The sequence below is a fragment of the Yinghuangia sp. YIM S09857 genome (genome assembly GCF_051388915.1).
In the GTDB taxonomy this organism is placed as follows: domain Bacteria; phylum Actinomycetota; class Actinomycetes; order Streptomycetales; family Streptomycetaceae; genus Yinghuangia.
On the sequence record NZ_JBPKBH010000024.1, the window covers coordinates 60,813 to 104,317 of the forward strand.

Sequence of the window (43,505 nt, forward strand, 5' to 3'; positions counted from 1 at the left end):
CGAGGGGCGTTCGCGTATGTCCTGCTCGTCTCCGCCTTCGTCGCCCTGCTCCTGGCCGCGGCGGCCCCCGGTTACGCGGTCACCCCGCCCAGCCCGACACCCGGCGCACCCGAGGACGGGCAGGCGTCCCTGAGCACCACCAAGACCAAGCCCGGCGGCATCGTGAAGGTCACCGGTGTCGCGTGGGCGCCCGGCTCGATGGTCAACATCGCGGTGTGCGGCCAGAACGGCCTTGCCGGGACCCGGGCTTGCGCGGTCGCCTCGTCCATGAACGTGCCGGTCGCCACGGCCGGCGAGTTCGCCGTTTCGGTACGGGTCGAACTACCGCCCGTACCCTGCCCGTGCGTCATTCGCGTGGTCACCGTGACCGGCGGACGCGCCCTGGACCGCAGCATTCCCGTGGAGATCGAGGGCGCGCCCTTCGCCGCGATGCAGAACAGCGGCAAGTCGCCCGGTCGGCTCACGTTCATCAAGAGCGAGATGACCGGCAAGGACAACATCTTCACGTGGTTCGGCTCGCCGGTCAGCCGCCGGTTCGAGATCGAGGTCGGCAACATGGGCGAATCGCCCATCGTCAACCCGGTGTTCCGGATCGGCACGTTCGAGGGCGTGTACGCGCCCACCTGGGAGGACAAGACCTGGACCGGCACCATCCTGCCGGGCCAGCGGGTCAACGTCAGCCTCCCCATCGAGCTCAAGCCGCGCCAGCACGGCGAGTTCCGCTACCGCGTGACCTACGACGGCCGGGTGGTCGACGAGATCGGCCTCAAGGTCGGACGCCCTTGGGGTGTCTACCTGTTCGGCGGACTCCTGCTCATCGTGGTGCCGATGACGGTCTGGCGGCTGGGCAGCAGCCTGGTGCGCGCGATCCGGGAGAACCGGTCGGACCGCGCCGTCGAGCGTGACCGCGAGGTCGGCGTGCCCGGTCAGTCGATCATCCGCCGCGCCGAGGCCGACGCGGAGGCCGCCGAGGGCGAACCGGAACCCGAGCCGGAGCGGGCGCGGGAACCCGTCCTGGTGCCGGGCGGCGGCACGCCGATGCGCCGCGTCGAGGAGACGATGGTCGTCGGAGCGCCGCTGTTCGCCCGCCCGAGCAGGGCGCTGCCCGCCGCGGCGCCGACGCCCGAACTGCCTTCGGGGACAAGCGCATCGAGTGCGGACGCCGAAGCCGCGCCGCTGTCCGGTCCCGCGCAGACCGGTGCCGCCCCCGAGTCCGCCGCCGAGGAGACGCGCGTACTGCCGGGACGGCTCGCCGCCGAGGCTCCCGAAGAGGGCGAGGACGCGCCTGGCCTGGTGAGTCCCTCCGACGTCGCGCGCGGACTCGCCTGGGGAGCGGGAGAGGAGCGCGGGTCGTCATGACATATCGGCCCGGGCAGGGGACCGCGGCCTTGCTGGGGACGGTCTTCGCCGTCGCCGTGACCACGGCCGTCCTCGCATCCTTCTTCCTGTTCCCGGGGGGCGGGTGCAACGGGGAGAGCTGCGGCGACGCGTCGGAGCCGACCGTCGTCGCGGTCGGCGAGGTCTCGGCCTCGCCCACCGCCCCGTCCACGACCCCGTCCGGCGGCCCGTCCGGACCGGGCGGGCAACCGACGGGCGGCGCACCGCAGTTGCCCACCGCCGTACCGTCCGCGCCGAGCGACGGCGACCTGCACTTCTCGGCGCAGGTGGACATGCCGCCCGCGCCCGAGGCGCAGACCGCGAACCCCGACGGGGTCAGCGCGGTCATCCACGCGGGACCGCTGCGCGTCCTGACCCCGTCGAGCGCGGGGTCGGGCTTCCTGAAGGTCGACCGCACGACGAGCACGGCGAAGGGCCGTCTGGACCCGATGCTCGTCCAGGACTTCCGGGGCTCACACTCCGGTTGGACGCTCACCGCCACCATGTCGGACTTCTCGGTCCCGGGAGGCCGGACGCTCGACGCGGACAAACTCGCATGGGAGCCCAAGTGCGGCGCCCATCCGGGCGGCGAGCCCTATCCCAGCACCGCCGTCCCCGGTTCGCCGGTGTCGGCGGGCCGCACCGCCCTCCTGTGCTCGGCCCCCGCGCTGGCGGGGGTCACAGGAGGCCAGTTCGACGTGGGAGCCGACATCCGGCTCCCCGTGCCCGCCGGATCGACGACATCCGGGAGCTACACGGCGACCTTGCTGTTGACCTTGGCCTGACCGGCGCACACCGGTCGGTGACCGAGGCGAAGGGGCAAGTCCCGCCCCGGAGAAGGGAGTACGCAGTCCGATGGCCACGCGGATGAAAAGAGCCGGCCTCGTCGCGGGGGTGAGCGCGGCGTGTGCGGCCGGGGGGATTCTGGCCCTCGGACCGCCGGCGAGCGCCGCGCCCGCGGCGCGCACCGCGACAGTAGTGCTCGACTGCTCCTGGCAGACCGCCACCGGCGGTACGCCGTACGGCCCGGCCTTCAAGCCGAGCCCCGAACTGGTCATGTCCGTGGGCGAGTCCGCCGCGCGGATCGGCACCAAGGCGGACCTGACGGCCAAGGGCAAGGACGGGCCGCTGCTCACGGTCCCGGCCGGGTCCCAGGCCCACAACCTCGCCTACACCGGCGCCTCGCTCACCGCGGACGTCGAGGGCGGCGAGGGCGCCAACGCCTCCGTGACACTCGCCAGTTCCGGCGACGGCAGCACCGTCGGCGCGGACGGCAAGGTGACTGTGGGCACCCTGGCGGGGCAGTTCGACCTGCCGAAGGCCGGTTCGTACGCGGCCGTTCTGAAGTCCCTGAAGCTCTCGTTCGTCGACAAGGGCGACGGCGACAAGGCGCTCACACTCGAATGCGCGGCCGTGAGCACCGCCGGGCGCTGGCCCGCCGTCACCGCGTCGTCCGGCGAATCGCCGTCCAACGGCGGCACGTTGACGCAGGGCGTCAACGTCGACTTCGGCGGCACGCCGACCACGTCCAAGCCGCCGACCGGCACGCCGACCACCGGCAGCCCGACCGGCACCCCCACGACCGCGGCACCCACGACCGCGGCACCCACCACGACTTCCCCGGGCTCGACCGGCGGCCTGGCGCCGACGGGTTCGGGCGGCTCGAAGGTGCTCGCCTTCGCGCTTGTGGCCGCGTCGCTGGTGCTCGGCAGCATCGCGGTGCTCCTGGCCCTTTCGAACCGCCGAAGGAGCCGTCCACTCACCTGACGCTCACTCAGGAATGCGCGGAACAGCGTCAACCAACTTCGGAGATTGGGACTACCACCTCATGATGAGAGTCAACAAGAGAGCCGCCGCATTTCTGGGGGCGGTGACAATAGCCGGAGGCGCGGGCCTGACGGTCCTGGCCCCGGCGGCAACCGCGGCCACGGTGACGGCACAGGCCAAATGCCAGGTGCCGGTTCTCGGTGAGAAGACGGGGCCGCAGGACATCAGTGTGACGCTGACCCCGACGGCCGGACCGGCGGGTATCGAGGTCACCGCCAACGTCGACCTCGGGCCGCCGCCGATCACCGCCCCGGCGGAGTTCAAGGACTCGACGGCCCAGAGCACGCTGCACCTGGAGATGTCGGGTGCTGCCACCGGCACCGTCGATCTGGTCGGGCCCGTGGTCGAGCTGACCATCCCCGCGAACGTGCCGATTGATCCCGAGCCATACACGACGACGTTCACCGTTCCGGCGAGCGCGACGGTTGACGGCACCATCACCTTCACGCCCAAGGGCTCGACGAACGTCACGGTGCTGCCCGGCCTGGGCAAGCAGACCGCGCCCTGCACGTACACCTCCGACGCGGTCGCGACGTACGACGTGAAGCCCGCCGCCGCCCAGCCCGGCACCGTCGTGGTCGCCGAGACCTCGGTCGAGCCGGGCGCCACGGTCACCGTCTCGGGCGAGAACTGGACGGCACCGCTCGGCAAGGTGCAGCTCTGCGACGCGTCCAACGCGTGCAAGGACATCACCGGCGTAACCCGCTCCGAGGCGGACAACAAGATCGCCGGTACGCCGACCATCCCGGCGGACACCGCGGGCGGCAAGTACAAGATCAAGGTCGCCTACGCCGACGGTGTCAGCGCGCTCAGCAACGAGTTCTCCGTGACCGCGCCGGCCATCACGCTCGACCCGGTCGAGGGCCCGGTCGACACCAAGGTGAAGGTCACCGGCAAGGACTTCCCCGCGGGCAAGCCCGTCGAGGTCGTCGGTCTCAAGGGCGACGCCCCGACCGAGGACAAGGCGTCCGGCACGGTCAAGGACGACGGCACCTTCAGCGTCGACCTGACGGTGAAGAACAAGGACACGACCAAGATCAAGGCGACCGCCGACGGCAAGTCCGCGGTCGCGAACTTCAAGGTCACGAGCGACCCCGACCCGACCGACCCGCCGACCACGTCGCCGCCGCCGGTCATCAAGGACCCGAACGGCAAGCCGGTCGAGGTCAAGTACAGCTGCCTGACCGCGGACAGCCCGATCGACTCCGCCAAGGGCCCGTTCGAGGCGACGCGCGAGATCACCATCCTGCTGCCGTCGGCCGGCGACCCGAACGAAGAGGTCGACGTCAGCGCGTCGTTCAAGGACGACGTGGTCGGCGACATGCCCAACATCCCGGTTCCCAACGTCCAGCTCACCATCACCCCGACGCTTGACATCAAGGTGACCGACGACGCGGGCGGCACCGGCAAGATCACGCTGACCGCGGCCAGCCCGCCGCCGATCCCGCTGGAGCCGGGCAAGCCGATGAAGGCCGGTCCGTTCACCGGCAAGTTCAAGATCCCCGGCGGCGGCCTGTTCTCCTTCTTCCCGGGTGAACTGCGCATCACGACCGCCACCAACATCGTTCCTCAGCCGACGCACACCGTGTGCACCCTCAAGAACGACCCGGCCGCCTCGGCCACCCTCAAGGCCGAGGGCGCGCGCGGCCAACTCCCCAGCAGCAACGGCGGTACCACGAGCGGTACGACCGGAGGCAACGGCGCCGCGAGCGGCGACCTGGCCAAGACCGGTTCGGGCGGCTCCACCCTCGGCGCGTTCGCGCTCGTCGCCGGCACCACGGTGCTCGCGTCGGTCGGCGTGCTGCTGCTCATCACGCGCCGCCGCCGCGCCGTCGCCGGAAGCTGACGCGACGGACGGACGAACTCCGAGATGAGTGACACCGCATGACGCCGAAAGGCTAGGAAGGGTCCTTCTCCCGGGATCTCCCGGGAGAAGGACCCCTTCGCGTACTGTGCCTCCCGGGAAGATCCCGCGAGCGGCAAGTGGTCAGGCGCACAACGATGAAGGGACCGCGATTTCCGATGGCTCGACGTATCGCCAGAGCCGGTTTCGCCCTGGGACTGTCGTCCGCGACCCTTGCCGCCTCGGTGGTGGGACTCGCCCCGCCCGCGTCCGCCGGCACGGTGGGCATGCAGGTCAACTGCCAGCTCCCGCTCGACCAACCCTCCGCCACCGGCGAGCAGTTGGTGACCCTTGAGGGCCCCGCCGAGGCGGTCCGGCCCGGTGCCAAGGTCAAGATCCGGGTGACGCTGGGCCCCACCATCGCCACCAGCCCGATCCCGCTGCCCGGCACCCCGCTCACCCCGTCCATCGACCTGACGATGACCGGCGGCGCGACCGGGACCGTACGCCTGCTCGGGCCGCAGATGCTGGTCGACATCCCCGGGCACCCGAACCAGATCGTCGTGCCGCCCTACGAGGGCGAGTTGACGATCCCGATAGAGGCCGGCGGCGACATCTCGCTGACCCCGGGGAAGATGGTCACCAACACCTCGGTCTTCGGCGTGCAGACCACGACGTGCACGCCGATCGCCCCGGTCGAGGTGTCCACCGTCGTCAAGATCACCGCGCAGGACCCGCCGGTCGGCCCCGCGCAGGGCCCTGCGGGCTCCACCGGCCAGGAGGCGCCGCAGAGCATCGTCCCGGCCGCCCCGCCCAGCGACCTCCCGGCGTTCGGTACGGCGACCGCGACCGCCCCCGACGAGCCCGAGCCGTCCAGCGCCACCATCAAGGCCGAGGGCTCGTCCGCCTCGTCGGATGACGGGATGTCCGGCGCCGCGGTCTTCGGTATCGCGGCGGGTGCGCTGGTGCTGCTGATGGCCGTCGTCACGATGCTCATGTCCTGGCGCCGCCACACCGAGGACGACTGACCCGGGCGACTGCCCCGGCCCCGGGCAATTGCCCGCAGAGAAAGCGGCACGCGGTTGGAATTCCGCGCTGCCGCTTTGTCATGCGCTTTTCGATCGACCCGTCGCCGGTGATTCCGAGCGTTCTCCGGCTCCCGGCCCCACGCATTAATCGGTAACAGGTTCCACCTGTCCGGTAACCCCGCCGCCACTCTCCGGCGCCGGACGCCCACGCCGACCGCGGCGCCCCGGGCCGTCCGCAACCGCGAGCCTCCTGGGGCCGTGATCCTCCGGAGCCTACGCCGGACGGCCCGCCCCGCGGTCGTTCGTCAGGCTGCCCACCTCGCCCGTACGCCCGCCGCGGGCGCGTGTCCGAAACCGCCCGGTAACCCGCTTCGACCGCACTTCTCCGGGACAGGTACGGGACCAGCGGGCTGATGGGTTCTACGATCGGGCCATGACCCGCGTACTGCTCGCCGAGGACGACGCCTCAATTTCCGAGCCCCTGGCACGCGCGCTGCGCCGCGAGGGCTATGACGTCGAGGTGCGTGAGGACGGACCCACGGCCTTGGAGTGTGCCGCACAGAGCGGGGTCGACCTGCTCGTGCTGGACCTCGGGCTGCCCGGGATGGACGGCCTGGAGGTTTGCAGACGACTGCGCGCCGAAGGGCACGGGTTCCCGGTCCTCGTGCTCACCGCACGCGCCGACGAGGTCGACACGGTCGTCGGCCTGGACGCCGGCGCCGACGACTACGTCACCAAACCGTTCCGCCTGGCCGAACTGCTGGCGCGCGTCCGTGCGCTGCTGCGGCGCGGCGCCGCCGAGGTGGGCCAGGGGGTGCACGGCGTCCGGATCGACGTCGACTCGCACCGGGCCTGGATCGGCGACGAGGAACTCCAGCTCACCGCGAAGGAGTTCGACCTGCTCCGCGTCCTGGTCCGGGACGCCGGCCGGGTGGTGACGCGAGACCAGCTCATGCGCGAGGTGTGGGACACCACCTGGTGGAGCTCCACCAAGACCCTCGACATGCACATCTCCTGGCTCCGCAAGAAACTCGGGGACGACGCCGGGAACCCGCGCTACATCACCACCGTGCGCGGCGTCGGATTCCGTTTCGAGAAGAGCTAGCCGGCGGGGAAGGAACTCGGAACGGCCGTATCTGTGCGTCGCAGGCTCATCAACGCCACCCTGGGCGTCGTGCTCGTCGTGGTGGCCGTGCTCGGAATCCCGCTGGCCTTCGTGGAGACCAACGCGATCGAGACCACCGCGCGCGACAACCTCAAGGCCGACGCGGCGCGCCTCCTGGAGACCGTCGAACTGCGCCTGGCGGCCGGCGAGGAACCGGACACCGCGCTGCTCGCCCGCCAGGTCACCGCGCCGCGGTACGCCACCATCACCATCCCGGGCCGCCCTGTGCTGGCCTTCGGCAGCAAGCCCAAGGGGAAGTCGTTCGACGTCACGATGAGCGGGGCGTTCGGCGAACGGGTGACCGTCTCGGAGTCCCGCGCCCGGGTCACCCGCGAGGTCCGCGAGTCGCTGCTGCTGATCCTCGGTGTGGCCCTGCTGGCGGTGGCCGCGGCCGCCGCCCTCGCCGTGTGGCAGGCCCGGCGGCTCGCCCGTCCGCTGACCGACCTCGCCGAGACCGCGGAACGCCTCGGCTCCGGCGACCCGCGGCCCCGGCAGCGCCGGTACGACGTACCCGAGCTGGACCGGGTGGCCGAGGTGCTGGACCAGAGCGCCGAGCGCATCGCCCGCATGCTGACCGCCGAGCGCCGCCTGGCCGCCGACGCGTCCCACCAACTGCGCACCCCGCTGACCGCGCTGTCGATGCGGTTGGAGGAGATCATCGCGACCGAGGACCCGGGGACCGTCAAGGAGGAGGCGGCCATCGCCCTGTCGCAGGTGGAACGCCTCACCGACGTGGTAGAGCGGCTGCTGACCAGCACCCGGCGCGGGGCGGCGGGTCGGGACCCGCGTACCGCGTCGGCGGTGACCGTCCGCGTCGACGACGTCGTGCGGCAGCAGGTGGACGAGTGGCGCCCCGCGGTGGCGAGCGCGCACCGGGTGATCCGGGTCGCGGGCGAGCAGGGGCTGGTGGCCGTCGCGACGCCCGGCGCGCTGGCCCAGGTGCTCGCGACGCTGCTGGAGAACGCGCTGATGCACGGGGACGGCACGGTGACGATCCGGACCCGGCGTACCGGCACCTCGGTCGTCGTCGAGGTCGAGGACGAGGGCGCCGGCGTCTCGGACGTGCTGGGCGCCCGCGTCTTCGAGCGCGCGGTGAGCGGGCGGAACTCGACCGGCCTGGGTCTCGCGGTGGCCCGCGACCTGGCGGAGGCCGACGGAGGCCGTCTGGAGCTGCTCCAGCTCCGTCCGCCGGTGTTCGCGGTCTTCCTGGCCGCCTTCCCCACGGAAGGCGCGGAGAAGGACGACTGAGGATCCTGAGGGGGTCCTGCGTTGCGCCCCGGGCGCAGAGGCGGCCCGGGTGCAGAGGCGCCCCGGGACCGAGGCGGCCCGGGGACCGGGATGACCGGGGACCGGGGCGATCGAGTGGTCGGCGGGAGGCCGGGGCGGTGCCCGCCGATCAGCGCCCGGTGGGCGCCGACTCCTCCTCGACCAGCCGTGCCGCCTCGCGGTCCAGCTCCGCGGCCGCCTGGGTGCCGGTGAAGACCCACGTCCGGTACGACCAGAACCGGAACAGCGTGCCGATCGGCAGCCCGATAGCGTAGTTGGCGATGTTGTTCGCCAGCACGCTGGTGAACCCGAGCGCGTAGTTCGAGATCGCCACGACGCCCGCGGTCAGGCCCATGCCGACGCCGCTGAACACCAGGAACAGCAGCAGCTCGCGCCGCCGGTCCTCGGAGCCGCGGTGCCGGTACGCCCAGTAGCGGTTGCCCAGGTAGTTGACCGCGATCGCGGCCGCCGTCGCGATGATCGTCGACCGCACGGGGGCCAGGTCGAGGTGGTTGAGGCAGACGTTCAGCACGACGACGTTGACGACGACGCCGAAGCCGCCGACCGCGCCGAACTTCAGGAGCTCGTGCACCAGGTGGCGGAAACGCCCGTAGGCGGAGGACAAGCGCTTGATCATGAGGTACCGCCGGCGTTGGACATCGCGGGCTCCGTCGTGGCCGAGGCCTCCGACTGCTTGTGCTTGAACACGAAGGTACGGAACGCCCAGAACCGGAAGAGAGTGCCCAGGGCCATACCTACGATGTTGCCCGAGATGTTGTCCGCCAGCGTGCTGGTGTAGCCGAGCAGGTTGTTCGAGACGAAGACGCAACTTGCCTGGATCCCCGCCGCAATGGCGCTGAACACGAAGAACATCGTGTATTCGCGGGTGACGCCGGTGCGCTCGCGGTGGCGGTACGTCCAATAGCGGTTGCCCACGTACGCGACGATCGTCGCCGGGACCGACGAGATCACCTTCGAGACGACCGCGTCGAGGCCGAGGTACAGGCACAGGTTGAATACCGCGACGTCCACGGCGTAGGCCAGACCGCCCGCCACGAGGAATTGCGCGACCTCGGTGCGGATGCGGGCGATGCGCCCCGGCTCGGCTTTCGGTTCCGCGGGGGCGGCGCTCACCGGCTCTCCTGACTGCGCCTCGGGCACACATGGCTGTATGGACGACTCACCTCACGAGGGTAGCCGCTGTCCCGGCCCGGCTTCCTGAGCGGGGGACCGACCTGTTGCACAGTCTTTACACGTTCCTCGGCATGACTTGCCCTGGTGCCCGTTCCGCCCCGATACGCCCCCACGTCCCACCGGCACCGCCCGTGACGGCCGAAACCCCGGCGCCGGGACGCCCGACCGGTCACGCGCCGACCACGCGGCCGACCACGCACGGACCACTTCGGGTGGCCGGATACCCTTGGTGCCCGTGACATACCCGATCGTCGGCATGGTCGGCGGCGGCCAGCTCGCCCGCATGACCCAACAGGCCGCAATCCCCCTCGGCGTCCGCTTCCGCGTCCTCGCGTCCGCACCCGACGAGTCCGCGGCCCAGGTGGTCGCCGACGCGTTCCTCGGGGACGAGGCGGACCTGGACGACCTGCGCGACTTCGCCCGCTCGTGCGACGTGGTGACGTTCGACCACGAGCAGGTCCCGACCGAATTCCTGCGCGCCCTGGAGGCCGAGGGCATCGTTGTGCGCCCCGGCCCCGACGCGCTGGTGCACGCGCAGGACAAGGGCGTGATGCGCGAGCGCCTGGCCGCGATCGGCGTGCCCTGCCCGCGGAACCGCATCGTCGCCGACCCCGCCGACGTCGCCGCCTTCGCGGACGAGGTCGGCGGCTGGCCGGTGGTGCTCAAGACCACGCGCGGCGGCTACGACGGCAAGGGCGTGTGGGTGGTCCGCGACGCCGCGGGGGCGGAGGCGCCGTTCAAGGCCGGTGTGCCGGTGCTCGCCGAGGAGAAGGTCGACTTCGCCCGCGAGCTGGCCGCCTGCGTCGTACGCTCGCCGCACGGTCAGGCCGTCGCCTACCCCGTCGTCGAGTCGATCCAGGTGGACGGCATCTGCCACGAGGTCATCGCACCGGCCCCCGACCTGCCCGAGGACCGCGCGGTCGAGGCGCAGCGCATCGCCCTGAGCATCGCGGGGGAGCTGGACGTCACCGGCCACCTCGCGGTCGAGCTGTTCGAGACGCGCGACGGCCGCATCCTGGTCAACGAGCTGGCCATGCGGCCGCACAATTCCGGCCACTGGACCATCGACGGGGCCGTGACGTCGCAGTTCGAGAACCACCTGCGGGCCGTCCTGGACCTGCCGCTCGGCGACCCCCGGGCCCGCGCCAAGTGGACCGTCATGGTCAACGTGCTCGGCGGCGACTACCCCGACATGTACCACGCGTACCTGCACGTCATGGCCCGCGATCCGGGCGTGAAGGTCCACATGTACGGCAAGGACGTCAAGCCGGGCCGCAAGGTCGGCCACGTCACCGTCTGCGGCGACGACCTGGACGACGTGCGCGCGCGTGCCGACCACGCCGCGGCCTATCTGCGAGGGAGCATCACCGAATGACGGCACAGACCGCCGGGTCCCCGGTTGTCGGGATCGTGATGGGCTCGGACTCGGACTGGCCGGTGATGAAGGCGGCCGCCGAGGTCATGGAAGAGTTCGGCATCGCGTACGAGGCCGACGTCGTCTCGGCGCACCGCATGCCGCGCGAGATGGTCGCGTACGGCGAGAACGCCGCCGGGCGCGGCCTGAAGGTGATCATCGCGGGCGCGGGCGGCGCCGCCCACCTGCCGGGCATGCTCGCGTCCGTGACCCCGCTGCCGGTCATCGGCGTGCCGGTGCCGCTGAAGTACCTCGACGGCATGGACTCGCTGCTGTCCATCGTGCAGATGCCCGCGGGCGTGCCGGTCGCGACCGTCTCGGTGGCCGGCGCCCGCAACGCGGGCCTGCTGGCGGTACGCATGCTCGCCGCCCACGATCCCGTGCTGCTGGACCGCATGACCGCGTTCCAGGCGGACCTGAACGCGCAGGCGACCGAAAAGGGCCGCAAACTGCGCGAGGAAGCCGGGCGCTGAGACTTTCCGCGGGCTTTGCGGTCGCGGTCGCGGGCTGCCGCCGAGGCGCCGCACGGTCCGAGGGCCCGCCCCGACGCCGGGGGCGGGTCAGACGGCCGCGCTGGCCAGGCCGATGCGCTGGAGGGTGACCGCCGCGCAACGGTCCATCACCATGTCGAGCCCGGCGGCCGTGGTGCGCTCGTACGCGGCCAGGTCCACCACGTCGAGCTGGAACCACACCGCCTTGGCGCCGATCTTGACGGCCTGGTCGGCGATGTCGCCGGCGGTCGCGGAGTTGACGAAGACCTCGACGACGTCGACCGGGAACGGGATGTCCGCGAGCGACGCGTAGCCGCGTTCGCCGTGCACCGTCTCCGCCCGAGGGTGGACCGGCACGATGCGCTTGCCCCATTGCTGGAGGTGGGCGGCCACCCCGAAGGCCGCGCGGTGGGAGTTGGTGCTGAGCCCGACCACGGCCCAGGTGCGGTGGGAGAGGATGCGCCGGATGGTCGCGTCGTCGCCGTACGGCATGCTGTGCCCCTCACGGTGTTGGGGATCGGTTGGGGATCGTGCGCCGCTTCGCTCGCACTCCATCGTGCGCTTCGGCAGCTTGCGGGTCGAGGGCGGAACCGCAGGATTCGCGGGGGTTTTACCGGCCGGAAACAGACGCGTCAGGCGCCGATCAGCCGGGGCCACTCGATGGCCGGGCAGCGGTCGACGACCACTTGGAGCCCCTCGTCGAGGGCGAGCTTGATCGCGTCCTCGTTGACGACGTCAAGCTGGTACCAGATCGCCTTCGCGCCGACGGCCGCGGCCTGCGCGGTCACCGGCCCGGCGAGGTCGGCGTTGACGAACACGTCGACGACGTCGACCGGGAACGGGATCTCCTCCAGCAGCGCGTAGCCCTGCTCGCCGTGGACCGCCTCGGCCTTCGGATGGACCGGCACGATCCGCTTGTCGTGGCCCTTGAGGAACCCCGAGACGCCCCAGGCGGGGCGGGCCATGTTCCCGCTCAGGCCGACCACGGCCCAGGTGCGGTGGGCGATCAGGAAATCCCGGATCGCCTGATCGTCGGTGATGACCCCGTCAGCGACATATGCCATGCGGCCCATCGTGCCCTGCGGACCGCCGTCCCACCACAGGACGGCGCGTGGTCAGGGCCGTCCGAGTGCCCGGAAGGTCCATCCCGCGGCCCGCCAGCGCGGCGCGTCGAGGGCGTTGCGGCCGTCGATGATGTGGCGCGCGGCCACCACCGAGCCCAGCTCCACCGGGTCGATGTCGCGGAACTCGCGCCACTCGGTCAGGTGAAGGACGACGTGTGCACCGCGGGCGGCGTCGAAGGCGGTGTCGGCGTACGCGAGACCCGGGTACATCTTGCGGGCGTTGTCGGTCGCCTTCGGGTCGTAGACGGTCACCTCGCCGCCCTGGAGTTGGACCTGGGCGGCGACGTTGAGGGCCGGCGAGTCGCGGATGTCGTCGGACTCCGGCTTGAACGCGGCACCGAGCACCGCCACCCGGCGGCCCAGGAAACCGCCGCCGCACGCCTCGCGGGCCAGGTCGACCATCTTGAAGCGGCGGCGCATGTTGATCGCGTCGACCTCGCGCAGGAAGGTCAGCGCCTGGTCGACGCCCAGTTCGCCGGCCCGGGCCATGAAGGCGCGGATGTCCTTGGGCAGGCAGCCGCCGCCGAAGCCGAGCCCGGCGTTGAGGAAGAGGCCCCCGATGCGGGGGTCGTACGACAGCGCCTCGGACAGCTGCGTGACGTCGGCCCCGGCCGCCTCGCACACCTCGGCCATGGCGTTGATGAACGAGATCTTGGTGGAGAGGAAGGCGTTCGCGGAGACCTTGACCAGCTCGCTGGTGGCGAAGTCGGTGACGAGGAAGGGGACGCCGGCGTCGAGCAGCGGGGCGTACACCTCGCGCAGGCGGGCCTCGGCGGCCTCGGAGCGTACGCCGACCACCAGGCGGTCGGGCCGCAGCGTGTCCTTGATGGCGTGTCCCTCGCGCAGGAACTCGGGGTTCCACGCGAGCTCGGCGGCTTCGCCGACGGGGGCGCGGGCGCTCAGGCGCTCGGCGAGGCGGGCTGCGGTGCCGACCGGGACGGTCGACTTGCCGACCACGAGGCAGGGCCGCACCAGGTGCGGGGCGAGGGCGTCGATCGCCTGGTCGAGGTAGCGCGTGTCGGCCGCGAACTCGCCTTTGAGCTGCGGGGTTCCGACGCAGACGAAGTGCACGTCACCGAAGGCCGCGGCCTCTTCGGCGGACGTCGTGAAGCGCAGGCGGCCGGACGCGAGGTGCGGGGCGATCAGCTCTTCGAGGCCCGGTTCGTAGAAGGGGACGCGTCCCGCCTGGAGGTCGGCGACCTTGTCGGGGTCGACGTCGACGCCGATCACCTCGTAGCCCAGCTCGGCCATGCAGGCGGCATGTGTCGCGCCCAGGTAGCCGGTGCCGATCACGGTGATGCGGGGCGTGATGCGGGGCGCGGATGCCACACCGCCTCCATACGTTGTCGGTTGTCGAGTGTCCGTTGCCGGAACCGCCGGTCGGATCGGCCGGTCGAGCCCGGTCGAAAACGCCGTCGTGCCTACCCGGGATGGTAGTCGTCCGCCGCGTACCGCACGGGCGGTCGGCGTATGCCCGCCCTTCGCATGATCGTCGTAGAATCTTCCACACAGGTTGCTACTGACGAGTAACAAAGGTCTTGGCGTCAAGGCTCGGGAACAAGCCCGGCGCGAGAGTCGGCATGCGAGTCGGCGCAAGATTGAGCACAGACTCGGGACAAGAGAGGCGGGCCCGCACGTGGCTGGACGAGGCGACTTCGATTTGTTTCGCATCGGTGAGGAGCACGAGATGCTCCGGAGTTCGGTGCGGGCGTTGGCGGAGGCGAGGATCGCGCCGTATGCGGCCGAGGTGGACGAGCAGGGCCGTTTCCCGCAGGAGGCGTTGGACGCGCTGACCGCGAGCGATCTGCATGCGGTGCACGTGCCGGAGGCGTACGGCGGGTCGGGCGCGGATGCGCTGGCGACGGTGATCGTGATCGAGGAGGTGGCGCGGGTGTGTGCGTCGTCCTCGTTGATCCCGGCGGTCAACAAGCTGGGCACGATGCCGCTGATGCTGTCGGGGTCGGAGGAGTTGAAGAAGCGGTACCTGGCGCCGGTCGCGCGGGGGGAGGCGATGTTCTCGTACTGCCTCTCCGAGCCGGAGGCCGGCTCCGACGCCGCGGGGATGAAGACCCGGGCGGTCCGCGACGGCGACTTCTACGTGCTGGACGGCGTCAAGCGGTGGATCACCAACGCGGGGGTGTCCGAGTACTACACCGTGATGGCGGTCACCGACCCCGAGAAGCGCTCGCGCGGCATCTCGGCCTTCGTCGTGGAGAAGTCCGACGCGGGGGTCTCCTTCGGCGCGCCGGAGAAGAAGCTCGGTATCAAGGGCTCCCCGACGCGCGAGGTCTACCTCGACAACGTGCGCATCCCCGCGTCCCGCATGATCGGGGCGCAGGGCACCGGCTTCGCCACCGCGATGACCACCCTCGACCACACCCGCGTCACCATCGCCGCGCAGGCGCTGGGCATCGCGCAGGGCGCGCTGGACTACGCGAAGGGCTACGTCACCGAGCGCAGGCAGTTCGGCAAGCCGGTCGCCGACTTCCAGGGCGTGCAGTTCATGCTCGCCGACATGGCCATGAAACTGGAGGCCGCCCGCGCGCTGACGTACCAGGCCGCGGCGAAGTCCGAGCGCGGCGACGGCGACCTGACCTTCTTCGGCGCCGCCGCCAAGTGCTACGCCTCGGACGCCGCCATGGAGATCACCGTCGACGCCGTCCAACTCCTGGGCGGCTACGGCTACACGCGCGACTACCCGGTCGAACGCATGATGCGCGACGCCAAGATCACCCAGATCTACGAGGGCACGAACCAGGTCCAGCGCATCGTCATGGCCCGCAACCTCCCGAAGTAGACGGCCTTCGCGGGTAGCGGGCTTTGGCCGGGTGGGGGGAAGTTGCACGCCTGCAACCGCAATCGCCGCTGCCTCGCGTTTTGGGGCCGGCCGGTGGTCAGCCCCACAACAACGCTGCGGGTCGATGAAGTCGGGGCGTTTGGGGCGGGGCTGCTCGGTGACCGTGGGGCGCCTGCGGCTCGGCGCGCTTCAACAGCGCTGCGGGTCGATGAAGTCGGGGCGTTTGGGGCGGGGCTGCTCGCTGACCGTGGGGCGCCCGCGGCTCGGCCGCTTCAACCACCCTGCGGGTCGATGAAGTTGGGGCGTTTGGGGCGGGGCTGCTCGGTGACCGTGGGGCGCCCGCGGCTCGGCCGCTTCAACAACCTTGCGGGGTGGTGGAGTTGGGTGGTTGGTGGCCGGGGGCCTGATGGCGGGAGTGCGGACCGCGGGAACGCGCAGGTCGGATGGGCTGGTGCGGGCAGGAGTTGCAGGCGGCTGCTTTGGTCGGAGCGCTGCGGCTGGGGGGTGGGGGCGCGCGGTGTCCGCGGGGTGTCCGCTGGTCGGCCTGCTTCAACCACCGTGTGGGGCAGTGGGCTTGGGTGATGAGGTGGTTGCGCGGGGCCTCGACCACCTTGCAATCGCGGTCAGGTCGTGAGTTGGTCGCGGACCCGGGTGAGTTTGGTGGTGGCGGTGTCGGACTTGGTCATGCGGCAGATGGCCAGGGCGGCGTTGAGGCGGGATGCGGCCAGGGCGGGCATGTTGAGGTTGGCGTGTTCTATGCGCGCGGCGATGGTGACGATGGCGGTGTAGCGGTCCTGGAAGCGCGGGAGGGTGATCTCCAGACGGGCCGCGGCGCGGTCGGCGAGGGCCAGGGCGGCGTCGTGGCGGTCGGCGGCCCACAGAGCCTCGGTCCACTCGGCGTCGGTGTCCGCGCGTTCCAGGGCCCGGTCGAGGTCGGGGCCGTCGGCGGTCGCGGCGTCGAGGAGGGCCGCAGCTTCGGCGAAGTGGGCGAGTCCGCGCTCCAGTGCGGCGGACTCGGCGTCGGGGGACGAAGCGGGGGTCGGGGACCGGTTCTCGATGAGGTTCCAGCCGGCCGCGCGCAGGAGGCGGATGACCGTGCCGGGGCGGTCCAGGCCGCGCATGGCGTCGGTGGCGGCCGTGAAGGCCCGGTCGGCGGCGTCGCGGCGGCCCGCCCGCGCGAGGGCCAGAGCCGCCTCCGCGGCGATCTCGGCGTGTGTTTCGGCGTCGCCACCGTGTGCGGTGTCACGGGCCAGCGCGGCCAGGACGTCGGCGGCCTCGGTGTGGTCGCCGACGGCGTTCAGGCTCGCCGCCAACCGGCGGCGGGCGTGCCGGGCGGCCTCCTCGCCGAGGAACTCCGCGAATTCCGGCAGGTTCTCCTCCAGCACGGCGACCGCGTCGGCGGACTGTCCGGCGTTCTGGAGCAACTCGGCTAGGCCCCGGCGGGCGTACGCGGCGCCCGCCCGGTCGCCGAGGCGGTCGAACTCGTGGGCGGCGCGTACGGCGTAGTCGCGGGCGCTGTCCGGCCGGGTGGGGGCGGTCGAGTTCGCCAGGCCCACCAGGACCTCGGCGTAGTCCTCGGCGGTGTCCATGCTGTCGCGGGCGGCGTCGTGCACCGCGAGGTAGGCCAGTTCGGCGCCGGCCCAATCTCCTTGGTGCAGTAGGAGGTTGCCGAGGAAACGGCCCGGCTTCACAGCCTGCCACGGCCGTCCGGCGGCCTGGCAGAGGTCGACCACGGCCCGCAGGTGCCGGACGGCGGCGTCGTGGTCGCCGTCCAGGAGGGCGAAGTGGGCGCGGCCTTCGGCGGCGTCGGCCTGCCGGGCGGGCAGCACGAGGCGTTCGGCGGTTGCGGCCAGGCGCTCGACCTCGGCTTCCGCGGCGAGGCGTGCGGTTCGGACGGGGTCCTGGGCGGTGGGATCGGAGGCGGTGGCGGCGGACTGCCTGGTGCCTTCGGTGCGGCCGATGTTCGCGGTATTCGCGGGTTGTGCGGTTGCGGCTTCGGCGGGCGTCGGCGTTGGTGATGTGCCCTCGACGGCGGTGTGGCCCACGTCGGTGTAGTCCACGTCGGCGTATTCCACGTCGGGGTAGGCGCCTTCGTCGCCGTCGAGGGCCTCGGGCGGGGAGTCGGAGGGCAGTTCGGGGGCTTCCGCCGCGACCACTTCCGCCGCGGCGGCTTCGTTCGCGCTGACCGCCAGCAGGTGCATGCGGGCCGCGGTGGTGCGCGCCGTCAGCACGGCCGCCAGGTCGTCCTCCGTGGCTTGGTCGGCGGCGATCAAGTCGTCGATTTCGTCGGTGATTTCGTCAAGCGCGGCGGTGGTGGCGGCGATTGGGTCCGTGCTCGGCGGGGCGTCCGGGTGCAGGGTCGCGGCGAGGGCCCGGGAGCGGGCGACAGCGGCCTCGCCGGGAAGGTCGGCGCGGGTGAAGGCCTCGGCCGCGGAGCGGTATCCGCGGATGGCGGCGCCCACTTCGCCGCGGTTCATGAGCACCCGGCTGCGGGACGAGGCCAGTTCGGCGGCGGCGCGGTCCGGGGGCTCGACGCCGCGTTCCTCCGCGGCCCGGGCGTACTGCTCCCACACCAGGTGGGCGCGCGGGTGGTCGACCGCGTCGAGGGCGCGGGCGTCCGCGAGCAGTTCGTCCAGCGGCACGGTGGCCGGGGGAGTGGTCGCGGTGTGCGCGCCGGGGGCCTCGGCCAGGGCGGACCGTACACCCAGCGGCAGCGACTCGGTCAGCGGCTCGCGGTCGAGGCGTTCGCGCAGCGTGGAGCTGACGAAGTCGGATTCGTTTCGTTGGTCGAAGCGCCGGGCCAGGTCGGCGAGTTCCCGTTCGAGGAAGGTCAGGACACCCGCTGCCGTGCCGTCCGTCCCGGGCAGCGGCGCGACCGGCAGCCCGGCCCGGCCGAGGGTGACCAGGCGGCGCAGCAACACCGCGACGCCTCCCAGGAATTCGAGGCGGTCCATGGCCGACCCCGAGGCGTCGGTCAGCCACATGCGGTGTTCCGCGACGATCTCGACGCCCCGGCCCTCGTTGCCGGTGAGCGCGCAGAACTCGATGTGCCTGCCGACGATGTCGTGCATGCCCGCCTGGCCGCGCACCATGCGGTAGCCCCGCAGGTGGTTGGCCCGCGCCTCGTCGAGGCGGCCGAGCCGCACCAGCGGGACCAGCGAGTCGGACAACGTGATCTGCGGCTCCTCGGCGCACGACCGCGCGCCGGACAGCGTGGGACCGAAGACCTCCACCGCCCGTGCGTCGTCCCGCTGTTGGACCAGCCAGCGGCCTTGCTCCCGGCGTTCGCACGCGTCGCAGTCGGTCAGCGCGTCCCGGTCGGCCGCCATCCACGCCTCGAACTCCCGCGCCGCGCCCGCCTTGTCGCCGGTGTGGTCGTAGAGGTACGAATCGGCACTTGTGGACCGGCCGCATGCTGTGCCCGGCCGTCCGGTAGCGCCGTTCCAGGTCGTCGAGGAAGCGGCGGATCGTCGCAAGCGGCACTTCCGGGACGCCGAGCAGCGACGACGTGACCCACTTGAGGTACCAGAAGACGTAGTGCGTGAGCCCTTCGTCGAACTCGGCGGGCCGGGTGTCGAAGAGACGGAGCAGGCGTCCCATCGAGACCGCGCTCTTGGGCGATTCGCCGCCGTAGTTGTACGCGATTATCGTCCCGACCAGGGCGTGCGCCACCAGCGCCGTGTCGCCGACGCGCTCCGCCGCGGCAAGCAGCCCCTCGGCCTGCGCGCAGCGCGTGGTGCCGTACGGCTCCGCGCGCACGCGCTCGGCGGCGGCGTGGAACGTCCCGGCGTCGATCACGTCCTCGAACATGCCCGTGCTCCCCGTCACTTGTCCTCGGTGGCCGTCGTCCGCACCGCGCGTTCCAGCAGCCCGAGGAACGAACGGTTGAGCAGCGCACCCTCCTTCGCCGACGCCGGGCGCCGGCTGAGCAGCAGCGCTTGGCCGTACAGCCCCTCCACGGTGGTGCGCGCCAGGTCGGCGTCGTCCACCGTCAGGATGCGGCGGACCAGCGGGTTCAGGTGGTTGAGGACGAGCCGGGCGCGGGGGGCGTCGCCGCGCAGTGAGCCGAGGATCCCGGCCCACACGTCGTCCCCGGCGTCCGCGGCCTCGGACTCGGCCTGCGCGCGGGAGCGCTCGTTGCGCTCGTCCCGCCCGTCGAGCAGCAGCGCCGGCACGGTGACCGGGTGGAACGCCCGCAGCGACGCCTCGCATTCGAGGGGGTCGAGCACCGTACGGGCCAGCGCGAGGAAGGTCCCGGCGGCGAGTTCGGCCGCCGGGTCGACGGTGTCCAGGTGCGCGGTGACGGTGTCCGGGTCCAGCCGGTCCACCACGACGCCCGGGCGCAGCACGGCCAACCGCCGTACCAGGTCGGCGTCGTACGTGTATCCGCCGTTGACGACGCCAAGGCCGGCCGCCGCGGCGATGGGTGCGATCTGCCGGAACTCGTCGACGGAGTCCGTGAGATGCAGTACCCGGTGGCGATCGGCGAACTCGTCCAGGCTCACCGGGCCGTCCGTCGTCTCGAACATCAGGCGCGGCAGCATGACTTCGAACAGCTCGTCGTCGTGCTGCGCCATGGCCTTGACGCCGAGCTGGTGGACGCCGAGGAACCGCGACAGGCGTTCGGGGTCGCCCGCCGCGAGGCCCGTCAGCCACTTCCGCAACGTGCTCCCGAGGGCTTCGCGTACGGCTGCCAACGCCTCGTCGTCGTAAAGGCTTTCGCGCGAGGCGGTGGGCCGCAGCGCCTCGGTGTCCACCGCGCAGCGCACGAAGAACGCCCATTCGGGCAGCAGGCCGTCCGCGGTCTCGGTGAGCAGCATGCCCTTGAGGTGTACGCGGTGCCTGCCGCGCATCGCCGGACTGACCGCGGACGGCAGCACGAAGGCGGCACCGCGCACGCCCGCCGGCGGCACGTCGAGGTCCACGACGTCCAGCGGCGTGAAGCCGAGGACTTCCTCGCAGTAGCGGACCAGCGCGAGATGCCGCGCGGCCGGTGTGGCGTGCGGACGGTCCCACACGGCCGGGGCGTCGCTCACCACCGCGCGCCGCCCGTCGGCACCGGCGACGGTGACGTCGTACGGCAGCAACGCCCCGAAGTCGCGGGCCAGTTGGGTGACCCGATCGGTCTCGAACCACTCCTCGCACCCGCGGCGCGGCCGCAGCAGCACAGTGGTGCCGGGTTCCGGACGCGCATCGCCGCCGAGGACGCGCACGCCGTAGCGCCCGTCCGCGGTGGCCCGCCACTCGACCGGCGGGGCCGCCGGGTCGGCCGCGGAGCGCGTCACGACGGTGATCTCGTCCGCGACGACGAAACACGCGAGCAGGCCGATGCCGAACTGCCCGAGGTAGTCGCGCCGTGCCGACTCCAGGTCGCCCCGCTTGGAGCTGCGGCCGATGGTCGCGAGGAACCGGTGCACGTCCGCCTCGGTGAGCCCGACGCCGGTGTCCTCGATCCGGAGTGCCGTGCCGTCCGCGGTGATCCGCACCGCCGCGGGCGCGCCGGGGTCGGCGGCGCGCCGTGCGGTGATCGCGTCCACCCCGTTCTGCAGGAGTTCGCGCAGGTACACCTTGGGACTCGAATAGAGGTGGTGGGACAGCAGGTCCACGAGTCCGCGCAGATCCACCTGGAAGGTGTGGTCGTCGGCGGGAGTCGGTATCCCGGCCGGCCGGCGGTTCGCGTCGGCGGCTTCGGCAGCGTGGTCCATGGGTGTTGATGATGTCCGAGAACGCCGACGGCGGGCCAGTCGAAACCGGCCCGCCGTCGGGGCAATGTGTGTCCACCGTCAATACCGGCGCCGAGACCGGGGCCGGATCGGGCCGCCCCGCGTCACCTCGGGACCGGTTTCCCGTTCCGCAGCGCGTCGAAGAGGGTCTTCGCCTTGGCGTCGTCCCACAGCACCGAGGACCCGATCCCGCCGCCCGGATTGAAGTCGGCGTTCTTGATCGGCACGGTGATGGTCCCGCTCTTGCTGCCGCCGGAGAGCGAACCCATGTCCTTGAACAGCCCGTAGAGGTCGAAGAGCCCGGTGTCGTTGTCGACGATCACCGCGCTGAGGCTGGCGTCCGCCATCGGGAAGCCCTTGAACGGGTTCAGCAGCACCGACGGCGACTTGGCCTTCTTCGCGAGCGCCGCGAGGAACTGCTGCTGGCGCTGCATGCGGCCGAGGTCGGAGGTCGGGTCGAAGTAGCGGGCGCGCACGAACGACAGGGACTCCTTGCCGTTGAGCGTCTGGCACCCGGCCGGGAGATCGGCCCCCGACTTCTTGTCCTTGATCGGCTTGTCCAGGCACAGGTCCACGCCGTCGAGCGAGTCGACGATGCCCACGAAGCCGTCGAAGCCGACCTCGGCGTAGTGGTCCAGGCGCATGCCGGTGGCCATCTCGACGGTCCGCGCCAGCAGCGGCGCGCCGCCCATCGCGTATGCCGCGTTGAGCTTGTTCTTCTGCGCCTTGACCTTCGTCTTGCCGTTCTCGTACGCCGGGATCTGCACGTACGAGTCGCGCGGCAGGCTGATCAGCGTCGTCCCGCCCGAGCCCTTGTGCAGCAGCATCATCGAGTCGGTGCGCTTGCCGGCGGCGTCGCCGGTCTTGAGCTCCTTCTTGTCCTCCGCGGACAGGCCCTCGCGCGAGTCGGAGCCGACGATGAGCCAGGTGGTCCCGGCGGTTGCGGCCGGACGCCCCTCATAGCCCTTCAGGACGTCCTCGTGCCGGATCTTGGAGTCGAGCCAGAAGTACGTGCCGGTCAGGAACAGCAGCACGACGACCAGGAAGACCGTCACCCCGATGAGGATGCGCTTCTTCCAGTTCGGCGGGCCCTTGGGGCGCCGCCGCGACGGGCCGTCGCCGCGTCCCGGTCCGCCGGGGCCGCCCGGCCCCTCGGGTCCGTCGGGCCCGTCCGGCTTGGTGAGCGGCCGGGGCGGCGCGGTGGGCTCGGCCGCGGCGGCCTGGGCCGCGGCCTCCTGCGGGGACGGCTGGGCGGGATAGCCCTGCTGCGGTCCGCGGGCGGACGGCGGCAGCACCTCGGTCGGCTGCGCGTCCGGGGATATCGGCGGCGGCGCGTGGTGCGGTTGCGGCGTCGGCCCGGGCGGGCGCGCTCCCGGGGCCGGCAGGGTGCCCTCCGGCCGCGCGGGCGCGCTGCCCGGCGTCGGGATGGTCCCCGGCGGCGGCACCGGCCGTCCGTACCGGTCGCGCGGCATCACCGCGGTCGGCTCGGATTCGGGCGCGGCGGGCCGGGCGGGCGGCGGGTCGTACTCCCGGCCGTCGCGCCGCGGGCCTCCCCGAAGCCCGTCGTCCTCCGCCCATCCGGGCGACCTTGAGTTCATGTGTACGAACCTGCCATCGTGCGCGGGCACCCGGCAAACCCCGTACCGGACTACGACATTTCTGTGGCCCGGTTGGTACGAGTGTGCGGGCTTCCGTCCCCCGCGCACCGCCTGCCCTCGTACGCCCGCCCACGCGCACCCCTCGCCGCCGTCACTTGCACACCACCTTGTCGCCTGTCGTCGCGGTGATCGACGGCGCCGGGCCGGACGGCGTGCCGCCCGTGCTCGGGGCGAGGCTGCCCGCGGCCGGCGCCGAGGCGGCGGTGACCGGGGTGACCCCGGCGTACTGCGAGCCGACGACGACCTCCATCGTGCGCCCCAGCCCCTCGACCGGCTCCAGCTTCGAGCCGGGCAGCGCGGCCTCGACGGTGCGCACCGAGCGGTCCCAGCGCGGGTCGTACCGGATCACGGTCTGGGTGGCGCCGGTGACGCCGATCGTCTGCCCGCCGCGCGCCGCGGCGTTCATCTTGAACCCGGCGGCCGACAGGTCGGTGTGCGCCCGACCGCCCAGGCCCTGCGTGTCGGTGCCGTTGTAGACCTGGAGCCAGACCTCGGACGGCGGCACCTCCACGGTCGCGGGGGCGTTCGGCGCCGGGGACTGCCCCTTGCCGGGCGCGGTGGTCTTCGGCGGTTCGAGGACGCCGCGGTCCTCGCGGATCGCGTCGAAGAGCACACGCGAGCCGGCCTCGTCCCACAGGACCGTCGAACCCCAGTCCTTGACCTGGTGGTCCATGGTCTTGAGCGGGATCTGCGCGTAGGTGACGCCCGAGTTGGACATGCCCTTCATCTTGGTGCCGAGGTCGAGCAGGCTCTTTATCCCGAGGTCCTTGTCCACCGTGAGCGAGCCGAGCGCGGCCTCCAGAACGCCCTTCAGCTTGACCGGGTTGGCCAGCGTGCCGGTGCTCGTGGCACGGGCCAGGATCTGCGACATGAACTTCTGCTGCCGCTGCGTGCGCCCGATGTCGCCGGTCGGGTCGCTGGCGATGTAGCGGGCGCGCACGTACTTCAGCGCGTCCACGCCGTCCAGGTGGGTGGTGCCGGCGGGCAGGTCGAGGCCCGACTTGGGGTCCTTGAGCGGGACGGGCGTGCACATGTCCACCCCGCCGAGCTCGTCGACGACGTCGACGAAGGACAGGAAGTTGACCTCGATCCAGTGGTCGATGCGGATGTTGGTGGCCCGCTCGACCGTCGCGATGGTCAGCGCGCGCCCGCCCAGCGTGTACGCCGCGTTGATCTTGCCCTTCGACTCGCCGACCTGCTGCCCGGTGCGCTTGTCGGCGTGCGCCGGGAAGGTGACGTAGCTGTCGCGCGGGATGCTGACGACCGTGGCCTTGTCGCGCTTGGCGTTGAGGTGGACGATCATCATGGTGTCCGTGCAGTCGCAGCTCTCGCCGCCCGCGTGCAGCTCGTTGAGCCGGGCGCGCGAGACGCCCTCGCGGCTGTCGGTGCCGACGACCAGGAAGTTGAGGTCGTCGTCGGACCCGGTGTCGGGGCGATCGCCCAGGCCGGCGAACGGGTCGACCCGGTTGATCTTGCCGTCCAGGTACTTCACCCAGGCCCAGCCGATACCGCTGGTGAGCAGGACCAGGACGGCCAGGAACCCGGTGACGGTCATCGCCCAGCGGCGGGCCGGGCGCGCGGGTGGTGGGGGAGTACGTCCGGCTGCCGTGCTGCGCGTCGCCATGCCCTGCCCGTCCCCTCCTCCGCCCGACCGGGCTGTTGCGGGTGCCGCCGGACGACGGCGGGCCCGCACAACCACTGCCCTGTTCCGCGCGGTTCACCCGGGGGCCGACGCGGAGTCACCACCTTAGGGTGACCCCCGTGAGGGTCCGCCGGAGGCACGCCGGGGCGTCGGTGGGAGATGATCAGGGCTCCGCGGCAGGCCCGAGGGTGTCAACACGGTTCCGCTTCCGCAGTACTCTCGGGTCTCGATGAACCCGATCCCGCGTGCTTCCGACGCCCACGACCGCCCCGGCGACCTGCCGCCGCTGCCGCCGACGCCGCCGGTGTCGATCGTCATGCCGGTGCTGAACGAGTCGCGCCACCTTGAGGAGGCGGTGCACCGCGCGCTCTCCCAGGACTACGAAGGCGAACTGGAACTGGTCATCGCCCTCGGGCCGTCGACCGACGACACGGACGAGATCGCGGCGCGCCTCGCGACGTCCGACCCACGCGTGCGCACCGTGCCGAATCCGAGCGGGCGCACGCCGGCCGCGCTCAACGCGGCGATCACGGTGGCCCGGCACCCGGTCATCGTGCGGGTCGACGGGCACGGGATCCTGCCGCCGGAGTACGTGCGGACCGCGGTCGCGCTGCTGAGCGACACCGGCGCGGCCAACGTCGGCGGCATCATGCACGCGGAGGGGACTACGGCGTTCGAGGAGGCCGTGGCCGGGGCGATGACGTCCAAACTCGGCGTCGGCAACGCGCGGTTCCACACCGGCGGCGGGGCGGGGCCGTCGGACACGGTCTACCTCGGCGTGTTCCGCCGCGAGGTGCTGGAGCGCCTCGGCGGCTACAACGAGGAGTTCATCCGGGCGCAGGACTGGGAGCTGAACTACCGCATCCGCGAGGCCGGGCACCTGGTGTGGTTCTCGCCGGACCTGCGGGTGTCGTACCGCCCGCGGCCGACCGTGAAGGCGCTCGCCAAGCAGTACTTCCACTACGGCCGGTGGCGCCGCGTGGTGACCCGGCACCACCGGGGCTCGGTCAACCCGCGCTACCTGGCCGCCCCGGCCGCGCTGGTCGCGGTCGTCGGCGGAGCGGTCGCGGGCGCGGCCGGCTTCCGGCGCGGCTTCGTGCTGCCGGCCGGGTACGCGGCGGCGATCCTCGCCGGATCCGCGTGGGAGGGCCGCGGCCTCAAGCCCTCGGCGCTGGTACGCCTCCCGGTCGCCATGGCCACGATGCACGGCTCGTGGGCCGTCGGCTTCCTGACCAGCCCGCGCGCACTGGCGGAGAAGGTGGCGGAGGGAACGGCGGCCGATGTGGGTGCCGGAGGCGACGGCACGGGAGGCGAACTCCTGGCCCGCGCCCTGGAGATCGACGCGGCGGCAGACGCCGAGGTCGAAGCCGCGATGGAGGCGGAGCGCGCGGCCGCCAGGTCGACCGCCGCCACGCCCGAAGCCCGGATCGAGGCGCCGTCGGCAAACGCGGCCCCGCCGGACGCCGTGACCGACGCCGGGGCCGAGGCAAAGTCGCCTTCCCCCGCCGGGGCGATGACCGCCGAAGTCGCGCCGAGCGGCGGCGAGGCGGCGGCCGAAGCCGACGTCCCGGATGACCTCGCACCCGCACAAGCGGAGGCCGAGACCGCGGCCGAAGACCTGGCCGGAGGTGAAGTCGCGGCCCGGTTTGCTGATGAGGCGTCGGGTGCCGGGGCGTCCGAGACCGGGCCTGTGGCCGAGGTGGCCGGGCCCGACTCCGGATTCTTCGTCGTGTCCGGGGAGGGCGATCTGCGGGCGCCTTCCGACGCCGCCGGGGAGACCGACTCGCGGTGAACATCCTGATGCTCGTCATCACCACCGTCGCCACCGACACCCGGGTGGTGCGCGAGGCGACGACGTTGGCCGACGCCGGGCACCATGTGCACGTCATCGGCCGGGGGGTGCCCGAGGACTGGGTGCCGCCGCGCGGGGTCGGCGTCTCGTCGGTCGGCGGGGCCTCGGTGTTCCAGAAGGCCGGGGCGCCGGTCGGCGGCGGGCGGCGGCTGCCGCCGCACATGCGTGCGGCGCGGTGGGCGCTGTTGCCGCAGCACCGCGCGTCCGCATTCGCCGCGTGGGCGCGGGCAGCCCGCACCGACGCGCTGGCACGCACGTTCGACGTCGTGCACGCACACGACTTCAACACGCTCGAACTGGGCGCCGAACTCGCCCGTGAGCGCCGTGTCCCGCTGGTCTACGACACGCACGAACTGTGGTCCGGCCGACCGCGCGTGGGGCGTCCCACCCCGGTGCGCGCCGCGCGCGAGGCCAAGGTCGAGGGCGAACTCGGCGCCGGGGCCGCCGCGGTGATCACCGTCGGCGAAGGGGTCGCCGACGCGCTGCGGGCACGCTACGGCTGGCCGCACGTCACCGTCGTGCACAACACCTTCCCGAGCGGTACGGCCGCCGCCGACGTGCCGCTACCGGAGAGCCCGAAGGGCGCGGCGTACGCGGGGCGGATCGCGCCGTACCGCGAGATCGAGGCGATCGTCGCCGCCGCCCGCGAACTGCCGGACCTGGAGGTCACGCTGGTCGGGCCGTCCGACGACACGTACCTCGCGGCCCTCGACACCGGTCCCGTGCGGGTGCTCGGCGCGCTGCCGGTGGACGGCGTCGACGCGCTGCTGCGCCGCACCGGCCTCGCGCTCGTGACGCACTCGGACCGCTGGGAGAACCACCGGCTCGCGATGCCCAACAAGCTGTTCCACGCGGTCCGGGCCGGGGTGCCGGTGGTCGCCACCGACGTACGCGAACTCGCGCGCGTGGTACGGCAGCACGACCTCGGCACGCTCTACCGCCCCGGCGACGCCGTGTCCCTGGCCGCCGCCGTGCGCGAGGCCCGTGACCGCTACCCGGAGCTGCTCGCCAACGTTCGCGCCGCCGAGCCGCTGCTGTCCTGGGAGCACGACGCCAAGACGCTGCTGAAGCTGTACGCGGACCTGCCCGTGCCCGACCGCGCCTCCTGACCCGACCGCGCCTCCTGACCCGACCGTCCCCGACGGTCCCGACCGTCCCCCGACCGGACCGCCCCGACTTCCGCCGCACTCCGCCCGTCCCGCGAACGCAGGAAGACACACCGCCATGACGTCACTCCGGGTTCTCTACGCCCCCCGCGACATCGCGGGACAACCCAGCACCTGGGCCCGCGGGATGCGCGCGCTCGGGGTCCACGCCGAGGTGTGGAGCTTCGGGGAGCCGGCCTTCGGCATCGTGCCGGACCGGGTGTGGGACGCCGACCGCCTGCTCGCCGAGCCCGATTACCGCTGGCAGGTCCTCGACCACGCGGTCCGCAACTTCGACGTCTTCCACTTCCAGTACGGCCGCTCGCTCCTGAACGCCCACGAGCCGCTGCTGCCCGCCCTGTGGGACCTGCCCCTGCTGCGCTCGCTCGGCAAGAAGGTCTTCATGCACTGGCACGGCTCCGACGTGCGGCTGCGCAGCGTGCACATGGAGCGCGAGCCCGACTCGTACCTCAAGGACGCGGTCGTCGACGAGGTTCGCATCCACGCCATGGTCGAGACCGCCCGGCGGCACTGCGACCGGATGTTCGTCTCTACGCCGGGGCTGCTCGACTACGTGCCGGACGCCGAACTCGTCCCGCTGGCCGTCGACGCCGACGCGTGGCACACCGAGCGCGGGCCGGAGCCGCGGGTGCCGGTGGTCGTGCACCTGCCGTCCAAGCGCGCCACGAAGGGCTCGCACCTGGTCGACGCCGCCCTGGCGCCGCTGCACGAGGAGGGCGTCGTCGAGTACCGGCCGCTGTCCGGACTCTCGCACAGCCAGGTCAAGGCGGAGTTCGCGCGCGCCGACATGATCGTGGACAGCCTGACCATCGGCGACCACGGCATGGTGTCGGTCGAGGGCATGGCCTGCGGTGCCATCGCCATTGCGCACGTGCACGAGCGCAACCGCGCGCGTACGCCCGGGTGTCCGGTGGTGGAGGCGGTCGGCGCCGACCTCGGGGACGTCGTACGCCGCCTGGCCGCCGACCCCGACGAACGGGCGCGGCTGCGCGCCGAGTCGGTGGCGTGGGTGCACAAGCGCCACGATCTCGGCACGGTGGCACGGCAGTTGCTGGACGCGTACCGCGAACCGCCGGTCAAGGTGGTCGCCGGTCGGCCCGACTGGCCGGTGGTCGAGGGACGGGGCCGCATCACCGCCCTGGAGGCCGAGCTGTCGCGGCTGCGCCAGGCGCTGGGACGCCAGGGCAACCGCGCGGCGACGGTTCCGCCGCGGACGGTGCGCGACCGCATCGAGGACAACCTGCGTGTGCACCTGCTGGTGCGGCGCCTCGACGGCGCTCGTAAGCGGGCCCGGGTGAAACTGGTCAAAATGGGCGCATTGCGCAAGCGGGGCTGAGTGCCCGGGAGTCCGGCGGGTCCCGTGGCGGCCCTCCCGGTGGCGCGTTCGGCGGCCCGCCCCGGCGCCGTGCGACCGGCGTCCCGGCGCCACCGTACGACGTCCCGGGGACATCCCGCCGACGCCGCGCCCCGCTGCCCGCGCGCTGTCCCCGAGGGGAAACGGCAGGCGTGGCAAACTGACCGCGTGATCCGGGCCACGCACCCGGCCTTGACCACCGCACAGTCGAGAGAGAGTGACCCGCAGTGCAGGGAGCAGAGCAGCGGCCGCGGCTCGCGGTCATGGTCGTCAGCAACTTCGTCGACGGCGACTCGCGCGTGCAGAAGACCGCGCGGTCGGTCGCCGAGGCCGGGTGGGACGTCGTGCTGCTCGGCCGGGCGCGGGGGAACACGCGCGAGGAGTACACGATCGGCGACGCGCGGGTGATCCGCGTGCCGCTGCGCATGACGGCCCAGACGTACCGCAAGGACAACCCGCCGCGCGGTGTGGCCGGGCGCCTCGGGTACCGCTCGGGCGAGCAGGCGCGCATGCGCGTCGACGCCCGTCGCGCGCTGCGCGCCGACCTTGAGGTCGAACGCCGCCTCGCCGCACTCGGCGACGACGACATGGCCACGCGGCTGCGGCTGACCGGGCTGACCGCCGCCGACCGCGCGCGCGGCTACTGGATCGAGGCCCGCCGCAGGCTCTACGAGCGGTCCGCCGCCAAGGCGAAGAAGCCCGGCGGGCGCACGCGCCTGGCCGTCGGCCTGGGCCGGGACGGCGGCGCGTGGCTCACGCAGCCCCAACTGGTGGACTTCGACACCGCGTTCGCCCCGGTGATCGCCGAGCTCAAGCCGGACCTGCTGCACGCCCACGACTTCGACACCGTGGGGCTGGTGGTGCGCGCGGGGCTCAAGCTGCGCGGCGCCGGGCACCCGGTGCGGATCGTCTACGACGCGCACGAGTACATCGCGGGCTGGGAGCGGCCCGGCGACCCGGCGTTCCGCCCGGCGATGGCCGCGCAGGAGCGCAAGTACATCCGGCTCGCCGACGGGGTCGTCACCGTCTCCGACGCGATCGCGGACCTGCTGGTCGCCGACCACGGCCTCGCGGCGCGGCCCACGGTGGTGTGCAACGCGCCCACCGTCGCCGAACTGGCCACGGACGACGACGCCGAGGTGGTGCCGGACGTCCGCGCCGCGGCCGGGCTCGGCGCCGAGGTGCCGCTGATGGTGTACGCGGGGATGACCGCGCCCGAACGCTCGCTCGACACCGCGGTCGCCGCGATGCCGTCGCTTCCCGGTGTCCACCTGGCGATGGTCACCGCCCGCAACCCGTACGTCGACGCGCTGGAGCGGCAGGCCCGCGAACTCGGCGTCTCCGACCGGCTGCACATCCTGCCGTACGTCAAGCCGCACCAGGTCGTCGCGCACCTCGCCGCCGGGAGCGTGGGCATCGTGACCTCGCTCCACTCGCCGAACTACGAGCTGTCGCTGCCGAGCAAGTACTACGAGTACCTGAACGCGCGCCTGCCGCTGGTGGTCTCCGACCTGCGCACGGTCGGCGCGTTCACGCGTGAGCAGGGCATCGGCGAGGTGTTCCCGGCAGGCGACAGCGAGGGCTTCGCGGCGGGGGTGCGGGCGGTGCTCGCGGACCGCGACAAGTACGTCAAGCCGTACGAAGGGGACCTCCTCGCCCGCAACACGTGGGAGGCCCAGGTGCCGGAACTGCTGGCGCTGTACGAGCGGTTGGCGGGCTGATGGGCGCGTCCAGGTCCGCCGCCCCCGTCGTCTCAGCCGCCCCCCGCGCGGCCGGTGCGCCGCCGCGCCTCGTACTGCTGCGCATGAACTGGATCACCGGCGACTCGCGCATCCAGAAGCTCGCCCTCGGCATGGCCGAGCGCGGCTGGGACGTCGTGGTGCTCGGGCGCTCGCGCACCTCCGCCCGTGAGGTGACCACGCTCGGCGACCCGGAGCGCGGCGCGGCCACCGTCATCCGCGTGCCCGTGCCGTCGGTCGTCGCGCCGTACCGCCGCTCGCGGCGCCTGCGCGGCGTGCTGGGCCGCATCGGCTTCCTGAGCCGGGACGACGAGGTCGCCGACCGCGTCACGGTGAACTTCCTGCGCCGCGAACAGGCCGCCGAGGAGGCGTTCGTCGCGTCGCCCGCGGACCGCGTGCGGCACACCGTGAAGGGCGCCGGGGTCACCGCCGCGCGGGCCCGGCACATGGTGCGCCGCGAGGCGACGCGCCGCCACGCGGCCCGGCTGGCACGGGTCGCCCGGCCGGGGGCGAAGGCGCGCGCGGTGGCCTACTCGTACCTCGCCGAAGGCTCCGGCTGGCGTGCCACGCAACCGCAACTCGTGGACTTCGAGGCGGCGTTCGGCCCGGAGATCGACGCGCTCCAACCGGACATCGTGCACGCGCAGGACATCACCGCGCTCGGCGTCGGCGCGCGAGCGGTCGAACGCGCGCGGCGCACCGGCCGCCAGGCCGTGATGATCTACGACGCGCAGGAGTTCATCGCCGGGGCGGGGTATCCGGGCCCGGAGCAGAAGGCGGCGTACGTCGGCCTGGAGCGCGAACTGATCGCCCGCGTCGACGGCGTGGTGACGGTGTCGGACACCCTCGCGGACATGCTGCGGGACCGCTACAGCCTGCGCGACCGGCCGACCATCGCCACCAACGCGCCGCGCCTGACCCGGCCGACGGGCGGCACCGGGCGGGGCGTGCGGGGCGCCGCGGGGCTGCCGGACGACGTGCCGGTCCTCGTCTACTCCGGCTGGCTCGCCCCCGAACGCGGCGTCGACACGCTGGCCGAGGCGCTGGTCCGGCTGCCGGACGCGCACGCCGTCGTGGTGGCCGGCGACCGTCGCCCCTACTTCGCCGAACTGGAGGCGCGCGTCGCCGAGTTGGGGGTGGGCGACCGCTTCCACTTCGTGCCGTACGTCGACCCCGAGGAGGTCGTGGACCACCTGTCGTCCGCGACGATCGGCGTCATCCCGCTGCGACACCTGCCGAACCACGAGATCTCGCTGATCACCAAGTACTACGAATACATGCACGCGGGGCTGCCGATCGTCGTCTCCGACGTCAGGACGATGGCGGCCTTCACGCGCGAGCTGGGCTGCGGCGAGGTGTTCACGGCGGGGGACGCGGAGGGCCTCGCGGCGGCGGTGCGCAAGGTCCTCGCGGACCGCGAGCGGTACGTGAAGCCGTACGCCGCCGACGGACTCCTGGAGGAGCACTCCTGGGACCGCCAGACGGAGAACGTCGCCGCGCTGTACGAGCGCCTCACCGGCCTGGTGCCGGAGCCGCGCACGACGGGCACCCTCGCCGCGGAACTCGCCTCGGGCGCGGCCGAGTTCGCCGAGGTGCCGACGGGCGCGCCCGCGGTCGGGGCGGAGGAGTCCGCCGAGCCCTCGCCGACCGCCTCCGAGGGCCGCCCGCCCGCCGAACTCCTCGACGACGCGGGCATTCCGGCCTCTTCTCCCCGTGCCGTCGTGCTGGTCGCTTCCGCGACCGGGGTGCGCCGCGGCGCCGTCACGGCCCTCGCCGACCGGGCGCGCTCCGCGGGCCTGGACGCCGTCGTCCTGGCCCCGGACCCGGACGGTCCGGGCGACAGCACTCGCCGTCCGCCGCGGGCGGCGGACGCCGCGCAGGTCGTGCTGATCCCGGCGCCGCGGACCGTCGCCGCGGGTCGCGACCGCAGGCGCGGGACGGACGAGTCGGTCGCCCGCGCGGCCCGCACGTACGCGGAGTTCCTGGGCCGCAGGGGCAGTTCGCTCTTCGAGCGGCTCCCGGACCTGCCGTCCCTCGGTTGGCGCGCGGCCCTCCCCGAGGCCATCGACGCCGAGGTCGCGTTGGCCCCCGTACTGGACGCTCTCGCCCCCGAAGTCGTCCACGCCTGCGACCCGGTGGCCCTCCTGATCGCCTCCCATGCCGCCGCGCGAGCCAAGAAGACCGGCCGCACCCTGACCGTCGAGTACCACCCTCCAGGCGCTGATCCCACCGGTTTGCCGGAAACACCGGAGGCCCGCCGAGCCCTCCGTACTCTGGAGCGCCTGTGCACCCCGCGCGCGACCCGCGTGCACACGACTCCGGCGGGAGCGGTGACGGAACGCGGGGGCGCGGGGGTTGGGCGCGGCGGCGGCGCCGGGCCGGCGGCGAGCCCGGCTTCAGCCGCCGCGGCACGCGCGACGGCGGAGGCCACAGCACACCCCGAGACCGACGCGACCACCTCTGCCGCCACCCCGGGTTCGCCGCAGGCCGACCCCGCGGGAAGCTCCGCGGCCGACTCGCGTGGCCTTGCGTCCCCCTCCCTCATGATCGGGCCCGCCAACATGGCCGGGCAGGGGTGGGCTTGGGCGCAGGCCGCGGAGCGGCATCTTGGCGTGGCCGCCGAGGTGTTCGCGTTGCGGCGGGAAGGGCCGTTGCGGTTTTCGGCGGACCGGTACCTCACCACCGCGGGGTGGGAGTCCGTCAGAGTGCACCTTGCGTTGCGTCGGCATGTGGTGCGCACCGCGACCCACGTGCTGCTCGAATCGGGGCTGCCGCTGACCGGGCGGGCCGCGCGGTCGGGGCGGTTCTCCGGGGACGCGGACGTCCTCCGCGAGGCGGGGATCGCCGTCGGGCTGGTGTTCCACGGGTCCGACGTGCGCGATCCGAGGCGGCACCGGGAGCTCTACGCCGAGTCGCCCTTCGCCGATCCGAACAGCCAGGTTTCGCAGGACCTTCAGCCACGTTACGACGCCCGCATGCGCGATGTGGATGATTGGGACGGCCCGGTTTTCGTCTCCACCCCCGACCTCCTCGACTTCGTCGTCGATCGATGGCCGCACGCCGTCTGGCTACCCGTCGTGGTCGACCTGGCCGCCTGGAGGCCGGGCGCCGAGCCGCTGCGCCGGGGCAAGCCAGTTGTGCTGCACGCACCTTCGCGCGGCACGCTGAAGAGCTCCCCGGTCGTGGACGCCGTCGTCGGCGACCTCGCCGCCCGCGGCCTGGTCGAGTACCGGCGAGTGGAGGGCGTCCCCCCGGCCGACATGCCCGCCCTCGTCGCCGACGCCGACATCGTGATCGACCAGCTCGCGATCGGGAACGTCGGCGTCCTGGCCGCACAGGCGATGGCCGCCGGGCGGGTCGTCGTCGGCCACGCCGCGCCGCGGGTCCGCGAGCGGTTCGGGGACGGCGGCGTACCGCAGGTCGAGGCCACCCCGCAGACGCTCCGCACCGTGCTCACCGGGGTGCTCGACGACCGCGACGTCGCGCGCGAAGTCGCAGCGCGTGGACCGGAGTTCGCGGCGACGCATCATGACGGCCGCCGATCCGCGGCGGCACTCGCTTCCTTTCTCGCCAGGCATGCACCATCCCAGGGAGAGACCTGATGGCCGAAACGGAATCCGTCGTGACCGAGGACGCGGCAGACGCGGGCGAGGCCGCCGGGGCGGTGCCGGCGGACACGCGGCGCCCGCTGCCGCGCGTCGTCCTCACCGCGGACGCTCCGGTGGGCACGTCCGGGCCGGAGTTCGCCGCCGGGCGCGCGCTGGCGGACGCCGGCAACTACGTGCTGCTCGCGGCGCCCGCCGAGGCCGCCGAGGTGTCCACCACGGCCACCGTGTCCGACACCGGTGTGCTGCGTGTGCTCAATGTGCCGGTGGATGCCGATGCGGCCGCCGAGATCTCGGTGGCCCGCTCGAACGTCGCCGCGCTGGCCGGCTCCGGCTTGGTCACGGGCCTGCGCCGCAAGCTGGCCCGCCGCAAGCTCGCCATGGTGCGCGAGCGGGTGTGGCAGGCCGCGGCGGCGGACCCGCACTGGGGGGAGCGGTGCGAGGCCGCGTACCGACCGTACGCCGACGCCTTCGCGCCGGTCGCCGAGGCCCCCGTCGGGGAGGCCGCGACCGTGGACGCCAAGGGCTCCACGCCCGAGGGCGTGGTGCTGGGCATCGGGCCCACCAACATGGCCGGGCAGGGTTACGAGTGGGCGCGTGCGGTGGAGCGCGGGCTGCCGGGCGTGCGTGCGGAGACGTTCACTCTCAGCTCGGGCAACACCTTCGGGTTCGCCGCGGACCGCACCATCTCGACGGACGACTGGCTGTCGCGCACCTGGCAGTTGGGTCAGCTCGCGTACGTGCTCGACAACTACTCGCACGTGCTGGCGGAGTGCGCGATGCCGCCGTTCGGGCGGCTGAACGGCCCGTGGGCGAACTTCGACCTGGCCGAACTGGCCGCCGCCGGCGTGGCGGTGGGCCTCGCGTTCCACGGCTCGGAGATCCGCGACCCGGCCGCGCAGCGCGCCCGGGTGCCGTTCTCGCCGTTCGACCCCGACCACGAGCTCACCCGGGCGCTCCAGAGCAAGGTGGACCGGCTGGGGCCGGTCGTCCGGGCCATGGACGTACCGAAGTTCGTGTCCACGCCCGACCTGCTGCACGACGTGCCGGACGCGGTTTGGCTGCCCGTCGTCGTGGACCCACAGGTGTGGGCCGCCGACAACAAGCCGCTGCGACGCGAGCGGCCGGTGGTGGTGCATGCCCCGTCGAGCCCGTTCACCAAGGGCACCGGGCTGATCGAGCCGGTCGTCGAGGAGATGCACGATGCGGGGCTGATCGAGTACCGGCGGATCAAGGGCGTTCAGGCGTCCGAGATGCCCGCGCTGCTGGCCGACGCGGACATCGTGCTGGACCAGTTCGTGTTCGGCTCGTACGGCGTGATGTCCGTGCAGGCGATGGCGGCCGGCCGGGTAACGGTGTGCTATCTGCACGAGTCGGTGACCGAACACCTGCCCGAGGACGTTCCCATGGTCAACGCCGACCCGGATACGCTGGGGAGCGAGCTGGAACGCATCCTCGCGGAGCGCGACGAGGCCGGGAAACTGGCGGCGCGGGGCCCGGCTTACGTCCGCGACAACCACGACGGCACCCGCAGCGCGCGCGTCCTCGCCGAGTTCCTGGGGGTCACACCGTGACACGGCCTCGCGTGGCCATGCTGGTGGCCAACGACATCACGCGGGACTCGCGCGTGCAGAAGGTCGCGTACTCGGCGGCCGAGGCGGGCTTCGACGTGCTGCTGCTCGGCTACGACGCGAACGCGCCCGCGGTGCCCGCCGGGACGACGCACATCGGCGCCGCGCGCGTGGCGCGCACCGGCCTGTCCAACCGCTTCAGGCTGAAGTCGGAGCAGTACGCGCACGCCACCGCACCGGCCGACCGGGCCCGCGCGGGGGCGCTGCGCGCGGCGAGCTTCGCGGCGCGCATGGACTACAAGGCGCGCCGCCGCCTCATGAAGAGCGTCAAGGAGCCCGGCACCGGCGGCCCCGGGGTCAAGGACAAGGCCAAGGAGACGCTCTGGAAGGTCTACATCCGCGACGGTGACTGGCGGCGTACGGCACGCCATCTGCTGCTCCTGGAGGACGCCTGGAGCGCCGTCGTGGAGGAGTTCCGGCCGGACGTCATCCACGCGCACGACATGCACACGCCGGGCATCGGCGTGCGCATCGCGGACCGCATCGCGCGGGCCGGCGGCAAGCGCCCCAAGGTGGTCTACGACGCCCACGAGTACGTCGCGGGCGTGCACATGCCGACCCAGCGGAAGCTGGCGTACACGGGCCTGGAACGGGAGTTCGTGCGCCGCGCGGACGCCGTCGTGACGGTGTCGCCGACGCTGGCCGACATGCTGGTGGAGAAGTACGCGCTCCGCACCCGGCCGACGGTCGTCGCCAACGCGCCGATGGTGGAGCTCGACACGGCCGCGGAGGAGGGCAAGGTCACCGGGATACGGGAGACGATCGGCCTGGCCGACGACGTTCCGCTGCTGGTCTACAGCGGAGCCATCTCGCCCGCCCGCGGCGTGGACATCATGGTCGAGGCGCTGCCGCTGCTGGACGGTGTGCACGTGGCCGTCGTGTGCGGCGACCGCAAGGATCCCTATGTCCGATCGCTGGTCGCTCGTGCGGGTGAACTTGGCGCCGGCGACCGGATCCACACGGTTCCGTACGTCGCGCCGCACCAGGTCCCCGAGTTCCTGTCGTCGGCGACCGTCGGGGTGATCCCGATCCTGCACACCGTGAACCATGAAATCGCACTGATCACCAAGTACTACGAGTACATGCACGCGAAACTCCCGATCGTGGTCTCCGACGTGGAGGCGATGGCGGACAAGACGGTCGAACTCGGGTGCGGCGAGGTGTTCGCGGTGCGTTCGACCGACGAAGTGGCGGACGCGGCACTGCGGAAGCGGGACGCGGAGGCGTTCGCGGCGGCGGCCGGCAAGGTGCTCGCAGACCCGCGGGGCTACGCCGCGGCGTACACTGACTCGCTTCTGGCCGAGAACTCGTGGGAGGGCCAGGCGAAGGTCCTCGTGGCGCTCTACGGCGCGCTCGCGGGCCGCGCGCCGGAACCGCTGCCGGGGCACCGTCCGTTCGCCGAGACGGCGTGATCCGGGAACCAAATGGGCTGCCAGGGACGACTGTGACGCTGAGGAGTGTGCATGATCCGGGTGCTCCGCGATCGATGCGCGATCAAGGAATCCGGTAACCTCGGCGGCGCCGCCGCGCGGCCGTCCGAACACCGGGACGACCGTGTGTGCTCCGACCGCAGCCCCCGACCGGTATCCCCGGTATCGTCGGTATCCACCCGTACGGAGCGGTTCGCGGTCGTCAGTTCCGAGGGGTGTACCCCGCAGCCGAGGAGAAGCCGGTAGTGGCGGTCATGGATGCCGAGGCGCAGGTGGCGAAGAAGAGCCGTGCGGCCGACAGCGTGCCAGTGCACGTGTACGAGCCGTACACCGCTCACCTGCCTCCGCTCAAGACGTATATGCACGACCTGGGCCAGCGGAGGCGCTTCGCGTACCGCATGGCCCACGCGACCCTGAAGGGGCGCAACTACGAGACGGTGTTCGGGCAGTTGTGGCTGGTGATCAACCCGCTGCTGCTCGCCGCCGTCTACTTCATGCTCGTGACGGTCCTGACCGGGTCGCACGAGGGCGGTGCGATGAAGGGCTTCACCCTCATCCTCTGCGGCCTTTTTTCTTACTACTACACGCGAAACATCGTGCAGCTCTCGTCGCAGTCGATCACCGGCGGCGGCAAGATGATCATGAACATGGCGTTTCCGAAGGCGTTGCTGCCGCTTTCCTCGCTGTTCTCCTCGTTCATGATGTACTGGCCGACGCTCGTCGTTTACGCCATCGCGCACTTCGCCGCGGGGCGCACCGCCGGCATCGCCTTCACGTGGCTGATCCCCATCTTCGTGATCCAGACCGTGTTCAGCTTCGGCTGCGGCCTGTTCTTCGCGGCGATGGCGGTCTACTTCCGCGACACCGCGAGCCTCCTGCCGTACGCCCTGCGCATCTGGATCTACCTCTCGCCGGTGCTCTTCACCGTCGAGCAGGCCAGGGAGAAGCTCGCGGGCAACGAGTGGCTGCTGTGGATCTTCAAGGTCAACCCGCTGTACCCGATCATCGGCTCCTGGAACCAGGTCATCCTGGAGAACCGGGCGCCCGACGGGATGCTCATGCTGTACGGCACGGCCTGGGCGGTCGTGGCCCTTTTTGGTGGAGCCTGGTTCTTCCTGTCCCGGGAGCGTGAATTTGCCTACCGCATCTGACCCCGAGGTCCTGGAGTCCGCCGTGTCCGACGCCGCCGCCCCGGGCGAGGCCGCCGGTCCCGCCCGACCCGACCCGCGCGAACAGCCGCTCGCGGTCAAGGTCGAGAACCTGGCGATCACGTACCGCACCTCGGTCGAGAAGGTGCCCACGCTCAAGAGCGCGATCAAGCGCGTGGGCCGCCGGGAACGGATGATCAAGGAGATCGAAGCGGTCAAGGACGTGTCGTGGAGCATCAACCACGGCACGGTCCTCGGCGTGGTCGGCGCGAACGGCGCCGGCAAGTCGACCATGCTGCGCGCGATCGCCGGCATCCTGCCGCCCACCCGGGGCCGCATCGAGGTGCACGGCCGGGTCAGCACGCTGCTCGCCCTCGGCGTCGGCTTCAACAGCCAGCTCACCGGGCGGGAGAACGTCATCCTCGGCGGCCTCGCGCAGGGCAAGAGCGAGGCCGACGTGCAGGCCAAGTACGAGGAGATCGCGGACTTCGCGGAACTGGGCGAGTTCATGGACATGCCCATGAAGTCCTATTCATCCGGTATGTACCAGAGACTCGCCTTCTCCGTCGGCGTGCACATGGATCCGGACATCCTCCTCGTCGACGAGGCGCTCTCGGCGGGCGACGCGCGCTTCAAGCGCAAGGCCGCCGCCAAGATGGACGAACTGTGCCGGGCGGCAAGGACGATCATCCTCGTCAGCCACGGCATGGCATCGGTGCGCGAGATGGCGAACCACTGCCTCTGGCTGCACAAGGGGAAGCTGATGGACCAGGGCGACCCGGAGACGATCATCGGGGAGTACATGCGCTTCCTCGAGGTCGGCGAAGAGGCGTTCGCGATGGAAGACGTCTGATCCAGAGGCCATGACCGACGCCACCAGCGAGACCGCGAGTGCGGCCGGCCGCCGGCCGGGGGACCGCACCCCGATCGATGTCAGCATCATCAGCTCGGGCCACGACGTCGCCGACGCGCGGCTGCACCGCACCGCGGCGGCACTCATCCGGGCCGGCCTGACCGTCGAGGTCATCGGGCTCGGCGACCCCGCGGGCGGCCCGGCCGGCGCCCACGTGGTCTCGCTCGGTGCGCGCGGCGGCGCCGTCGACCGGGCCCGCCGCGACCTGACGGTGCCCTTCAAGGCCCGCGGCAAGGTCGTTATGACCCTCGACCCCGACCTGGTCCCGACCGCCGCGGCGGCCCGGCTGCTGCGCCGCGGCCGCCTGGCGGTCGACGTCCACGAGGACTACCTCAAACTGCTGCGCGACCGCCCGTGGGGCAGCAGTTGGAAGGGGCGCGCCGGGGAGTCCCTGGTCCGCCTGTGCACCGTCGTCACCGGCCGCGCCGACCTCACCGTGGTGGCCGACGACCACGTGCCGCCGCTCTCCGCGCGCAGCCGCCTGGTCGTCAAGAACCTCCCCGACATGGGCTACCTGCCCGAGCCGGGCGAGTTCGACCCCACCCCCCGCGCCCTCTACATCGGGGACGTGCGCCGCTCCCGCGGCCTGGCCACGATGCTCGCCGCGATCGAGGCCGCGGACCCCTGGGAACTGGACATAGTCGGCCCGGTCGCCGGGACCGACAAGGTGTGGCTGGAGGAATGGCGCCGCACCTCGCCGGCGGCCAAGCGGGTCAGGCTGCACGGCAGGCTGTCGCCGGAGGCGGCATGGCGTTTCGCCCGCGGCGCGTGGGCGGGATTCGCACTGCTCGACGATACGCCCGCATTCCGCGAGGCGGTCCCCACAAAGCTGTACGAATACCTGGGAAGCGGACTCGCCGTGGTGGCGACCCCCCTCCCGCGTATGGCTAGGATCGTGGGCGAGTCCGGGGCGGGTCGGGTAGTCCGCGACGCCGAGGACGCGGGGCGGGTCCTGCGCGAATGGGCCGACCACCCCGAGGAGCTCCGCGCGATGCGCGAAGCCGCACTCGAGTGGACCGCTCACCACCTCGCCGGGGTGTCACCCTCCGACGAACTCGCCCGCACCATAAGTGATCTTGTCCGTGCCGCCGAGCGCTGACCCTGACGAGACTGAGGAGCGCTGAGTGGAGTCCACGGGCACCCCCGACCCTTCCGCTGTAAGCGTCATGCCGAGTGCCGACGTCGACGACCGGGCCAAGATCGGGGCGGGGACGGTCATCTGGCACCTCGCGCAGGTGCGTGAGGGCGCCGTGCTCGGTTCGGGGTGCATCATCGGCCGCGGCGCGTACGTCGGACCCGACGTGCAACTCGGTGACAACGTGAAGTTGCAGAACTACGCGCTCGTCTACGAGCCGGCCCGGCTTGAGGACGGGGTCTTCATCGGGCCCGCCGCCGTGCTCACCAACGACGTGTACCCTCGCTCGGTCAATCCCGAGGGCACCCTGAAGCGCGGCGGGGACTGGGACGCCCGGGGCGTCACGGTACGCACCGGCGCAGCGATCGGCGCCCGTGCCGTGCTCGTCGCCGGCGTTACCGTGGGCCGCTGGGCCCTGGTGGCCGCGGGTGCCGTGGTGACACGCGACGTACCCGACTACGCGCTGGTCGCCGGAGTCCCCGCGAAACGTGTGAAATGGGTGGGCAAGGCCGGGCTCCCGCTGGTCGCGGACGAGACGGCCGACTCGGGCCGGCAGGTCGAGGAGCTTACGGGGGAGCACCGCGGCGGCCAGACCCCGGCCGCACGGCGCTGGGTGTGCCCGGAAACCGGAGCACGCTATATCGAGATCGACGAAACCCTTTCGGAGGTAACCCCCTGATGGCCGGAACCATCCCCGCCGCGGCGCCGTTCTTCGGCGCGGAGGAGCGTGAGGCGGTCGACCGGGTGCTGCGCAGCGGCATGGTCGCCCAGGGTCCCGAGGTCGCGGCGTTCGAGCAGGAGTTCGCGCAGATCGTGGCCGGGCGCACCTCGGTCGCGGTCAACTCCGGCACCTCCGGCCTGCACCTGGCCCTGATCGCCATGGGCGTGGGCCCGGGCGACGAGGTCATCGTGCCCTCCTTCAGCTTCGCGGCGACCGCCAACGTCGTCGCGCTGGTCGGGGCGACGCCGGTCTTCGTGGACGTCGAGCCGGACCACTTCTGCATCGACCCGGCCGCAGTCGAGGCCGCGGTCACCCCGCGCACCGCCGCGATCATGCCGGTGCACCTCTACGGCCACCCCGCCGACATGGTCCGCCTCGGCGGGATCGCCGAGCGCCACGGCCTCGCGATCATCGAGGACGCCTGCCAGGCGCACGCCGCCGCGCTGCACGGCACCCCCGTGGGCGCCTTCGGCAAGACCGCGGTCTTCAGCCTCTACCCGACGAAGAACATGACCTCCGGCGAGGGCGGCATGGTCGTCACCGACGACCCGGAGATCGCCCGCAAGCTGCGCCTGCTGCGCAACCAGGGCATGGAGAAGCGGTACGAGAACGAGGTCGTCGGCTTCAACATGCGCATGACCGACCTGCACGCGGCGATCGGCCGCGTCCAGCTCGGCCGCCTCGCCGGCTGGACCGCGCAGCGCCGCGCCAACGCCGAGTACCTGGACGCCGGGATCGCCGGCTCGGGCATCGTCACCCCCGCGGTGGCCGACGGCGCCACGCACGTCTACCACCAGTACACGGTCCGGGTCGGCGACGAGGCCGTCCCCGGCGGGCGCGACGCCTTCGCGGCGCGGCTGGCCGAGCGCGGCGTCGGCAGCGGCGTCTACTACCCCGTGCCGATCCACCGCCTCCCGTCCTTCGGCCTGACGCTGGACCTGCCGGAGACCGAGCGGGCGGCCCGCGAGGTGCTGTCCCTCCCGGTGCACCCGTCGCTGTCCGAGGGCGACCTGAAGACCATCGTCGAAGCGGTGGTCGCGCGATGAGCGCACGCACCCCGTCCAACGCCTCGAAACCGCGATCCGGCCGCCGCCGGACCGAGCACAGTGAGGGAACGGCATGAGCCCCGACAAGGCACCGCTCCGCGCCGGGCTGGTCGGGCTCGGCATGATGGGCCGCCACCACGCCCGGGTCCTGCGCCGCCTGGCCGGCGTCGACCTGGTCGCGGTCGCGGACCCGCTGGGCGACCCGCACGGCGCCGCGCAGGGCCTGCTGCGCGTCGACACCGTCGAGCAGCTCATCGAACAGGGCCTCGACTACTGCGTGGTGGCCGCCCCGACGGCGTTCCACGAGAAGCTCGGCCTGACGCTCGCGGACGCGGGTGTGCACACGCTGATCGAGAAGCCGCTCGCGCAGGACGTCGCGTCGTCCCGCAAGGTCGCCGAGGCGTTCGAGGCCGCCGGGCTGGTCGGCGCGGTCGGCCACATCGAGCGCTACAACCCCGCGCTCCAGCAGTTGCGCGCGCGTCTGGAGGACGGCCAGCTCGGCAGCGTCTACCAGGTCGTCACGCGCCGCCAGGGGCCGTTCCCGAACCGCATCTCGGACGTCGGCGTGGTCAAGGACCTCGCGACGCACGACATCGACCTGACCGCGTGGGTGACCGGGCAGCCGTACCGCTCGGTGTCCGCGCGCACGGCGTACAAGAGCGGGCGCGACTTCGAGGACCTGGTGGCCGTCGTCGGCCAGCTCGCCGACGGCACCGTCACCAACCACCTCGTGAACTGGCTGTCGCCGATGAAGGAGCGGGTCACGATAGTGACCGGCGAGCGCGGCTGCCTGATCGCCGACACGCTGAACGTCGACCTGACGTTCCACAACAACGCCGAGATGATGACGCAGTGGGAGGCGCTGTCGAACTTCCGCGGCGTGTCCGAGGGCGACATGATCCGGTACGCGATCTCCAAGCCGGAGCCGTTGCAGACGGAGCACGAGGCGTTCCGCGACGCGGTGCTGGGCAAGGACGCCGACATCGTCACGATGCGGCAGGGCCTGGTCAACGTCGTGGTGGCGCAGGCCCTGCTCGACTCGGCGGCCGAGGGCGTCACGGTTTCCGTGGAGTCCTGAGGCGCGGGGCGTTCGACGCCCTTCGCGTGTCCGGCGGCGCACGGCGCGCCCTGCGGACACACGTCTGTGCAGTACACGTCGGCGGCCGCAGACCACCACGGCCGCCGACGGCGTTTTCAACCGGAGTTTCCGACCGGC

The 43,505-nt window shown here is 72.4% G+C and carries 31 protein-coding genes and 1 pseudogene; 23 read left to right on the forward strand and 9 right to left on the reverse strand.

What is annotated here, in order from left to right:
• The 7 genes from ACRX5S_RS34970 to ACRX5S_RS35000 form a co-directional block, all read left to right on the forward strand.
• On the forward strand, positions 1–1,359 hold a 1,359-nt coding region (locus ACRX5S_RS34970), incomplete at its 5' end, for a hypothetical protein (protein ID WP_436777241.1).
• The gene (locus ACRX5S_RS34975) at positions 1,356–2,162 is read left to right on the forward strand and encodes a WxL domain-containing protein (protein WP_436777242.1); all 807 of its coding nucleotides are present in this window, start codon (positions 1,356–1,358) and stop codon (positions 2,160–2,162) included. The genes ACRX5S_RS34970 and ACRX5S_RS34975, both read left to right, overlap by 4 nt.
• Positions 2,163–2,232: 70 nt before the next feature.
• A complete protein-coding gene (locus ACRX5S_RS34980) occupies positions 2,233–3,144 on the forward strand; it encodes a hypothetical protein (RefSeq protein WP_436777243.1) in 912 nt (303 codons plus the stop codon).
• A gap of 61 nt (positions 3,145–3,205) precedes the next feature.
• Positions 3,206–5,050, forward strand: coding sequence for a hypothetical protein (locus ACRX5S_RS34985; protein WP_436777244.1), 1,845 nt, complete (start codon positions 3,206–3,208; stop codon positions 5,048–5,050).
• Between the two features lie 176 nt (positions 5,051–5,226).
• The gene (locus tag ACRX5S_RS34990; RefSeq protein WP_436777245.1) at positions 5,227–6,075 is read left to right on the forward strand and encodes a hypothetical protein; all 849 of its coding nucleotides are present in this window, start codon (positions 5,227–5,229) and stop codon (positions 6,073–6,075) included.
• A gap of 433 nt (positions 6,076–6,508) precedes the next feature.
• Complete coding sequence (locus ACRX5S_RS34995) at positions 6,509–7,180, forward strand: response regulator transcription factor (RefSeq protein WP_436777246.1); 672 nt, start codon at positions 6,509–6,511, stop codon at positions 7,178–7,180.
• 33 nt (positions 7,181–7,213) lie between these two features.
• Complete coding sequence (locus ACRX5S_RS35000; protein WP_436777247.1) at positions 7,214–8,488, forward strand: ATP-binding protein; 1,275 nt, start codon at positions 7,214–7,216, stop codon at positions 8,486–8,488.
• A 148-nt stretch (positions 8,489–8,636) separates the two neighbouring features.
• Here ACRX5S_RS35000 and ACRX5S_RS35005 read toward each other — a convergent pair whose 3' ends face one another.
• A complete protein-coding gene (locus ACRX5S_RS35005) occupies positions 8,637–9,131 on the reverse strand; it encodes a GtrA family protein (RefSeq protein ID WP_436777248.1) in 495 nt (164 codons plus the stop codon).
• Positions 9,132–9,139: 8 nt separating this feature from the next.
• Positions 9,140–9,640, reverse strand: a complete 501-nt coding sequence (locus ACRX5S_RS35010; RefSeq protein ID WP_436777249.1) for a GtrA family protein — start codon at positions 9,638–9,640, stop codon at positions 9,140–9,142.
• 295 nt (positions 9,641–9,935) lie between these two features.
• Here ACRX5S_RS35010 and ACRX5S_RS35015 point away from each other — a divergent pair, with 295 nt between their 5' ends.
• Both ACRX5S_RS35015 and purE read left to right on the forward strand, forming a co-directional pair.
• Complete coding sequence (locus ACRX5S_RS35015) at positions 9,936–11,075, forward strand: 5-(carboxyamino)imidazole ribonucleotide synthase (RefSeq protein ID WP_436777250.1); 1,140 nt, start codon at positions 9,936–9,938, stop codon at positions 11,073–11,075.
• Positions 11,072–11,587, forward strand: a complete 516-nt coding sequence (gene purE / locus ACRX5S_RS35020) for a 5-(carboxyamino)imidazole ribonucleotide mutase (RefSeq protein WP_436777251.1) — start codon at positions 11,072–11,074, stop codon at positions 11,585–11,587. The genes ACRX5S_RS35015 and purE overlap by 4 nt, the downstream gene beginning before the upstream one ends.
• 87 nt (positions 11,588–11,674) lie before the next feature.
• On the opposite strand, the gene ACRX5S_RS35025 is transcribed toward purE, so the two are convergent.
• The 3 genes from ACRX5S_RS35025 to ACRX5S_RS35035 all read right to left on the reverse strand — a co-directional run bounded on the left by ACRX5S_RS35025 (position 11,675) and on the right by ACRX5S_RS35035 (position 14,040).
• Complete coding sequence (locus tag ACRX5S_RS35025; RefSeq protein WP_436777252.1) at positions 11,675–12,097, reverse strand: CoA-binding protein; 423 nt, start codon at positions 12,095–12,097, stop codon at positions 11,675–11,677.
• Between the two features lie 140 nt (positions 12,098–12,237).
• The gene (locus ACRX5S_RS35030; RefSeq protein ID WP_436777253.1) at positions 12,238–12,669 is read right to left on the reverse strand and encodes a CoA-binding protein; all 432 of its coding nucleotides are present in this window, start codon (positions 12,667–12,669) and stop codon (positions 12,238–12,240) included.
• A gap of 51 nt (positions 12,670–12,720) precedes the next feature.
• Positions 12,721–14,040, reverse strand: a complete 1,320-nt coding sequence (locus ACRX5S_RS35035; protein WP_436777313.1) for a UDP-glucose dehydrogenase family protein — start codon at positions 14,038–14,040, stop codon at positions 12,721–12,723.
• A gap of 325 nt (positions 14,041–14,365) precedes the next feature.
• Between ACRX5S_RS35035 and ACRX5S_RS35040 the strand changes: the two genes are divergently transcribed.
• Positions 14,366–15,526, forward strand: coding sequence for an acyl-CoA dehydrogenase family protein (locus ACRX5S_RS35040; RefSeq protein ID WP_436777254.1), 1,161 nt, complete (start codon positions 14,366–14,368; stop codon positions 15,524–15,526).
• A 623-nt stretch (positions 15,527–16,149) separates the two neighbouring features.
• Here the strand turns inward: ACRX5S_RS35040 and ACRX5S_RS35045 are convergent.
• The 4 genes from ACRX5S_RS35045 to ACRX5S_RS35060 all read right to left on the reverse strand — a co-directional run bounded on the left by ACRX5S_RS35045 (position 16,150) and on the right by ACRX5S_RS35060 (position 24,531).
• On the reverse strand, positions 16,150–19,002 hold the full coding sequence (locus ACRX5S_RS35045) for a hypothetical protein (protein WP_436777255.1): 2,853 nt from the start codon (positions 19,000–19,002) through the stop codon (positions 16,150–16,152).
• A gap of 348 nt (positions 19,003–19,350) precedes the next feature.
• Positions 19,351–21,231, reverse strand: coding sequence for an HSP90 family protein (locus tag ACRX5S_RS35050; RefSeq protein ID WP_436777256.1), 1,881 nt, complete (start codon positions 21,229–21,231; stop codon positions 19,351–19,353).
• A 122-nt stretch (positions 21,232–21,353) separates the two neighbouring features.
• Positions 21,354–22,847 (reverse strand): LCP family protein, encoded by a 1,494-nt coding sequence (locus tag ACRX5S_RS35055; protein WP_436777257.1) that lies wholly within the window; start codon positions 22,845–22,847, stop codon positions 21,354–21,356.
• Between the two features lie 151 nt (positions 22,848–22,998).
• Positions 22,999–24,531, reverse strand: coding sequence for an LCP family protein (locus tag ACRX5S_RS35060; RefSeq protein ID WP_436777258.1), 1,533 nt, complete (start codon positions 24,529–24,531; stop codon positions 22,999–23,001).
• A 304-nt stretch (positions 24,532–24,835) separates the two neighbouring features.
• Between ACRX5S_RS35060 and ACRX5S_RS35065 the strand changes: the two are divergent.
• From ACRX5S_RS35065 to ACRX5S_RS35125, 13 genes and pseudogenes are all read left to right on the forward strand, one after another.
• Positions 24,836–25,810: pseudogene (locus ACRX5S_RS35065) on the forward strand (glycosyltransferase family 2 protein); the annotation flags it as partial.
• 527 nt (positions 25,811–26,337) lie between these two features.
• Positions 26,338–27,510: a glycosyltransferase family 4 protein gene (locus ACRX5S_RS35070; RefSeq protein WP_436777259.1), complete on the forward strand. Its 1,173-nt coding sequence runs from the start codon at positions 26,338–26,340 to the stop codon at positions 27,508–27,510.
• Between the two features lie 115 nt (positions 27,511–27,625).
• Entirely contained in the window at positions 27,626–28,903 is a 1,278-nt protein-coding gene (locus ACRX5S_RS35075; RefSeq protein WP_436777260.1) for a hypothetical protein, read from the forward strand.
• Between the two features lie 245 nt (positions 28,904–29,148).
• Positions 29,149–30,642, forward strand: a complete 1,494-nt coding sequence (locus ACRX5S_RS35080) for a glycosyltransferase family 4 protein (protein ID WP_436777261.1) — start codon at positions 29,149–29,151, stop codon at positions 30,640–30,642.
• Positions 30,642–34,262 (forward strand): glycosyltransferase, encoded by a 3,621-nt coding sequence (locus ACRX5S_RS35085; RefSeq protein ID WP_436777262.1) that lies wholly within the window; start codon positions 30,642–30,644, stop codon positions 34,260–34,262. Before ACRX5S_RS35080 ends, ACRX5S_RS35085 begins: the two co-directional genes overlap by 1 nt.
• The gene (locus ACRX5S_RS35090; RefSeq protein WP_436777263.1) at positions 34,262–35,839 is read left to right on the forward strand and encodes a glycosyltransferase; all 1,578 of its coding nucleotides are present in this window, start codon (positions 34,262–34,264) and stop codon (positions 35,837–35,839) included. The genes ACRX5S_RS35085 and ACRX5S_RS35090 overlap by 1 nt, the downstream gene beginning before the upstream one ends.
• Positions 35,836–37,308, forward strand: coding sequence for a glycosyltransferase (locus ACRX5S_RS35095; RefSeq protein ID WP_436777264.1), 1,473 nt, complete (start codon positions 35,836–35,838; stop codon positions 37,306–37,308). Before ACRX5S_RS35090 ends, ACRX5S_RS35095 begins: the two co-directional genes overlap by 4 nt.
• Before the next feature lie 233 nt (positions 37,309–37,541).
• Entirely contained in the window at positions 37,542–38,477 is a 936-nt protein-coding gene (locus ACRX5S_RS35100; protein WP_436777265.1) for an ABC transporter permease, read from the forward strand.
• The gene (locus tag ACRX5S_RS35105) at positions 38,461–39,327 is read left to right on the forward strand and encodes an ABC transporter ATP-binding protein (RefSeq protein WP_436777266.1); all 867 of its coding nucleotides are present in this window, start codon (positions 38,461–38,463) and stop codon (positions 39,325–39,327) included. The genes ACRX5S_RS35100 and ACRX5S_RS35105 overlap by 17 nt, the downstream gene beginning before the upstream one ends.
• A 10-nt stretch (positions 39,328–39,337) precedes the next feature.
• On the forward strand, positions 39,338–40,486 hold the full coding sequence (locus ACRX5S_RS35110) for a glycosyltransferase (protein WP_436777267.1): 1,149 nt from the start codon (positions 39,338–39,340) through the stop codon (positions 40,484–40,486).
• A gap of 67 nt (positions 40,487–40,553) precedes the next feature.
• Positions 40,554–41,201: a DapH/DapD/GlmU-related protein gene (locus ACRX5S_RS35115; RefSeq protein WP_436777314.1), complete on the forward strand. Its 648-nt coding sequence runs from the start codon at positions 40,554–40,556 to the stop codon at positions 41,199–41,201.
• Positions 41,201–42,289, forward strand: a complete 1,089-nt coding sequence (locus tag ACRX5S_RS35120; RefSeq protein ID WP_436777268.1) for a DegT/DnrJ/EryC1/StrS family aminotransferase — start codon at positions 41,201–41,203, stop codon at positions 42,287–42,289. Before ACRX5S_RS35115 ends, ACRX5S_RS35120 begins: the two co-directional genes overlap by 1 nt.
• A gap of 73 nt (positions 42,290–42,362) precedes the next feature.
• A complete protein-coding gene (locus ACRX5S_RS35125; protein ID WP_436777269.1) occupies positions 42,363–43,367 on the forward strand; it encodes a Gfo/Idh/MocA family protein in 1,005 nt (334 codons plus the stop codon).
• Positions 43,368–43,505 lie beyond the last annotated feature (138 nt).

What these genes read in the sequence shown, in the direction of transcription:
- purE (WP_436777251.1), top strand. Translation starts at nt 11,072, where the DNA reads ATGACGGCACAGACCGCCGGGTCCCCGGTTGTCGGGATCGTGATGGGC.
- ACRX5S_RS35060 (WP_436777258.1), bottom strand. Translation starts at nt 24,531, where the DNA reads ATGGCGACGCGCAGCACGGCAGCCGGACGTACTCCCCCACCACCCGCG.
- ACRX5S_RS35120 (WP_436777268.1), top strand. Translation starts at nt 41,201, where the DNA reads ATGGCCGGAACCATCCCCGCCGCGGCGCCGTTCTTCGGCGCGGAGGAG.
- ACRX5S_RS35110 (WP_436777267.1), top strand. Translation starts at nt 39,338, where the DNA reads ATGACCGACGCCACCAGCGAGACCGCGAGTGCGGCCGGCCGCCGGCCG.
- ACRX5S_RS35025 (WP_436777252.1), bottom strand. Translation starts at nt 12,097, where the DNA reads ATGCCGTACGGCGACGACGCGACCATCCGGCGCATCCTCTCCCACCGC.
- ACRX5S_RS35125 (WP_436777269.1), top strand. Translation starts at nt 42,363, where the DNA reads ATGAGCCCCGACAAGGCACCGCTCCGCGCCGGGCTGGTCGGGCTCGGC.
- ACRX5S_RS35055 (WP_436777257.1), bottom strand. Translation starts at nt 22,847, where the DNA reads ATGAACTCAAGGTCGCCCGGATGGGCGGAGGACGACGGGCTTCGGGGA.
- ACRX5S_RS34990 (WP_436777245.1), top strand. Translation starts at nt 5,227, where the DNA reads ATGGCTCGACGTATCGCCAGAGCCGGTTTCGCCCTGGGACTGTCGTCC.
- ACRX5S_RS35090 (WP_436777263.1), top strand. Translation starts at nt 34,262, where the DNA reads ATGGCCGAAACGGAATCCGTCGTGACCGAGGACGCGGCAGACGCGGGC.
- ACRX5S_RS35115 (WP_436777314.1), top strand. Translation starts at nt 40,554, where the DNA reads ATGCCGAGTGCCGACGTCGACGACCGGGCCAAGATCGGGGCGGGGACG.
- ACRX5S_RS35030 (WP_436777253.1), bottom strand. Translation starts at nt 12,669, where the DNA reads ATGGCATATGTCGCTGACGGGGTCATCACCGACGATCAGGCGATCCGG.
- ACRX5S_RS34985 (WP_436777244.1), top strand. Translation starts at nt 3,206, where the DNA reads ATGATGAGAGTCAACAAGAGAGCCGCCGCATTTCTGGGGGCGGTGACA.
- ACRX5S_RS35085 (WP_436777262.1), top strand. Translation starts at nt 30,642, where the DNA reads ATGGGCGCGTCCAGGTCCGCCGCCCCCGTCGTCTCAGCCGCCCCCCGC.
- ACRX5S_RS34995 (WP_436777246.1), top strand. Translation starts at nt 6,509, where the DNA reads ATGACCCGCGTACTGCTCGCCGAGGACGACGCCTCAATTTCCGAGCCC.
- ACRX5S_RS35050 (WP_436777256.1), bottom strand. Translation starts at nt 21,231, where the DNA reads ATGGACCACGCTGCCGAAGCCGCCGACGCGAACCGCCGGCCGGCCGGG.
- ACRX5S_RS34980 (WP_436777243.1), top strand. Translation starts at nt 2,233, where the DNA reads ATGGCCACGCGGATGAAAAGAGCCGGCCTCGTCGCGGGGGTGAGCGCG.
- ACRX5S_RS35075 (WP_436777260.1), top strand. Translation starts at nt 27,626, where the DNA reads ATGACGTCACTCCGGGTTCTCTACGCCCCCCGCGACATCGCGGGACAA.
- ACRX5S_RS34975 (WP_436777242.1), top strand. Translation starts at nt 1,356, where the DNA reads ATGACATATCGGCCCGGGCAGGGGACCGCGGCCTTGCTGGGGACGGTC.